Below are 42,912 nucleotides of genomic sequence, written 5' to 3'. Positions count from 1 at the left end.
TATTGATCGGCGTAGTGGGACCACATCAGGAGCGAGTCACTAACCCGCGACAGACAGAGAATGCCGATAAGGCTGTTGAATTGCTGAACGATGTCGCGCGATATAGCGTCGCTCGCTTGGCAGCCATCCGGCATCTCGTTCAGGGCGCCCGGCGGCGGCTGCCGGCGTTGCGCTCGTACGTCGAACGAAAAGCTGAGCTGCCTCTCGCCCGCGTCGTTAGGGACTACGACTTCCGGTAGCAACTCGAACGGATCGTTGAAGGCGCTCGGCTGCGTGAACCGTACGGAGCCTTGAAGAATTCGCTTCAGGCTGGCGATGTCCACATACTTGTAAAGCGGGGTGGAAGCCGCGCCAGTCGCCGCGTCGGTCATCGTCCTCTCTCCCGGTCGAGTTTGCCCTACGTGAATCAGACCCGTATTCGGACCTTTGCCGATCCCAGGATGGAGACGGTCCGGCTTCGGGTGGCCTTTGTGCCCGAGGTTCCAAACTCTATTATAGGGCTATGGCGTAAGCGTAGTGATCATCGCTATCGGGCATGGCCCGCCAGTCGTCCAAATATACCCTTCTCCGACCGCCTCGGCTCAAGAGCCGTCTTCTACAAACGCTCTCAACCGTTCCAGTCGCTGGTCCCATTGTGCCGAAATCCAGTCGAGATAGTCCCGCACGGCTGCCAGTTGCCGTGTCCGTAGCCGCCACTGTCGGTCCCGCCCGATCCGGTCGCTGTCCACGAGGCCAACATCTTCGAGCACATGCAGATGTTTGGTGACGCCCTGACGTGAAAGACCATCCGCACATCGCTTCAATGCCACGGTCGGAAGCGGCCCGTCCTGCGATAGACGCGCAACGATCGCCAATCGAACCGGATCACCCAGCGCAGAGAAGATCGGCGCCGCTTTCGACCGTTGGTCGGCGCTGTCGCCATGGTCCGGATCCAGCATGGCAGCCCCTCAGCGCTGCTCTTCAAGAGCGAGATATTTTTCGATCAGCTTGCTCTGATGCGCCCAGCCGGCGTCATTGCTTTCCATGGCTTTTGCACGCCGATCGATGGGGATCCGTTCGAAACCCGATTCGGTAATGGTAAGCAGGGTGCCGCCTTCGGCTTCTGCAAGCTGAAACGTCACCAGGGTCATAGGTTCGCTGGAATAATCGCGGGTGGGGTCAACCGCGTAGGGGTGCCAGCGGAACGAGAACAACTCCATTGGCTCGATCCGCTCTACGACCACACGCCAGGGAAATCCGAGATACGGTTCCTGTAATCGGGCAACGTCCGGATCGACTTCTGTCGGAACGATCCGCCCACGCGCCTCCTGTCCAGCAACGAACGGGCCATCGATTTCGACGCCAAACCACCGGCCAAAGCGCGCCGAGTCACTTATGGCACGCCATACGCGTTCCCGCGTGGCCTTCAGGACGATCCGTTTTTCAATTCGATCGGTATCCATAAGCAACCTCCCAGTTGCTTATGGATACCGCACTCAACGCTGGGACGCAACCATTCCGTTGCGCCTAGACGCTTCTCCACCGTTTCGGCAGAACATGCGCCAAGAGGTGCGACTCGGGTGGGAATGGCGACCCGCCAATTCGATGGGCTACGATGGGTCGCGATTCCGATCCTTCGCTCTATTTGCCGAATCGCGATGCCACCCGCGCGTCGAGACGCACATTCACCTGGGTGTTGAGGAAAACAGCGGATGTCCAATGGGACCGGCGGCAAGATAATCTACAGAAGGACGCCGGAGTCGGCGGCCATGCTGGCAAACGTCAAACGGGCGATGGCGATCACCGCTACACTTAACCGTTTGACCTTCAACGATGCAGACGAAATTCGGGCCTTGTTCAGTGAACTTATCGGAAAAAAAGTAGACGAAAGCTTTTTGCTGATCCCACCCTTCTACACCGCTGGCGGCGACGAAATCCGGGTGGGGCGTAATGTGTTCATTAACCAGAACTGCACATTCTACGACCTTGGCGGCCTAGACATTGCGGACGATGTGATGATCGGGCCGAATGTAAGCATCATCACGGCAGGCCATCCCCTTGAACCCTCGCAGCGCCGCGTCGCCACAATCGGAAAGCCCATCGTGATCGAGAGAAACGCCTGGATCGCTACCAGTGCAACGATTATCGGCGGGGTGACAATAGGCGAAAACTCGGTTGTGGCTGCGGGTTCGGTCGTCACCAAGGACGTTCCTCCGAATACCCTTGTTGGCGGAAATCCGGCGCGAGCCATTCGCTCGATTGGCGACTGAAGGAACACCCGCCAAGGGTCGCAGACGGCCGGCGCCTGCAGGATCGAGACGGGGGCGGTCTCCTGCGGTGCACCGTTTGGTACGGCACAAGCAGCGCATTCTGCCCGCGGCTCGGTGTCCGCGATCCGATCCTGCGTGACCTCGCACGTGTGTTGCTGGCGATGATGGCAGTCACTCACGCGGTCCGCGCCGGTCACGATGCCTGTTGCGGTGTGTCGCGGCCAACCATGCGGCGACGGCCATCGCTGACAAGACCAGGGCCAAACATACCCCTACTGCCACGATGTCGATCATTCGCACGTCTCCGGTCCCAGCCTGCTACGGCAACCGACCATCTCTTCGGCCGCTCAGCCGCGTTGGTGTGGTGGCACAATCGCGGTAACCGTGCAAACTGCCGCCGAACATGGCATGAGCGCTCTTCGAGCTTCAGCTCGCCCGGAAGCGTTGCTGCCGGGCCCTAGCGGTTACAAGTCCACCAGCGATCCATCCGGTGGCGCCGCGTTCTGGCCCTTGGTGCCCTTTTTCGTCCTGGCCTTTGTCCCTGTTTTCGACACAGCCTTGCGTGGGCCGCCAGCCTTCTTCTTCGGTGCCGTCCGACCCGGGACGGAGGGCCCGCGAAGCTTGTGCCAGGCCGCCAGAGACGGCGGAAGCAGCAGCACGATCGCAATGAAAGCCGCCACGAGCCGCGCGCCCAGGCCAAGTTGGCCAAGAAGGCTCAGCCAGAACAATTGCAGGAGCGCGCCGGTATCCAGGATAAGCGCCGCCGCGAACACCATGGCCACGATCAGCACGATGACAGTCAGCCGCAGCCAATGGCTGTGGGTCGTCTTGGCCGGCGCGCGTGAACGCGCGGGCCGGCTGCCGGAGGAGCGCTTGCGGGGCCGTTTGGGCGGAGCGTCTGCCATGGACCGGATGTTATCGCCGTTCACGTTAAGCGGCCGTTCGGTCAGGCCCATACGGGGGGTAGCAGAACCGGTGCGAGCCGTTCAAGCCGTTCCTTCTCAACCTTAAGGGGCGGGTGTCTTGCCGTCCGCCATGTCCTGCGCCGCCCGTCCCGCGTCCCGGTGATTCGGATCGCCATAGCCGCCACCGCCCGCGGTCTGCACGATCACCCGGTCTCCGCGATTCAGGCGGGTGACGATCTTGGAGGGAATCACCTGCCGCGTACCATCCGTCCGAAGGATGACCCCGTCCGCCGAGGCGCCATCTCCGCCGCCTGCCAGCCCCCGAGCTCGGCTGAAATGGCGCTCGCCGCGATGGGTGAAAGCGACGCCGTCCACCAGCATTTCATATTCGCGGACCGTCCCCAGGCCGCCGCGATATTCGCCGACGCCGCCGGAACCCGCTGCCAGTGCCACGCAATTCACCCGGATCGGTGTTTCCATCTCCATCGCTTCGGCGGGCAGGTTCATGCAATTGGTTGCATCCGTTTCGATCACGTCCACGCCGTCGCCGAACCGGGACGCGCCGCTGCCACCCGCCACGAGGTCGCCGATTACGAACGCCTTGCCGTCCGGCGCTTTCCCGCCGAACGCCACCATCAGCATCTCGCAGGCAGATGCGGCGGGTGCTCTGTCCGGCAGCGCGGATGCCAAAGCCGAAATGATCGACCCCGCTATCCGCTTGATCGTAGATGTCCGCGCATTGACGGGCGCGGGTTCGGTGGGATTGACGAGACTGCCTGGAGGCAGATGCAACGATATTGGTCGAAAGCATCCGCCGTTGGTCGGGATCGACGGGTCCGTCAGCGCGCGGATCGCGAAGCATGCCGCCGCCAGCGATCCCGATGGCACACAGTTCAATGGACCCCGAACCTGCGGACTGGTACCAGTGAAATCCACATGCATCGCGTTGTCGCGGATGGTCACGGCGACCTCGACGCGGATGGTCCTGTCGATGTCGATCCCGTCATTATCGAGGGAGTCGACGAAGCGATAGGTGTCTTCGGGAAGGGCGGACAGAGCCTGCCGCGTCATCGTCTCCGACCGGTCGAGCAGTTCGGCGAAGATCTCGGTCAACGTGCCGCTGCCATAGCGATTGGCGATTTCCAGCAGGCGCCGTCCGCCGATGCCGCAGGCGGCGACCTGGGCATGGATGTCGCCCATCACCGTATCGGGGATGCGGACGTTCTGTCGGATCATCGCGACCAGCGTTTCGTTGATGACGCCGCGGTCGCGGAACTTCAGCAGCGGGATGCGCAGGCCTTCCTGGAAGACCTCGGTGGCGTTGGTGGGAACCGATCCGGGTGTCAGTCCGCCCATGTCCTGATGATGTGTCATCGCCGCGGCGAAGGCCAGCACGCGGCCGCCGGCGATCACCGGTTGGACGATGGCAATGTCGGGCAGGTGCGTCCCGCCGCAATAAGGGTCGTTCATGACGAAAATATCGCCAGGATCCATCGTCTCGGGCGGATAGGTCTCGATCACGCGCCGCAGCACGGGGATCAGCGTGGCCAGGTGGATCGGGATGGCGCAGGCCTGTGCCAAGGTGGTCCCATCGGCGGTGAACAGCCCGGCGGAGGCGTCCAAACCCTCCTTCACGATCGGCGAAAACGAGCTGCGCAGCAGCGTGGACTGCATCTCGTTGGCGATGCCTTCCAGCTTGTGGCGGACGACCTCCATAGTGATCGGGTCAAACCCGCCTGCCACGGCGGGAACGGCCGTCGCCGACGGGCGCAGCAACAGCGTGCCGTTTTCCCCTGGTTCCGCGGTCCAGCCGGGCTCTACCAGCGTTGTCGTGTCCGCCTGCTCGATGATCGCGGGTCCCGGCACCGGCCCGCGCAGGTCGTCGCGGCGCCAGAACGAGGCGGCGACGGGCTGGTCGGATTGCCGGACGCGGATCATGCGCTGCACCGGTTCGCCCCCGGACCCGACGGTCAGGCCCGAGCTTGCAGTCGCCGCACGGCCGGACATCATGCGGTGCACGGTGCGCAGGTTCACGATTCGGGCCGGATTGGCGGTGTGATGGCCATACACCCGATCATGCACCGCCTGGAACGCGCGATAGGCCGCGGTCAGCGCGTCGGGTTCGGTGGCGTCCAGATTCACTTGCAGATGATACGACTGGCCGATGTAGCAGATATCGGCGTAGTGGCTGACCTCGGCGGTGGAGACGCCCTCCTGCCGCATCAGCGTTGAACACTGCTCGTCCAGCGCGGCCAGGCCGTCACGGACCTCTTGGATGTCCAGCCCATCCAGGGCGCGCGGGAAGGCGGCGGAAACCTCGTGCTCCACGGGCGCGCCCAGCAGTCCGGCCGCGGCCAGCACGCCTGGGTGCGGCGGGACGATGACGGCCTGGATGCCCAGTTCCTCGGCCAGCGCCGTGCCGTGCATCGGGCCGGCGCCGCCCAACGGGATCAGTGCGTAGCCGCGCGGATCGATGCCGCGGCCGATCGAGACCAGCCGGATCGCTTCGGCCATCTGCGCGTTCAGCACGCGATGAATTCCCAGCGCCGCGGCCTCGACCGTCAGGCCCAGCGGTTCGGCGACGTGGCGCCGGATCGCGATATGCGCGGCGTCAGGGTCCAGCCGCATCGTGCCGCCAGCGAACCGGTCGGGAGCAATATAGCCCAATACGACCGAGGCATCCGTCACCGTCGGCAGCGTCCCGCCTCGGCCATAGCAGGCTGGCCCCGGCTCGGACCCCGCCGATTGGGGTCCGACCCGCAGCGTCCCGGCGGCATCCAGCCAGGCGATGCTGCCGCCGCCGGAGCCGATGGCGGTGACGTCCACCATGGGGACGCGGACGGTGAAGCTATCGATCTCGCCTTCCGGCCGGATCAGCGGCTGGCCGTCGCTGATCAGCGCGATGTCGCAGGACGTGCCGCCGATGTCGACGGTGATCTGGTCGCGGAAGCCGGCGGCCAGCCCGGCTTCCAACCCGCCGATCACGCCGGCGGCGGGGCCGGACAGGAATAGCCGCACCGGCCGCTGTCGCGCGACCGGCGAGGACGCGAGGCCGCCGCGCGACTGCATCACCTGCAGCGGCGCGCGCACGCCGATGCGGCTCAGCCCAGCTTCAAGGTTGGCGAGGTAATCGGAAACGACAGGCTTGATATAGGCGTCGAAGGCGGTGATGCACGTGCGCTCGTATTCGCGGAACGCCGGGTCCACGTCGGATGACAGCGAGACCGGCACGGCCGGGAGCATTTCCGCCGCGATCTGCCGGATGCGCCGCTCATGCGTGGGATCGAGGAACGCGAACAGCAGGCACACGGCGATCGCCTCGACGTGCTGGTCGCGCAGGGCGGCCAGCGCCGATCGGACGCTGGCCTCATCCAGCGGGGTGATCACTTCGCCGGCGGCGCTGATCCGCTCGTGCACCTCCTTGCGGAACCGCCCGGGTGCAAGGAAGACCGGTGTTTCCGGCTTCAGCACCAGGTCGTACATCTGGTGGCGCATCTGACGGCCGATTTCCAGCACGTCCTTGAAGCCCTGCGTGGTGATCAGACCGATGCGCGCGCCCTTGCGTTCCAGCACCGCGTTCGTGGCGGCGGTGGTGCCGTGCGTGAAGCGGGCGATGCGTGCCAGGTCGACACCCCAGTCGTCGCGGGCGGTCTCCAGCGCAGCCAGCACCGCCAGGCTCGGATTGCCCCGCGTCGTGGGGATTTTCGCCAGCCGCACCGCACCGTCCGAGGACCGGCAGACGACATCGGTGAACGTACCCCCGATGTCGATGCCGAATTCATAGGATGGTGAGTCACCCGTGTGGCCGTCCATCATTCGCCTCGCTTATGCCGCCAGCAGATCCAGCAGATTGTCGTCGCTCAATGGTCGCTTGCCGTCTTCGATCTCATGGATCATCGCGGCAAGCTTGCGGCATTTCGGGCAGTCGATTCCGTGCTCTGCGCCGATCGTCACGATCGGTACGATCTGCATCTCGACCTCCGTGCGGCGCTTGCGGATCGCGAGGTCGCGCCAGATGCCGGAATGTGTTTTCGCGTTGGGCCGGTTGAAGGCCACCATCGCGTCCACGGACCGTCTCGCGTCGACCTCGGTCGCGCCAGGCGCGAAAGCAGTCGGATCGAAGCCATTGAATGCGCGCTGCCCCGCACCGATCGCGGCCGCTACCGCATGGACCTCGCCGCAGATGGCGCGCCATAGCGGCAGAAGTTCCGGCCGCGCGAGGCAGTCGGCAATGCCAAGCTGGCCGAGCGCCTGGGCGTAGAGGAGGGTGAGGTAGCCGAGCTTGCCCCAGAGGAAGGATTGGACGTTGTCGGTGATGATGGCGTCGGGTTCGAATCCCTCGGCGATCGTCTTGTGCAACGCTTGCAGACGGGGGTGGTGCGGCCGTCCAGCTCGCCCAGCACAAACGCGCCGCGATTGCCGTAGAGGATCTCGCCAGGGCCCATCCAGTCGGCGCCGTAGTTGATGAACGCACCGATCACGCGGTTGGGTCCGACGACCGAGGCAATGGTCGCTTCGCACAGTCCGTTCTGCAGCGACACCACGTAGCCGCCGGGCGTCAGGTGCGGCAGCAGCGCGCGTGCTGCTTGTTCGGTGAATTGCGCCTTGACTGCGAGATAGACGTGATCCCAGACCCCGGTCAGTGTATCCGGGGTGAAGGCCGGGGCAGTGATGGTGAACGCATCGACGGGGCCGGTGATCTTCAGACCCGGACCGGTTATGGCCGCGACATGGTCGGGGACGATATCGACGAAGGTCACATCGTTGCCGGCGCGCTTCAGGAACGCCCCGGCGGTGCCCCCGATCGCACCCGCGCCCCAGATCAGAATTCGGTCGGACATCAAGCTGCCTCCAGGCATGCGGTCAGGGCTTCGGTCGCCTCATCCAGCGCATGGCCCAGCCGGTTGCACGCACGTCGCGCCCCGCCCATCAGGAACAGCGCCTGATCCGAACCGGCCGAGGCGGCGGCCAGTTGTCGTACGGCGTCCAGCACCGGATAGGGCGATTGCGGCAAGGCGGGGTCGTGCTCGAACCGATCGCCGTGCGTATAGTCCATCGGCACCATCGCGCGCCCGACCGCCATCAACGTCCGGTTGACGTGATCCGCTTCCGTTTCCGGCAACGCCATCAACGCCTGCGCCTTTTCTCGCAGCAGATCAGTCCGCGCGATCAGCCCCGAGAGGTCGAGTTTATCATCGAGCGCCTGCTGCAGCTTCGTCAGTTCCCGGTGCAACGAAGCGGCTGCTGCCGCGTAATCCAGTGGCAGCACGCGATCCGACAGCAACCGTCCGATCGTGTGGACGTAGATTTGCGTGTCGCGCACCAGCAAGTCAGGATCCATCTTGTCGAGCGTATCGTCGGGCGTGTGCCACCACCAGCCGAAGCCTGCGCCTTTGCGGACGCCGCCGCCGAAGACCGATCGGGTGAAACTATCCGCCGAACCGGCCGGCTGCTCACCCATGCCCATGAACATCGATGGTATGCCGACCCCCCAGAACGACTGGTCGCCCGCCCGGCTCATGCGATGGCCGTCATGGTCCTGGCCGCCACGGACGCTGATCGCCTCCTGCGCCAGCCCGCACAGTTCCGCCGAGCAGGGGGAATCCGACAACACCGTATTGCCCTTGGCGCCCGTGGAATCGACGTTGACATGCGCCACGCATCGCCGTGCCAGCTCGTGCCAATGCGTATCCGCGTACCACGTGGACCCCGCATACCGACCATGCGAATGGCCCGACCAGAAACACAGCCGCAGTCCGCGACGCCACGCCGTCCGCTCCGGCGCGAAGAGCCGTGCGATCTCGAGCATGGTGGCGTTGGCCCCGCCATTGTCCATGACGCCTTGATACCAGGTGTCATGGTGGCCGGAGAACATCACGAACGGCTCCGCCGGGTCGGCGCCGGGTAGTTCTGCCACCAGAATGGGAATCTTGCGCCATCCTGTATCGACTTCGGCGTGCAGCGTGACCTCGACCGGCGCATTCCCCTGCACACGCTGCTTCAGCGCATCGCCATCCGGTCTGCGCAGCGTCAGAACCACGGTGGTCGGCAGACCATCTCGCGTTGCCTGGGTCGGGCTGCCCCAGACCGGGGAGACACACATCTCATGCAAGTGCTCATGCGGGCTGATATGGATTTGCCCGATGGCCCCGGCCTGCGACGCATTGCGACTGGCGCTCGGGTTCGCCATGCCGTCCAGCAGCACAATCTTGCCGCGGGCATCGATCGCGGCGAAATCCTCGGCACGACCGTTCCCGCCATAGACCACGACGCCATGCAGCCCACCCGGCGGCGAGGGTTGGGAAAAGGAGTGGGTGATGCAGTCCGGCGCTTCCGCCTCACAGTCGATCCTCGCCTTGCCCGGCAGGCTGATATACGCGTCGTGCAGAACCAGGTCGGTATCGTACCCATAACCATCCAGCACGGCCTGCAGGTAGCGAAAGCTTTCCAGCTCCTGCGGGGTGCCGGATAGTTTCACCCGCTTCGAGAATTCCTCCAGATGGCGCATCATTGTACCGGCGTCGACCGCGGTGCACAGGCGACTGATCCATTCTTCCGCCATTGGCAGCCTCCCTTTCGTCCGGTCGTTCAGGACGACATGATCTCCTGCCATTTCAGGGTCCATTCCCGCTGCTTCTGGGCGATCAGACCGTCATCGGGGAACACCATGGACGCCATCTTGGCTTCGGTCGTGATCTGGGCATCGACGAACCCGTCCGGCCAACCGGTGACGTCCGGCCGCCCGGGGCTCGCCTGATAGGCGACGCAGAACGCCTTCTGGATCTCCGGATCCAACCGGAAGTTGATGAACTCATAAGCCAGTCGCTTGTTTGCCGCGCCGATCGGAACGGCGCAGCAATTAGCGAGCGCGATCGTGCCTTCTTTGGGGATTGTCACTCCGAACGGCAGGCCTCGCTTCGCGTACAGCAAGGCCCGGCCGCTCCAGAACGGCATCAGCCAGACCTGCTCGTTTTCCATATACGGCACTGCCTGTGCCGAGGACGCGGCAACGAAGCCGATATCGGGCTTTTGCTTCGCCAACATGTCCCAGGCGGGGGCGAGGTTGGTCTCGCTGCCGCCTTTGCTGCGAGCGCCCATGATCAGCGCATAGATCAGCAGCGTGAAATTGCCTGGTCCATGGCTGACGAGGTGCCCCTTGATTGCGTCGCCATAGGTATCGTGCGCTTGCCAGTAATCCAGCCAGGATTCGGGCTTTTTGATCTTTTTCGTGTCCCAGATCAGCGCGAGGTACTGATAGGTCTGCACCGCGCCGTAAGCGGGCATGATCGTCTTGCTCTTGTTGAACGCGTATTTCAGGTTCGGGACCTGTGTCTCGGTAATCGGCTCGAAATACTTTTCCTTCGCGCCCAGGATGATGATCGGGACCGTTGTCTCGCCGATCACGTCGATCCCCGGCGAACCCCGCGTTGCGCGTACCCGGGGATAGGGGTCCACGCCGCCGGAATCATCATAAGTCACCTGGCAGGAGAACCTCTTCTCGAACGGCTTGATGACCGTATCCATAAAGATGTCGCGATATTCGCCGCCATATCCCGTGACCACAAGTGTATCGGCGGCACTCGCCCTGGACGAAATGATCGATGCCGCGGCGGCAGTCGTCAAAACCGAGCGGCGCGTCATCGACATGGCGGGATTCTCCTGCTTGCGGTAGCCCGTTGCATGGTTAACAGTGTTTGCACATGCAGCAAGGAAAGCAACCCCTTCCAAGGCGAATGATCGGCGCGGGCGATCCGGCCGGCGAACTGATCGGCCCAAGGCTGATGGTCGCGTTGCCGGCGGCGTTCCTGTTGCTGTTTTTCGTCATTCCGAATGCGTTCCTGCTGACCACCAGCTTCCTGAAATCGGAAGACCAGGTGCTGACGAACCAGGTCACGCTGCAGAACTTCACCTACCTGCTGACCAAGCCGATCTATCTGACGTCGATCCTTCGCAGCTTTTGGATCAGCGCCTTGACCGGCATGCTGGTGGTGCTGCTGGCCTATCCGCTTGCCTATTATCTTGCGCGCACCGCCAACCGCTGGCGTGGCCTGCTGATCGGCATAGCCCTGGCGCCGCTGCTCGCCAGCGTTGTCGTCCGGACCTATGGCTGGTGGGTCATTCTCAACCGGGATGGCCCCATCAGCGACCTGGCGCGGGCGTTTGCCCTGTCGCGCGGCCCGCTGGTCCTGTTGCCGTCCTCGCTGGCGATCGTCGTGGGTCTGACGCATGCGCTGTTGCCATACGGCGTGCTGACGATCCTGAGCGCGATCAACGGCATCAACCCGTCGTTGGAGCGCGCGGCCATGAGCCTGGGCGCCAACCGCTGCCGCACCTTCCTGACCGTCACGCTGCCGCTGTCGATCCATGGCATTGCCGGCGCCTTCCTGCTGGCGTTCTCCCTGTCCGTCAGCGCCTATGCCACGCCGGCGATCCTGGGCGGTCCGGCGACCGCGACCATGGCGACGCGGATATACGATTTCCTGACGTCCCTCGACGACTGGTCGCTGGGGGCGGCGATGGCGGCGATTCTGATCGTGACGACGATGCTGATCCTGTTCGTCGGATCCGCCGTCGGGGCGCGGCGGGCCAGCCTGTGAAACCGTGGCATGCCCTTTGTGCCGTCGCGGCCGCGGTCTATCTGTTCATCTTCGCACCGATCGTGGTGACCGCGAGCGTGTCCTTCAACGCCGGGAACCTGTCCCGCTTCCCGCCGGTCGGCTTCTCGTTGCGCTGGTGGAGAGAGGCGTTAGACCCGCGGTGGTTGCAGCCGCTGACATTCAGCCTGGAACTCGCTGCTATCTCCGCCATCATCGCCACCCTGCTTGGTCTGCTGCTCGCATTCGGCCTCGTGCGTCACCGGTTCCCCGGTCGGGATCTGGTCGCGACGCTCAGCCTCGGCCCGCTGGCGCTGCCGGCCCTGGTCACGGGCATCGCGCTTCTGCAGATCCTCAACATGGCTGGCATCGATGCGCTGTACGGCTTTCCGGCGCTGGTGATCGGCCATGTCGTGATCTGCCTGCCGTTCACCGTCAGGACCGCCGCGATCAGCCTGCAGGCAATGCCGGCGCGGGTGGAACAGGCGGCCTATAGCCTGGGTGCGACGCCGATCGAGGTGTTGCTGCGGGTCACGCTGCCGCTGATCAAGAGTGGCGTGTTCGCCGGTACGGTGTTTGCCTTCATCCAATCGTTCACCGACTACTCGGTGTCGCTGTTTCTGACGAAACCAGGTGCTTCCACGATCAGCGTCACCATCCTGGGCTTCCTCGATTACGGTTTCACGCCGACCCTGGCGTCGGTCGCGGTGATCACCCTGATCGTGCCGCTGGCCCTGATCGCCATCGTGCAGCACTATTTCCGCGTCGGCGACTTCATATACGGATCGGGACGCCATGGCTGACAATGCGGTTGAACTGATCGGCCTCTCCAAGCTGTTCGCCGATATCCCCGCGGTCGACCGCATCGACCTGACCGTCGCGACGGGTGAGTTCCTGACGCTGCTGGGGCCGTCCGGCTGCGGCAAGACGACGACACTGAATATGATCGCCGGGTTCCTGACCCCGGATGCCGGCACGATCCGCCTGGCCGGTCGCTCCGTCGACCGGCTGCCGTCGTTCCGCCGCGACATCGGCATCGTCTTCCAGGACTACGCGCTGTTCCCGCACATGTCCGTCGCGGACAATGTCGCCTTCGGCCTGAAGATGCGGCGCGTCGCCAAGCCGGAGATCACGCGGCGCGTCGCCGAAGCGCTGGACCTTGTGCACCTGTCCGGCTTCGGCGAACGCCGGCCCATGGCGCTCAGCGGCGGGCAGCGACAGCGGGTCGCCCTGGCGCGCGCGCTGGTGATCCAGCCGACGGTGCTATTGCTGGATGAGCCGCTCAGCAACCTGGACCTGAAGCTGCGTGAGGAGATGCGTTTGGAGATCACCACGCTGCAGCGCCGCTTGGGCATCACCATGATCATGGTGACACACGACCAGGGTGAGGCGCTGGCGGTGTCCGACCGTATCGCGATCATGAACAAGGGGCGGATCGAGCAGCTTGGGGATGCCCATTCGGTCTATGAGAACCCCGGCAGCCGCTTCGTCGCGGATTTCATCGGCCAGACCAACTTCGTCCCAGGAACGGTGCGCGAAGGCACCCAGGCGGGTGGCGAATGCACCGTGACGACCGAGGCGGGCAACCTGACGCTTCTGGCTCCCCAGGCCCTGCAGGCCGGTGCCAAGGTGGAGATCGCCGTCAGGCCCGAACGCCTGCGCTTCGCGACCGCCGCCGATGCCGCGATGCAGCTGTCGGGGACTGTCCTGCGGCATGTCTATCTGGGCGATCACACCGAGACGCATGTCCGGACCACCGCCGGTTCGGTGGTCGTCGTGCGTACCGGCAACCATGGCGAGGCGCCGTTGCCGGCCGAGAACGATACCGTGGCGCTGGCCGCGGCAGCGGCCGATTGCCGGGTCTTCACGGCGCCAGCTTGAAGCCGCCTACGCCGATTCCAGGTATTCCGCGAAATAATCGTCGACCGAGACCAGTTTCGGCGTCAGTCCCAGCGCGAAGCCCATCTCACAGAACAGCTCCATCGTGCGGCGGTTGGTCGCGTCGAGCCCGTCTGCGTGATAGTCCGGCGCGCTGATCTCGTTCTCCAGGTCGTGCCATGGGGTCACGTAGGGGAAGCTGCGCTGCTGCCGTTCGAAGAATTCGTTGTTCCGGATGAAGGCATCCGTGAGCCGGCGGGCCAGGGACTTGTCGCGCTCCCACACGTCGCGGCGCATGACGATCAGATGCTGTGGCGGATAAACCCCGGTTTCGGCGAAATACCGCGCCTCGGTCCCCCGGATATCGGCGACCAGCCGCATGATCGGCCCGTCCGCCGGATGATACTTGATCGGCCGGGGAGGGCTGTACAACGCGTCGATCTCCCCCGCGATCAGCATCTCCGACAGCGCCCGTCCGGCGGGCGCCGATTTCACATGCGGGGGAAAATCGCCACCGGACTGGGAGATCTGGGGCACGTCGACGTCGCCAATCAGCCACTGGATCTGATCGGCCTCCACACCGCACCAGCGCAGGAAATGCCGGTACCAGATCGATCCGCTGGCGGTCCAGCTATACATGCCGACGCGCTTGCCGATCAGGTCCTTCACCGTCCGAACCGAGCTGCCTTTGGCCACGTACAGGTCGCGCGCGGTGAAGTTGCGCAGTGGAAACGCCGGCAGGGCGATGAAGCGGCGGTCGCCCCGGCCGATCCGTGCCAGATGCTGCCCCATCGACCCTTCGCCCGCGTCGACGGTCGGATCGGTCAGCGCCCGGCTCAGCAGCGACGCACGGTCGGGCCACGATCCTTCCCGGCCTGTCACCACATTTAGCTTGACGCCCTCGGGCGCCACCGCGCCCGTCACCAGCGGCATGATCCGCGCGTAGTCGGCCAGGGTCACGGTAAGGGTCGTATCGGCCATGTGCAGCTCCTGAAACGGTGTTGCGCCAAAAGAGTGTTCCATGCGTGCACCAAGCCCAGCACAAACCGGGCTATCGGCAAAGGTCCCTATGGCATCGCGGACGCGGCTGGTTCACACTCAGCGAGCTGCAAGCGGATGCCCAACAGGTGAAATCATGAGCATCGCGACGAAAACCGAGGCAGCCGAGTGGGTGAAATCGGCCTGTCCGCACGATTGCCCTAGTGCCTGCGCGCTGGAGGTCGAGAGGCTGTCGCAGAATCGCATTGGCACGATCCGCGGAGCGGCGGACAACACCTATACCGCCGGGGTCATTTGCGCGAAGGTCGCGCGGTATCGCGAGCGTGTTCACCATCCCGACCGCCTGCGCACGCCGCAGCGTCGGGTGGGGGAGAAGGGCACGGGAGCATTCCAACCCCTGTCCTGGGACGATGCCCTGGACGAGATCGCCGAGGCCTTCACGCGGGCGACCCAGCGCCATGGCAGCGAGGCGGTGTGGCCGTACCACTCCGGCGGCACAATGGGGCTGTTGCAACGTTACGGCATCGACCGGCTGCGCAACGCCATGCGCTATTCCCGCCAGCAGACCACGATCTGCGTCACGCCGGCCCAGTCCGGCTGGATGGCAGGGATCGGCAAGATGAACGGCACCGATCCCAGGGAAATGGCGGATTCCGACCTGATCGTGGTGTGGGGCGGCAATCCCGTGTCCACGCAGGTCAACGCCATGGTCCATATCACCCGCGCGCGGAAGCGCGGCGCGAAGCTGGTGGTCATCGACGTGTACGAAACGCCGACCGCCAAGACCGCCGACCTGGCGCTGATCCTGCGGCCAGGCACCGACGCCGCGCTCGCCTGCGCGGTGATGCACGTGCTGCTGAAGGAGGACCTGGCCGATCGCGACTACCTGGCGCGCTACACCGATTTCGGCCCGGACGTCGAAGCCCATCTGGCTGGGCGGGGGCCGGAATGGGCGGCGGGGATCACGGGGTTGTCGGTGGAGGAGATCACGGGCTTCGCCCGCCTTTACGGCGCCACCAAGCGCAGTTTCCTGCGTCCGGGCTTCGGCTTCACCCGGTCGCGCAACGGCAGCGCCGCCATGCACGCCGTATCCTGCCTGCCCGCCATCACCGGCGCCTGGCGGGAACCTGGGGGCGGCGCCTTTTTTCTCAATATAGACTGGGGCCTGGACACGACCCTGGCACACGGGTTGGACATGCTCGACCCGACGATCCGCGTCCTGGACCAGTCGCGGATCGGTCCGGTGCTGTGCGGCGAAGCGGCCGACCTGAAGGGCGGCCCACCAGTCACGGCGATGTTCATGCAGAACGCCAACTCCGCCAATGTGGCCGGCGACAGCAGGACGGTGCGGCGGGGCCTGTCGCGGGAGGACCTGTTCCTGTGCGTGCATGAGCAGTTCCCGACCGCCACCACGCGATACGCCGACATCCTGCTGCCGGCGGCGCAGTTCCTGGAATATGACGACCTCTATTATGGTCTGGGTCACACCCACCTCAACGTCGGCCTCGCGGTGCTGGACCGGTATGAGGACGCGCGCACCAACCATGAGGTGATCGGCGGCATCGCGCGGCGGCTTGGGTGCAATCAACCCTGCTTCTCCATGTCCGCGCGGGAGATCCTTGACCTGACGCTGCACCAGTCCGGGCGCGGCACGCTCGAGGAGGCGGCAGAACGCGGCTGGATCGACTGTGCGCCGGCATTCGAGGACGCCCATTTTCTCAATGGCTTCGCCCATTCCGACGGATTGTTTCACTTCAAACCGCAGTGGAGTCATATCGGCCCCGAACACGCCATCATGCCACCGATGCCGGACCATGTGGCGTTGATCGAGGCGGCGACCGACGACCATCCGTTCCGCATGGTCGCACCGCCGGCGCGTTCATTTCTCAACACGAGCTTCACCGAGACGCCTAGCTCGCGTGCGCGGGAGGGCGAACCCCGAGCGCTGCTGCATCCCGAGGACGCGGCGATGTTGGGGTTGGATGAGGGCGACGGCGTGTGCGTCGGCAACCGCCGCGGCCAGATCACCCTCGCCGCTCGGCCCTTTCCTGGCGTGCAGCGGGGCGTGGTGATCGTGGAGGGGATCTGGCCCAACACCAGCTTCGCCGGCGCCCTGGGCGTCAACCAGTTGATCGGCGCCGACCGAGTGCCGCCGAACGGAGGCACGGCGTTCCACGACACCGCCGTCTGGCTGCGTCCTGCCGAACGGTGAACGGCCGGCTTGGCGCGAGCTTTGCATCTCTTTTCGCGGTCATGGGGTGATTTCTGCGACAAATAGGGAGCGGCGGCGATGAAGATCTGGCGCAAGGCTTGGGGTGTGGTGACGCTGCTATGTGCCGGGGTCTCCTGTCTGCCCATGCAAGCCAGGGCGCAATCCGCGCCGGGCGTGACGAAGGAGCAGATCACCATCGGTTCGTTCGGCTCCTTGACCGGCCCTACTTATCTGTACGGCAAGCTCACGATGAACGGCGTCGACGCAGTGTTCGCCAAGGTCAACGCAGCCGGCGGCATCTTCGGCCGGAAGCTGGTGCTGGTGCGGGAAGATGATCGGTGCGATCCGGCAACAGCGATCGCCGCGGTGAAGAAGCTGGTCTTCGTCGACAACGTCTTCGCCATCATCGGCGGCGGATGTTCCAACGCAGCCCTCGCCGCTCGGCCTGAAATCATCAAGGACGAGATCCCGACCAATATTTTTGCGTCAGTTGCCGATGAAATAACATCGCCTGTCAGCAAGTATATCTACACGACGATGACGACGGCCTCGATCGAAAGTCGGGCACAGGTGGACTACGCGATCGCGCAGGGGGCGAAGAAGATCGCCGTGGTGGCACAGCACGATGCATGGGGCCAGTCGCGGTATAAGCCGCTGATGGAAGCATTCAAGGCGCATAACGTGACGCCAGTGCTGGATCTGGAAATGACCGTCGACGACAATGACGCGACGGTGCAGGCGCTGAAGATCGCGCAGGCCAAGGCAGATGCCGTGGTCATGGTCCTTTATGCCAAGCCGGGCGCGGTCCTGGTGCGGTCGCTCAACAAGCTGGGCCAGAACCCTATGCTGATCGGAGAGACGGGCATCGCCGACCCGGTGGCGTTCACCAAGCAAGTCGATATTCCCGGCGCTACCGATAAGTTTGTGACGCCATCGGCGGTGCGCTACACGCCGTCCTCGCCCGAGGTGGCGGCGTGGACGGCGTCCATCAAGAAGATGTTCCCGAACGATGACCTGTCGGTCTTCAACTTGATGGGGATCGGTGCTGGACAAGTCCTGGTGGCGGCCTTGCAGAAGGCCGGCCCCGACCTGACGCGCGAAAAATTCCTCGACGCGATGGCCCATATCGACGTCACAACGGATACCTATGCCAGTCCGATCGTCTGCAACGATCCCGTCAGCCATCAGTGCAACCAGCATGTCGCATGGATGAGGGCGGCAGGCGACCACGCGGAGATGCTCGCGGCCAAGACGCAATAGCGCGCTGAAGGAGAGGCAGCGCCCATGATGATGTTCGGCTACCTCGTCATGACCGGGATCACCACCGGCGCGCTGTATGCGCTTGTCGCGCTGGGCATCACCGTCGTCTACAAGGCGACGAAAGCGGTTAACTTCGCGCATGGCGACCTGTTCATGCTGAGCGGGTTCGTCGCGTACACCTTCCATGTGATGTGGGGCGTCGAATACGTCGTCGCCTTGCTGCTGGCGGTCGCCGTGGCGTTCGTCATCGGCGCGGTATCGGAACGGATCGTGTTCCGGCCGGTGGTCAATCACGGCATGGTCAGCGTGCTGCTGGCGACGGTGGGGCTGTCCTTTGTCCTGAAAGGCATCGCCCGCGGGCTGTGGGGCGGCAAGGGCGATTTCATCCCGTTTCCACCGCTGGTCGACGGCGCCCCGGTCATGATCGCGGGCATTCCGGTGACGCCGCAGCAGCTCGCGGTGCTGGCCGGGGCGGTCGCGATCATGGTGGGATTCGGCTTGTTCGTCCGCTTCACCCGCTTCGGCCGCATCATGCAGGCCACCGCCGACAACACCAAGGCGGCCCGCCTGATCGGCATCCGGATCGAGCGTGTCTATATGTACACCTTCGCCGTCGGTACGGCGCTCGCCGGCGCGGCCGCCGTGCTGATGGCGCCGATCACGCTGCTGTATCCCGATATCGGCTTCGTCCTGTTCATCAAGGCCTTCGCCGCTGCCGTCCTCGGCGGCCTGACCAGCATTCCGGGCGCCGTGGTCGGCGGTTTCGCCATCGGACTGATCGAGGCGCTCGCCGGCGGCTATATCGACACCAATCTTCAGGACGTCTCGGCCTATATCGTGATCATGCTGGTGCTGGCTTTCCTGCCTAACGGCCTGTTGGGCGGTCCGGTGGCGCGACGTGTCTAGGATGGCGCCCCTCGCGGTCAGGCATTTGTTCGGCTGCAGGCCGTTCCTGGTTCTGGTGTTCGCGTTGTTCGCCGCCGTGCCGTTCGTGGCCAATCCATACGTGCTGTTCGTCGCGAACCTGATGCTGATCTACGTGATCCTGGCCACGGGGTTGAACATCCTGGTGGGATACGCGGGCCAGTTCGCGCTCGCCAATGCCGCAATGTTCGGCATCGGCGCCTATGGCACCGGCCTGCTTCAGGTCAAGCTGGGCCTTCCCTATATCGTCGCGGCCCCCGGTGGCGTGCTACTGGCGACGCTGGTCGGCACCATCATTACCCTGCCGGCGCTGCGGCTCAGCGGCGTCTACCTGGCGCTCAGCAGCTTGTCCTTCGCGATGTTCACCCAATGGGTGCTGCTGCACTGGAACAGCGTCACCTTCGGCGGCGGGGGCTTCCCGGTGCCGAATATCGACCTGCGCCCGTTGCTGCCCGTCGGTCCGGACCGCACGATCTACTACCTCTCTTGGATCGTCACGATTGCGCTGCTGGTCCTGGCCTGGTCCCTGTTGCGGTCCCGCGTCGGGCGCGCGTTCGTCGCGGTGCGCGATGGTGAGATCGCGGCTCAGGCTCTGGGCATCCACCTGCTGCGCTGGAAGGCGCTGGCCTTCGCGCTCAGTGGCTTTTACGCCGGGGTGGCCGGTGCGCTCTACGCCCCGCTGCTGGGCTACATCTCACCCGAGGGCTTCGACCTGTTCCAGATGATCGTGCAGAAATCCATGATCGTCGTCGGCGGGATGGGATCGCTCCTGGGTTCGGTCATCGGCGCGATCGTCATCACCGGGGTCCTGGAGATCCTGCGTGAGTTCAAATCGACGCAGGAAATCGTTTTTGGCGGCGTGCTGATCGCGTTCGTCATCTTCCGCCCGCGCGGCATCGCCGCCTGGCTCCAGAGTTTGCCCGGCTGGGCGGAACCGCTGAGTGCGTTCGATCGCGACCGGCATCCGGTGTCGGGGGAACCGCCCGCCTTGCCGATCCTGAAGGAAAGCCAGACATGACGATGTTGGCGGTCCGGGACCTGTCCGTCGCATTCGACGGGGTGCATGCCCTGTCCGACATCAGCTTCGACGTCAAAGAGGCTGAAATCGTCGGCATCATCGGCCCCAACGGCGCGGGCAAGACGACGCTGCTGAACACGATATCGCGGCTCAATCGTATCGACACCGGTACTATCCATTTCAACGGCACCCCCATCACCGCGAAACGTGCGGATCAAGTCGCCGAACTCGGCTTGGGCCGCACCTTCCAGACCTCCCGCCTGTTCCCTGGCATGACGGTGCTGGAAAACGTCATGACCGGCCTGCATCGGAAGACGGCCGCCGGGCTGTTCGCCTGCGCCTTCCGCACGCGCGCGATGCGCGAGGAGGAAGAGTGGGCTGCCACCAAGGCTTGGGCCGCGCTCTGTTATGTCGGAATGGAACGCTTCGCCGATCGTCCCAGTTCGGCATTGTCCTTCGGTCAGCAGCGCATCATCGAGATTGCCAGAGCATTGATCGCCGAACCGAGCCTGCTGTTGCTGGATGAGCCGGGTGTTGGCCTCAGCGTGAACCGCGTCGCGGAACTCGACCGCTTGCTGCGGCGCATCCGCGACGAACGCGGCGTCAGCTTCCTGATGATCGAGCACGTGATCCGACTGGTGGTCGATGTCTGCGACCGGGTCATCGTGCTGAACTACGGCCAGAAGATCGCCGAGGGCCTGCCGTCGGCAGTCACCGCCGACCCGGCCGTGATCGCTGCCTATCTCGGGACCGGATTCGATGTCGCCCACGGCCATGCTGAACGTCGCGCATCTTAACGTCCGCTACGGCGTGACCGAGGTCCTGCGCGACGTCTCCTTCGCCGTGCCGGAAGGCAAGATCATCGCGCTGCTGGGTGGCAACGGTTCGGGCAAGACAACGATCCTGAACACGCTGACCGGTTTGATCCGGCCACGGGCGGGTTCGATCACGGTGGCGGGGGTCGAAACCGCCGGCTGGCCCGCGGACCGGCTTGTGCGCCACGGGGTCGCGCAGGTGCCGCAGGGCCGCGAAGTATTCGCCGCCATGACGGTCGAGGAGAACCTGGATCTCGGCGCGGTGACCCGCCATGACCGGGCCGCGATCGCCGCCGATCGGGATGAGATCTATGCACTGTTCCCGGCCCTGACGCCGAACCGGCGGCGACGCGCCGGCAGCCTGAGCGGCGGTGAGCAGCAGCAGGTCGCGATCGGCCGGGCGCTGATGTCCCGGCCGAAATTGCTGTTGATGGATGAGCCATCGGCGGGGTTGTCGCCGCTGGTGGTGGGATTGATGGTCGATACGATCCGCGCCCTGCACGCGCGGGGCATGACGATTTTGCTGGTGGAACAGAATGTCGGTGTGGCCGCTGCGGTCGCCGAGACCGCGCATGTGCTGCAGAACGGCGCCATCGTCCACACCGGTTCGGCACCGGCGTTGATCAACAGCCACGAGGTTCTGGCGTCCTATCTCGGGCGCTAAGGCGCGCTGACCGGAGGCGGCGTCGCCGCAAGTCCGAATCGCGCAATCAAACAAGTACCTAAAGGAGGATGAGTGAGCAAAAGCGAAGTCATTATCCTTTAGAGCGAGAGGGGGTGGACCCGTCGGACCTGCTCCGCTTGGCCCCAAGCCCCGGTGACGTGTATCCTGCGTCCGCAACGGATCGGAGAGGCATCGTGCCGCTGGACCAGCAAGAACTTGGACAATGCGACGTGCTCGTCGTCGGGGGAGGCCCCGCCGGCTCGACCGTCGCTACGCGCCTGGTGGAACTCGGGTTCGAGGTCGTCCTGGTCGAGAAGGACCGGCACCCGCGCTTTCATATCGGCGAAAGCCTGCTGCCCCTGAATGTTCCCCTGTTCGAACGCCTGGGCGTCGCCGACGCGGTCAAGGCGATCGGCATGCCGAAATGGGGCGTGGATTTCACCTCCCCCGTCCATGATCGGACGGTGATGTTCGAATTCGCCGATGCCTGGGACAAGCGCCTGCCGTATTCGTTCCAGGTGAGACGGTCGGAATTCGACCACATCCTGCTGAAGAACGCCGCCGCGAAGGGTGTCACGGTGATCGAGGGCTGCCGCGTGACGGCGCTGGACCTCGACCAGGACGACGGCGTCGAGGCAGTTGCCAAGGACGATGCGGGGCAGGAACGGCGTTGGCGTGCCCGCTTCCTCGTCGACGCATCCGGGCGGGACACGCTGGTCGCCAACCGCCTGGGACTGAAGGAGCGCAATCGCCGTCACGCAAGCGCCGCGATCTATGGTCATTTCACGGGCGCCCGCCGGCAAGAGGGTCAGGCCGGAGGCAATATCAGCATTTTCTGGTTCGACCATGGCTGGATCTGGTTCATTCCGTTATCCGATGGCACGACCAGCGTCGGCGCCGTCTGCCCGCCGGAGTATGTCAAGTCGCGCACGACGGATGTCACAACGTTCTTCCAGCAGACATTGGCGCAATCCCCGCAATTGACCGAACGGATCGCCGGCGCGACGCTGGTGGGGCAGGCGACGGCGACAGGGAACTACTCATACGTCTCCAGTGCCATGCGCGGGCGCAACTACTTGCTGGTCGGCGATGCTTTTGCCTTCATCGATCCGGTGTTCTCCACCGGCGTCTACCTCGCCATGAGCAGCGCCTTCCACGCCGCCGACGCCATCGCCACCGCGCTCCGCCAGCCCCAAGAAGCGGAGCGCACCCTCGCTCGGTTCGAGGCGAATGTGCGCCGTGCGCTGAGCCGTTTTTCCTGGTTCATTTATCGCATGAACCGTCCGGCCCTGCGGGACCTGTTCATGAACCCGCGCAACCTGTTTCGTTTGCAGGAAGCGATGCTGTCGCTGCTGTCAGGCGACGTCTTCCGACCGTCCCCGGTGCATTGCCGGCTGACGCTGTTCAAGGGGTTATATTATGCCAAGGCCGCGCAGCGGAAATTGATCGCACGCGCGCCGCGAGCCGCCTGAGCAGGCCAGTCCGCCGGTGATGAGCTCAAGATGTAGGTAACTAACGGGCTTTCAGTGCCTGAGCACCACGACCGCGCGACCGTCGAGCAGTGGACGCGCGCCGGTTCGAACGGAAAAGCCGTACATCGCGCGCTGCATCTCCTGGTGCAGGCATGTCGCCTCGACCGCCAACATGTCCCGCACGTCGTCCAGCCGATCCCGGTGAAAAGCGACGGAGCGCAGTGCCGCCAGGTACCCCCGGTTCGGTCGCGCAACGGCGGATGCCGTCAGCGCCGCGTGGAGCGCCATGGCCTGGGCCGCGTATTCCACGCCGCACAGGATGCCCAACCGTCCGTTACGCCGCATCGGATTGCTAGCCGACAGGTGGCTGGTCGCCAGGCACAGGATGCGCTCCGCATCGAGGCTCGTAACGGAGTCGAGCAGGCACATTGCCCCGCCATGCGGCAGCAGCGCCGCGATCCGCTCCTGACTGATCATCATGGCTCGACGTCCACTTGCAAACCGCCGCGGCTCAGGCCCAGCCGGACGGATTGGGCTGATTTCCGGCCCAGTGCAATCAACAGCGGCAAGGCCCGAGCCGCGGGATTGCCGAGGCGGAGCGTGTCGAGTGCCGGGTCGGCGCAAGGCGTTTCGTCACCGGTGTCCGAGAGTCCGATCCGCAAGCGTGCCAACGTGCGCTGCGATGCTGTCCGACTAAGCACCAGCGCTACCCCGAAGCCTCCCACAATCGGCCGCAACGCGGCGAGCGGCGGGGGATAGGGCAGGTCGTAGGCGACCAGCAGCACATGGCTTTCGCCCGACGCCACCTGGACTGCAGCTTCCAGCAGCCCTGCCGCGAAACTCTGGTCGTGACAGCTCACGCTGCTGACGACCTCCCGCGACTGGGTCGCGAGGCCCCAGTAGCCGGATGGGGCGTTGTGGACCGAGTTGTGGAACCGGGTCGGCGAGACCTCTCGGGTCGCGGTGCACAGTGTCGCCAGTATGGCATCGATCGTTTCCCCATCGGCGCTGGAGGACGCGAACACCGCCGGCAGCGCTGCCGCATCCAAGCCCGACTGCTCGACCGCCGCCATCCCCACGCCCAGCGCCAGTCTGACGGACGGAACGGCGCGGCGCCGTTCCCCTGGCGAAAGCTGGGGTGGTGGCGCCAGCATCAGCGGCTCTGGCCGATAAGGCGTCGCGCCGGTCAGGACCGGCAGGCTCGCTGCCCAATCCGGCAGCCCCGGCCCGCACAGGGCCGCCGCTTCCAGCCCGACTACCAACGGGGCGCTCATGCGCTCCGCCCCAGGACCAGGCTGGCGTTGCTGCCGCCGAAGCCGAATGAGTTGGACAGCATCCGCTCCACCCGGCCCGGCCGCGCTAGGGTGATGTATCGGCAGCGCAGGGCGGGGTCGTGCGATGCGGTATGAGGACTGCCGGGCAGCAGTCCGTGCCGGATCGCCAGCGTGCCGATGATCGCCTCGACGATGCCGGAGGCTCCCAACGTGTGTCCGGTATGCCCTTTGGTGGAACTGCACGGGACGCCGTCGCCAAAAACGGATAGGACGGCGAGGTCTTCGGCCGCGTCGCCGATGCGGGTCGCGGTGCCGTGCAGGTTGATGTAGTCGATCGCGTCCGGCCGCAAGCCGGAGGCCGCCAGCGCCCGCGTCATCGACACCATGGCGCCGGCACCGTCTGGGCGGGGCGCGGACATGTGGTGGGCGTCGCTGCTCTCGCCCACACCCAGCATCGCCACGCTGTTGGCGCCGCCGTGTTCGGGCCGTTCCAGCAATGCGAACCCGGCGGCCTCGCCGATCGACAGGCCCTCCCGGTCGGCGTCGAACGGGCGGCACGGGCCGGGCGCCAGCAGTTGCAGCGCATTGAAGCCATACAGCGTTGTCAGGCACAGGCTGTCCGCCCCGCCGACGATCGCCGCGTCGCACAGCCCGGCCTCGATCATGCGGGCAGCGGTCGCGAAGACCTTCGTAGTCGACGCGCAGGCCGACGAAACCACCAGTGACGGTCCGGTGATCCCGAGTTGGGTCAGGACGAATTCGGCAACGGAGAAGGTGCTTTGCGTGCCGGCGTAGTCGACCGGGTAGGATAGCGACCCATCCGGCTCCCGATGCCGGTATGCCTGCTCGATCTGCAGGATGCCGGAGGTGCTGGTACCCAGGAACACGCCGATGCGGCGGGGGCCGTACCGCGTCTTCGCCGCTTCAACGGCCGTTTCGAACCCGTCCTGCGCCAGGGCCAGCCGGGCGAGCCGGTTGTTGCGGCAATCGAAGCGGCTGTCGAGACGCCAATTGTCCAGCCCATCGGCCTCCCCGACAAAGGTTGGCAGGTCCACCGTTTCAAAACGGCACGGTCGAAGCCCACTGATCCCATCCCGCAGCGCCGTCAGCGTCGCCCCCAGGCCCAAGCCCAGGCTGCTGGCGATGCAGGTGGCGGTGATGGCGAGCGGGCGCACCGACTCAGCCCCCGATCCCGGCGAACTGCGAATGGTCGGACGCGAGTGCAGCGGATTCGTGGCCGATCTGCTCATAGTAACGCCGATAGAACAGCGGAAAGTCAGCCTGCTCGCGCAGGTCAGGATGATGCTTCAGCCACCAGTCCAGGGGCTTCCGGTCGGCTTCGATCCGAGCGTATAGCTCTGCAAAGGTTTGGTCGTCGGCTTGCGGATCGGTGTAGCGTGGCTGGTTGACGATCTGGCGATACCAGGGCCGGTAGGAACCCAGGATCGGATCGTCGTAGAAGATCAGGCCCAGATGCGTGTCGTAGACCGCGTTGTCCTCGACCGCCGGCTCGAACACCGCCAAGGCGCCGGGACGCCGGGGTAATCGCATCCCCTCCAGCAAGGCGTGCCGTGCCGACCGGTCGTTCCAGACCGCCAGAGGGTCGCCGATCGGCATATCGTTGGCGCGGCGCATGATGTTGACGAACTCGTTCTTGGGCACGGGGAAATCGAACAGCGCCAGCAATAACGATCCGTGGGTCGGCCAGACTGGCCAGAAGCCGATGGTCGCCAGTGCATTGTGCGCCACATGGATGCAATTGTCGGTGAAAAGGTTCCACTCGTACTCGGCCTTGCCGTCGCGATATGGCGTGTTCAGGCTGTTCAGGTAGGCGACGATCTTCGCCATTTCGGCGGCGGTGACCGGAACCCTGGCGCAGTAGCGATCGCGCGCGTAGCCGGTGGCGTAGTCGGAGCCGATCGAGATTTCGTATTTGAACTGATCCGGGGTGAAGCCGGGCGGCATGTCGTCGAACACGTCCTTATGGAAGCGGATCGCATCGTAGATGCCCAGGCGCTTGGCGTGCCCCTTCGTTTCCTCGTAGACGGCGTGAGTGAGCCGTTGGCCTGGTTTCAGATCGCCATCGTAAAAGAAGTCGTGACCAGGAATGGCCACCCAGTTGGCGTTGGCGAAATGCTCGTTGATGCTCAGCCCCACCCCGTTCGCTGCCGGGTTGTCCTGGCAGACTGTCAGCACCGGATAGCCCGGTCCTTTCAGGCACGCACCGTTCAGATAGATGGTTGAGTGGCCGCCGATCCCGCCCCGGATATCGACGCCGAAGCCCGGTTTCTTCTCGATCTCCGAAAGCGCGCAGAACTCGAAGTAATAAGGGTGGATCGTCGCGTAGTCGGCGTCGGAAAGCTGTGCCGGCGGCGACGGCACCGTCGATGTCCCGCATCCGGCCAAGCCGCAGAGCAGAAGGCCGAAGATACAGAGCCACGGGGTCCGCATCAGCGTGCCGCGGCCAGGGTTCGATCGAATGGGGTCTGATCGAACGGGTGTCGGTCCAGCATCAGCCGCCATAGGTGAACCCAACTCATCCAGTCATGGTCTCCCGCCACGGTGACCGTCCGGCCTGCCGGCATCACCTCCGCCATTAGATCGGCCGTCATCGCGAAACGGTCATCCTCCGCTCGGCCCACCAGCATCCATGGGAGGGTTGCGTGGGCGATCCAGGCGAGGAGGGCGTGCTCCGGTTTCGCCGGATTGGATCGGCCGGTGGCCCAGCGACGCAGTCCGCCGGCCCGAACCACCTCCGCGATCAGCCCGGTCGTCGCCAGATAGGGCGTCAACAGCAATGCCCCGTCGATCAGGCCTGGCTGGCGGCGCACGCAGCGCAGGATCCCCTGGCAACCAAGGCTGATTCCCGCCATCCAGACGCATCCGCCGCCGGAGGTGGCGCGCACTGCGGCGATTCCGTCCAGCAGCCGGTCCTCGACCGATCCGTCGAGATAGGAGTCCGGTCCTGGGTCCAGGGTCGTGACGGTGACCGGCCAGCCTCGCCGCTGGACCGCCTCTATCAGCCCGTTGGCGCGAAGATCCGCGGCCTGCATGCCCATGCCCGGCACGAGAATGAGCGAGGTGGTGGCGGTTTCAGCGGGCATGAGCGGGCGTCATGAGAATGGTCGCAAATAGTAGGCTGAAGAGCGTCCCAATGGCCACCGGCATACCCAGGCCGTGCAGTACCGGTGTGGACGACAACGCCAGGACCCCGAATCCTGCCACGGTGCAGCCGTTCGCCAACAGCAAAGACGAGAGCACACGCGGCAGGTCCTCCGCGTCACCCCGCTGGCGATCGAAGAACAGGCAATAGTTGGAGCCGATCGCGACCACCAGCAGCAGTCCGAACAGGTTGAAGATCGAAAGCGCATGGCCGCCGAGACGCAGGATCGCCAGCGTCATCACGACCGAGGCGACGAGGGGCGCCATGACCAGCAGCAGGCGCGTCGCTGATCTCAGGCTGGCCGCCAACAACAGGACGATCGCACCGGCGCCGAGGCAGGCAAGAGTAACGCCCTCGCGCAGATAGGTGGAAAGCAGCCGGTCCGACTCAGTCTTCAGGTCGACATAGGCGGCGCCTGGTTCGGCCGCGATGGCCTGCCGGATGGCACTCGGATCGGTGACCCCTCGCAGCGAGAGCACGGCCACCCAGCCGTCGCGCTGATGTTGCAAGAGGGAGTCGAGCCGAAGCGACAGCGACGTGCCGTCCAAGTCGGCGGCAGTCAGCGGCGGCGCGGTCCTGGCAGCGGCGATGGCGGCGACGAACGGGACGAACAGTCCGGCCTGGAACGGCAGTCCCTGCATCGCCTGGTCGAGATTGGTCCGGAGCAGCGCAGGATCAGGCAGCGCAGCCTGCCGGGCGCGTTGGGTCGCGAGGCTGGGCAGATAGCGGGTTGGGGTATCGAAACCGGACAGCGCCTTCCGGGCGATCAGCGGAGACAGCAGTGCGCTCAACCGGTCGGCGGCTTGCAATGCGGCCTCCTGATCCGGTCGGCGAACGACGATCAGCACGCCGTCACCGGGCACTTTCATGTCCTGCCTCAGCGACCGGTCGAGGCGCTGCGCTGCGGGTGAGATGGGGCTGAGGCTGGTGAGGTCGCCGGCCCAGAACGGTCCTCGATCCATCGCCAGCGTTCCGATCGCCGCCAGGACCATGACCGGCACGCCGATGCGGTACCGCCGCAGCCGCGCGGCAATGGTGGCGATCGCTGTCATGGCCGGTGGCTGCCGGACCCCGGCAAAATGCGCTGGCAGCAACGCGGGCAGCACCCAGCGGGTGACGCAGGCGGCGGTCAGCAGGCCGATGATTGTGAACAGGCCAAGCTGGACGAACCCTTCGAAACTGGACAGCAGCATGGCGGCGAAACCGCAGACCGAGGTCAGCACGCCTAGCCGCAGCGTCGGCCAGATCCTGCGGATCGTCTGTTCGACCGGGGAGGCGGGGCCAGTCTGGGTGAACAGGTACACGGCGTAGTCGACCGCTTCCCCGATCAAGGTCGATCCGAAACCCAGCGTGATCCCATGGACCTGCCGAAACGCCAGCCCTACCGCGGCGACCCCCGCCAGCGCGCCGGTGACGACCGGGACAAAGGACAGCGCCAGCACGCGCGGGGACCGGTAGACCAACAGCAGGGCCGTCGCGACGAGCACGGCCGCGAGCATGGACAATCGCGCGGCATCGGATTTGATGCGGTCCCGTGCCTCGACAGCGAAGACCGGCGGCCCGGTGACTTGCAGCCGCGCCGCCGTTTCCCCCGAAGCCTGGTGGAAGGCTGCATGGATCGCTGTCAGCGCGCGCTGCGCACCGTCGATGTCCGACCCGGCCGCCCGCAGTCGGATCAGCATCAGCGCCCGTCCGTCATGCGGTGAGAACCACACCCCCCGACTTCGATCAGGGCCGCCGCCATTGCCTTGCCGCTGCTGGAAAAGCAGGTGCGGCATCTCCCCGGTCGGGTCGCCGGGCAGCATGTCCTTGACCAGGAAGCCCGCCGCCGATCCGAGTTCGGCCAGGTCATGCTCCAGCGCCATATGCAGTCCGGCTTCGGTGAAGCGATCGGCGGTGATCGCATCGCTCAGGACATAGCGATGCGACCACAGGAAATCGCGATCGCGCGCGAAACCGGCTTCCTCTCCGTTCTCCACGGCCGAGAATCGAGGCTCTTCCCGCAGCGTGGCCGCCATTCGTTTGCTGATGGTGACGGCCTGGTCCGGCGATACGCCCTCGATCCCCAGTAGCACGAGGCGCGACAATACGCCGTCACGCACCTCATCGACCAATACGCGCTGGGCGGGAGAGGCCGAGCGTGGCAGGAATGCCGCCATGTCGGTGTCGACCCGCAGCCGCGCGATGACCACGATGCAGCCGGCTAGCACGATGGCCCAGGCCAGCAAAGCGGTGCTGCGGGCTGTCACTGGGGCTGCCCAGGTGGCTGCCCAGGTGGCTGCCCAAGTGGCTGCCTGAGGGGCTGTCGGGATGCCTGGTCCGAAGGTTGTCCAGGGGTCTGTCCCGCGGTCTCCTCCACGATGTTCATCTTTGACCGGTCGCCGTCACCGTCGGCCGTGTCGATTGCTGTGATCCGGCTGCCATAGCCCTCCACGCGCATCCATTGCAGCAGCTTGCGTTCGGCCGGGTCACGGGGCTCAAGCACCAATTGCCAATGCTCCGGCGTGCCGGACGGCGTCACATCGAACGTCCGCTGCAAAGCTGCTCCGTCACCGGACAAGGTCGCGCGGATACTGCCGGCCAGCACGGCGATCTCGGGGTGTTCGTGCATCGCAATGACCACCGGCGCCGAATCGCCGCCCCGGGAGATGGTCAGTCGGTCGCCGTCGATCTTCAGCGTTTCGCCGGAGCCGGCGGCGTTGGGGTCGGCGATCTTCTCCAGCCGGTCAGGGGCGTCGAAGCGCAGGGCGCCTCGGGTCACGATTGGGGCGGTGAGGATGTGGAGGTAGCGGTGCTCGACATACCGCGCGTCGACATGCTGGACGGCGCGCACCATGGCCATGATCTGGTCCAGGGTGATCGGCTGCTGGGTGGTGGCGGATGTCGGGATGACCAGGGATGGAGTAGCGACATCGATCCCGTGATGGGGCGCGTGCAGAGAGCCCGGCGTCGCGTCCGCGTGAGTGGTCCTCGGCCTTGAAGACCCGGCCGTGGCGGCGGGAGCCATCATCACGGCCGCCATGGCGGTCAACGCGAACATCCACGCCGCGCGCATCGCGCTAAGCCCAAAAATCAAAGAAATTGAACCAGTTGTACGGTGCCACCCGACAATAACACTCCAGCCGCTCCACGAATCGGTCCATTACCCGGGCGATTTCCGACGCCTCCGGTCGGTCCGCCTCCGACGCGGCCAGACGTTCGAAATGGATCTCATACCGGTTGCCGCCGCGGAACAGCCCGACCATCAGCACCACCTGCGGCCGCAGCAGCGCGGCAAGGCGCTGCGGGCCTGTCGGGAAGGGCGCCGGGGCACCGAGAAACGGCATACGCTCCGGCGTGTCGGTTTGCAGCGTGCGATCGGCCAGGACGCCGACGAACCCCCCGCGTTCCAGGCAGTCCTTGATCTGGATCATCGCGCCGGGCGTGCCCAGTCCGATGATGTGTGGCGCCAAATGTGGGTTGATGGCATTCAGCGCGGCGCCGATCTTCCGTCCGGTCTCTTCGTACATCGCCAGGCTGACGCGCAGGTCGGGCCGGTTCCGGCCGATCAGGCGCAGTACCTCGAAACTGCCGTGATGCGCACCCAGCAGCAGGCAGCCTTGGCCTCGGGCCAGGATGTCGCTGACGATCTCCTCGCCGTGGATGGTGATGTCGAACCGATCGATCTCATCGTTCAGCAGATAGACGCGATCAAGGACCGTGGTCCCGAACGTGAAGAAATGCCGCGCGATGTCCCACAGGCGGGCGGGGCGACCGAGGGCTCGATTGAGGTATCCTCGAGAGGCCGCGCGCGCCGCGGGATGGCACAGCACGAAGCCCAGGCAGATCGGCAGGATCAACAGCCGGGTCAGCGGCCGGCCGAGATGCCGGGCGAGCCAGACCGCACTGCGCAGGCCGCCGGCGGACCCAAGCTCGCGCCGCGTGCTCCACGCCGCGGTTTCGGCGGGGTTTTTGGCGACGGTCGGGATCAAAGCCTCACAACGCCGGTGAGGACGATCTCCCCCGAATCGGCTCCCGAATGGGTCAGCCGACATTCGAAACGGGTCGCTGCCCCGTCGCCGTGGCAGGTGACGGCGATGGTGTCGCCCGGCCGGACAGGGCGGTGGAACTTCGCGGCATCAATCGCGCCCGAACCGACGTCGGGGAAGACGGCGGCCAGCACCTCGTCCAGCAGGACGGCGCCTGGAATGATCGGGTTGCCTGGGAAGTGGCCGGGTCCGGTCGGGTGGTCGGCGGGGAACCGGATCAGCACCGGCTTGCCGATCAACCGCAGCAGTTCCGCGCGCGGCAGCTTGCCCAGCTCATTCCTGGGCAGCGTCTCCACGACATGCAGCGGGCGGGGCAGGAACGCGGCATCGATCCGCTCCCGCAGTCGCGCTAGGATCTGCGCTGGCGTCTGGCCCGGCGCGATAGCGACGGCGGCCAGCCTGGGCGTCGCGCCGTCCGCATCCGAAGGAGGCAGCAGGAAAACGCCGTCCCGCACGCCTTCAATCGCCAGAAGCTGCTGGGTCAGGTAGCCGAGGGAACTGCGTTTGCCGGCGACGTTCACGAGATCCGCGGTGCGGCCTTGCAGGGTGAATGTATTGGGGCCAACCGGCTCGATCTCGTCGGCCAGCATGACGTCGTCCTCGGTCGGGCCGGATGCCCAGCAGCCGGTTTCACCGCGATACAGACGGAACCCGTCCAGCGTGCGCCAAACCGGTCCCTCGGTCGTGCGACGGGAAGCGAGCTGGCCGGCTTCCGAACAACCGTAGATCTCGCGCACGGGAGCGTTGAACGCATCCTCGGCCCGCCGCGCCAGATCATCGCCCAAGGGAGCGGTCGCGGACAGGACGAAGCCCGCTCGGAAGGACGTCCCGAACCCGGGTCCGGCTGCGTCGCCGACCAGGGCCTTGAGATGGACCGGCGTGGTGACGAGGATGGCGGGCATGGGGTCCTGTTCGAGCGCCGCGGCCACGTCGGCCGGAAAGAAAGGACGTTCCGCCGTCAGCAACAACCCATAAAGCAGCGGCAGGACGACGGCGGACTCCAGGCCGTAGCTGTGGCCGTGCGGCACGGTGGCGACCAGCGCGGAACCGGGGAAGCGAGCAACGTCCAGGGCCGCGCCGGCCGCCTGGGCACCGGCGATCAGGCGGCCCCAGCGACGGGGGCTGGGGTTCGGACGTCCAGTCGACCCGGAGGTGAACAGGATCGCGGCGACCTGGTCGGGTGGGAATGCCGGTTCGATCGTCCGGCTGTGGCCCAGATCCAGGGACGGATAGACAAAGGTCGAGGTAGGCCAGGCTTCCTCGGCGTTGTCGGTCAGCAGGGAGACTGGGGCGTAGTCCTGCCGAAGTGCGGCGACCGCGTGGATGTCGCGACTGCTGGGCAGCAGCGTGATCTGTCCGCGGGCCATGGCCGCCAGCCAGCCGACGGTGAAGCGGTAGCGGTCGTTGCACAGGTTGATGATGTATGGGGAGTCGGGGAGCTGCCTTGCCAGGTCGGCAATCTCCGACAGGAACGCGGTACGGGAGATGATCCGATCGCCCTGTCTAGCGACGGGGCCGGGATTGTCGTGCAGGATCGAAAGCCTGGCGGTCACACGGGACTGCTCGTTCGGCGCGGCGTCACTGCTGTTCATGACAGACCGCCGGGCAGGCCCCGGATATGGCGCATCGCCGCCAGGGTGGCGACGATGCCGGTGCGCTGGTGGCGGCGGAACAGCGCGGCGCGGCAGGCGAACTCCAGAGCGGCCATGGTGACGACCAAAGGCAGGTTCCAGACGGACACGAAATCGGCCCACGCGGCTTCGGGCGCGACGAGCAGCAACCCAAGCGACACCAGGAGTTGCGCGGCGAAGAAGGCTGACCAGGCGACGGTCACGCGCCTGGTGTAGCGGACGACCTCGGGTGGCATGGTCCGCCGCATCTGGCGGGCGAAGCCGGTTATCGCAGGTTCGTGGCCGGGTCGTAGCGAGGCGGCGAACCAGGCCAGCAGGCCGCCATAGGCGAGCGCGTGGCAGACGCCCCCCAGTGCCATTCCGGCTGACCTCATGGACGATCCCAGTGCGTGAAGCCCCAATCCTAGCGCGACGACCGTGAGCAGGACGGCCAGGATGCGATACGGCAGCGGCAGCCGCGCGCCGAGGAACCAGCAAGTCAGAATGGCCTGACCGAAGAAAAGGCCGGTGACCCATGGCGATCCGGCGGGTAGTACCCGGATCGCCGCCATGCTCGCGATACCAATCAGCAGGATGATCGGTCCGGATAGAGGGGCGCCGTTCCGAACCCCCACCGTCAAGCCCGTTTTTGCTGGATGTGTTCGTTCAGGCTCGCCAGGGAGCTGAATATGCGGGGGTTGTCGGCATCGTCGGCCCGCAGCTTGACGCCATAGGTCTGCGACACGGCCAGCGAAATCTCCAGCATGTCGATGGAGTCGAGCCCCAGGCCCTCTCCGAACAACGGCGCCTGGGGATCGATCGCGGCCGGGTCCATGTCCAGGTTGAGCGTCTCCACGATCAGCTTCGCGAGCGCCAAAGCCGTTCCCTCTGATGATCCGAGATTGGCCGATGCCTGTTTGGCCGACCCCTGCTTGGCCGATACGTCCGTCACGAAGCCTGATTCCGATTTGTCATTTGATGGCCCACCACCCTAGCAGAAAACGATTCGCCGCAAACCTCCCTTCGTGTATGGGGCAACCGGCGGCGGGTCGGCATGCGAAGTTGTGATATTGGGGCCATCCTAGGGCCGTGGCCGGCCGGGTGGCTGTGAGGTGCAGGGACGTTGAGCCAGACCGTGGACGCGGAGAACGCGCCGCTCGATGCCGACCTCGATGGGCGGAACGATGCGTCGCCGACGCATCTTGTCGTGATCCCGAGCTATAACAGCGGCCGGTTGCTGGAGCGGACGGTGCAGGCGGCGCGCGCCCGTTGGAGCCCGGTCTGGGTGCTGATCGACGGCAGCACCGACGGGTCCTGGTCCGCGGTCGAGGCGATGGCGGCGCGGGATCCGTGCCTGCGCCTGCTTCACCTGCCGCGAAACCGCGGCAAGGGCGCGGCCGTCCGGTACGGGCTGACGCTGGCTGACGCGGCGGGCTTCACCCATGCGCTGGTCATGGACGCTGACGGGCAGCACCCGGCCGATCGGATCGCCGACTTCATGGCCCGCTCGATGGCGGCGCCGGACGCGGCGATCATGGGTCAGCCGGTGTTCGGTCCGGACGCCCCCTGGATTAGGGTCGTCTGGCGCCGCCTTTCGAATGCCAGCGCGGCGTTGATGACAGGGCGCGCGGTTGGCGACACCCTGTTCGGCTTTCGTGTCTACCCAATCCGCCCCCTGCTGGCCGTCATGCGGGCGACACCGGGGATGCGCCGCTTCGACTTTGACCCCGAGGCGGTTGTCCGCCTCGCCTGGAACGGCGTTCCGTTCGTGCACCTTCCGGCAAGGGTGCGATACCTCAGCCGACAGGAGGACGGGGTCTCGCATTTTCGCTATGGGCGGGACAACTGGCTGTTGATGCGCATGTACGTCCGGCTGGCGATAGCGGCGATGCAGGTCGCGCGCCGCTGATCGTGCCAGACGTAACAATCTCCTACTCTATCGGTTTGGCCTTGGCGCAGGTGCTGTTTTTTTACCGAGCAGGGTGGATCGCGACCCATTTCGTCATGGCGGCCGGAGAGCCGCCATTCATACCTTTCTCTCCGTCAGTACCGCCGGCGCGGAGCCGACCATGGCGGGAACGTCAATCAAAATCCCGCAAATCCTGGACGCTGGGGCTGGCGGTGATATATCGACCGTTGCCATGGCGGACGCGCAGGTTCAGGGGTGGTCTGATGGCACGCATTCCACGCGAAGACGACGATAACCTGGCGAATGTCCTGGTCGCGTTCGGGCATTGCGACAGGCGGATGATCGACCGCGCCTTCGCGGTGGCCGAGGAGTCCGGCCAGCGCTTCGATGTCGTCCTGATCCGGCTGGGCCTGGTGACCGAGTCCGGCCTCGCCGATGCCTATTCCCGTGTGCTGGGCATCCCCATCGCAACGCCGGCGCGCTATCCGCAGGACCAGCCGCTGCTGGCCCAGCGCCTGGGCGCGCCCTTCGTGAGGCGCAACCGGGTGATCCCGGTCGCCGAGGACGCCACGACGGTCACCCTCGCGATGGTCGACCCCATGGACAGTTTCGTGACTTCTGCCGTCGCCTTGGCAACGGGCCGGCAGGTCTGCCAGGAAGTGGCCGTGCCGATCGAGCTGGAAGCGGCGCTGAACCGGCTTTACCCAAACGAGGAGGAGGTCGAGGAGGGAGAGGCTTCGGAGACCGTGGCCGAAGACGACGCCGAACGGCTGAGGGATCTGGCCAGTGAGGCGCCGGTCATCCGACTGGTGAACCAGATGATCACCCGCGCGGTCGAGACCAAGGCGTCGGACATCCATATCGAGCCATTCGAGGACCGCGTCCGCGTCCGCTACCGGTACGACGGCGTGCTGTATGAGGCCGAGGCGCCGCCGCCGCATCTGGTCGCGGCGGTGATCTCTCGTGTCAAGATCATGGCGCGGCTGGACATTGCGGAACGGCGGATGCCGCAGGACGGGCGGATCCGGCTGCCGGTCCGTGGCCAAGACATTGACCTGCGCGTGTCGACGATCCCCTCCTTGCATGGTGAGACCGTCGTGATGCGCGTGCTCGACCGTTCGGCAGTGACGCTGACCTATTCAGCGCTGGGCCTGAGCGATCGCGTGGTGGAGGGCTTCCGCGCGGCACTGGACCTGCCGAACGGGATCGTGCTGGTCACCGGGCCGACGGGCAGCGGCAAGACGACGACGCTGTATACCGGGTTGACGACGATGAACGCAGTCAGCCGAAAGATCGTCACCGTCGAGGACCCGATCGAATACCAGTTGCGCGGCATCAACCAGATCCAGGTGCGGTCGCATATCGGGCTGACCTTCGCCAGTCTGCTGCGCTCCATCCTGCGCCAGGACCCGGACGTGATCATGGTCGGCGAGATCCGCGACCAGGAAACGGCGCAGATTGCGGTTCAGGCGGCGCTGACCGGGCATCTGGTGCTATCGACGCTGCACACCAATTCGGCAGCGACGGCGGTGACGCGGCTGCGCGACATGGGGGTCGAGGACTACCTTCTGACCGCCGTGCTGCGCGGCGTGTTGGCGCAACGGCTAGTGCGGCGGCTTTGCACCGAATGCCGGGAGCCGGCACCCGCTCCGCCGGAGCTGGTCCGGCGTTTCGACCTGGAGGAACGGTGGGGGTCCGCCCCACGCATCCTGTTTCGCCCGGTCGGCTGTGCGGCATGTCGCCAGACCGGCTATCGCGGCCGGCTGGCGATCGCCGAGTTCCTGCAGCTAACCCCCGAACTCGAGCGGCTGATCCTGAACGGCGGCGATCACGCCAGCATCGAGCAGATGGCGATGGCCAACGGCATGCAATCGATGTTCGAAAGCGGGCTCGACGCGGTGCTGGAGGGCGAGACGACCCTGGAGGAAATGGCGCGCACCATCAGGGCCGACGGATGACCGTCTATCGCTACACCGCGATCGGCGCGAGCGGGGAGCGGGTCACCGGTACCATGGACGCGGCCAGCGAGGCGGAGGTGATCGACCGGCTGCGCCGGCGCGGCAATATGCCGATCCGAGCAGAGCCGGCCACCGAAGGAGGGGAGCGAAGCTGGACGGGCTGGTTGTCGCTCGGCCTGACTCCCCGCCGGCGGCTGAGCCGGACAGAGGTCGGCATCCTGTTCCGTGAGCTGGCAACGATGCTGGGTGCGGGGCAGGACCTGGATCGCGCGCTGCGTTACGCGCAGCGGCAGGCACGTTCGAAGCGCACGCGGGCGGTCATCGCCGCGCTCCATGAGATGGTCCGCGACGGCAGTCCCCTCTCGGCCGCCATGGCTCGACACACGAACGTTTTCGTTCCCCTGCAGGTGGCCCTGGTGCGCGCCGGGGAGGCGGGCGGCGACTTGGCCGCGGCGCTGACCCGCCTGGCGGAGCTGGAAGACCGGCGGCGTGCCATCAGTTCCAGCATCGTGTCGGCGTTGGTCTATCCGGCGCTGCTGGTGGTGGCGATGTTGGGGTCCGTGATCTTGTTGTTGACCCAGGTGCTGCCGGAATTCGTGCCGATCTTCGAGCAGAACGGCGTGCCGCCGCCGGAAAGCATCCGTTTCATGCTGGGGCTGGGCGACGCGATGCACCAATATGGTGTCCTGGCTGGGGTCGGGATGCTGGGGGTCGTCTTGTTGGTCTCGGTCATCCTGCGGCAGAACTCCGTCAGGCTGACGGTCGATCGGATGGTTCTGCGGCTGCCGGTGATCGGCGGATTGGTGAAGGAGGTCACCGCCGCCCTGTTCACGCGTGTCCTGGGCACGCTGCTGCGCAGCGGCGTGGCGCTGATCCCTGCACTGGCCATCGTGCGGGAGGCGATCGGCAACCGGGCGGCGTTGCAGGCCATCGATCGGGCGAACCAGACGGCGCGCGGCGGCGGCGGGCTCACTAACGCCTTGGAGGCAGCCGGAGTATTCCCGGATCGGACCATCGACCTGCTTCGCCTGGGTGAGGAGACGGCGCAGCTTCCCGCCATGGCGCTGCGAGCGGCGGAAATCCACGAGGACCATGTGAAGGTCATGACGCAGCGCCTGCTTGCGCTGTTGGTGCCGGCGCTGACCATCGTCATTGGTGTGGTGATCGGGGGGGTCGTCGCCTCGCTGATGTCGGCGATGGTGAACGTCAATAACCTGGTGTCGGGTTAAGAGCGTGACGGACGGCGGCGTCGCCGTATCCGGGGGCCGTGTTGCGTTCTCGGTATTTTCAAGTCATATGACGTGGCAGTGCGTGGAAGCCACAGTATTGCGCGTGGTTTTTGATCCAATATACACCAATAGGTTGTATTTCTGTGGCTATTCCGTTGAAATATTCGCTCACAGCGTGTTGCCTGAAGTAACGGTCCTGGTAATGATCCCCTCAGCTATCCGACTGGAAAATCGAGACAATCGACTTTAGAATATTACGTCATAATTTTCTTGGGCGACGAAGCTTCACTTGAAGTTGAATGGTGTCCCCAGATGTGCCAGAGGGGTGTCGTTAGGTCTCATTTGAGCACAGGTAACTCTGAGATGTTTGCTCACGGCTTCAGCCGGGACGAGCTTGGCGGCATTGATCATCTATTTGTGGTCGTAATGACTTGCGGGTCGTCGACCGATATCGGATGTTCGCGTGGGGTCGCCGCCTTTCAGGGTTTCCCTCAACCGGCGAGCTGGTAATCCCGACATGTCATCCGCAGTCCTTGCAAAATTTCCGACCGCCTTGGCCTCCGCCGGGTTTTTCGAATGGTGGACATCGAGGCTCAAGGAGCTCGTACTCGGCAGCCAGGTGCTGCAATCGATGTTCCGCGAAACGGTGGTCACCGTAGCGGCGGACCTGTCGGACGAAATTTCGACCGGGGTCCGGTGGCGTGATGGTCAGGTCCAGCCGGTGACGTTGGAGGTCGCGGCGCGCATGGCCGTTTCCAAGCGCGTGGTGGTGCGTCCGGTGCCCGGCAGTGTCCTGGTCAAGGAACATGTCGTGCCAGCGGTCGGTCGAGCGGACATGGAGCAGCTTCTCAGCCACGAAATTGCCTCGATCAGCCCGTTCTCGGCCGATGAGTTGTTCTGGCGCTGGGATATAGGGCCTGCCATGTCGGACCGGAAACGCACTGCCGTGATCCTGACGATGGTGCCCAAGAGCACGTTGGCGAAGCCGCTGGCGTTGCTTGACGAGGCTGGGATCGTGCCCGATTTCGCCGAGGTCGATGTCGCGGGCGTAAAGCGCCGGCTGACGCTCGGTGTCGAGGAAACGGGGGCCGGCGCCCGACTGGCCATCCGGGTTCTGAGCTGGACCTGCGTATTGCTGGCGTTGCTGGCGCTTTTGGCACCGGTTGGCATACAGACCTGGCAGCGGTGGCGTAACGAGGCGGCGATCTCGGAACTCGAGCCCGCCGTCACGCAAGTCAGGGCGGCGAAGCAGGCGATCATGGCGAGCGGTGCCGGCAAGGCGTTCTTGAAGCAAGAAGCCGAGCGCACAGGCAATGCCCTCGCGCAGCTTGCGGCGCTGACCCGGGCGGTGCCGGACGATAGTTATCTGACCAGCCTTCGGATGCATGACCGGCAGGCGACGCTGTGTGGCGAATCGACCTCGTCTGCCCATTTGATGACAGTTCTTTCAGCCGCTCCCTCCATTCACAATCCGGCGTTCGCTGCGCCGCTGACCCGGACCGAGGGAACGAATTTGGAGAATTATTGTATTACAGCAACGGTTGGAAAATGACCACTCATTCATGGCTTGAGGGGCCCAGAGGGCGGGGACTGGCTGTCTGCATCGCAGGGCTCGGTGTGTTCCTAGCATGGTTCGGTGCCATACAGCCTGCCCTCGATTGGTATCATGGCCGGCAGCAATACCTGGTGGACCGTCAGGACACGTTGGAGCATTTGCGCAACGTTGCCGCGCAGCTTCCTGTCCTGCAGGGTGATGCGGCCCGGGACCGGGCCCGCACTGAACTGGCGGATAGCGAAATGCTGTCGGGTGCGACCGATGGGGTCGCTGCCGCCCAGTTCCTGCAGAAGGTCGAAAGCATCGCCTCAGGCAGGGGCGCGCGCCTGACCGCCGTTGAAACCCCGGCGGCGGAGACCGTCAAGGATTGGCGCAAGATCTCGCTGCGCGTCAGCATGCGGGCGACAGCGCCGACGGTGATGGATTTCCTGCGCGCGGTGCAGACCGAGACGCCGCGGATTTTGGTCAATGACCTGGAGTTCCATTGCGATGCCGGCCAGCGGCCCTCCGACGCCTGCGTGCTCATGGCGTCGATGCTGCTGTCCGCGTACAAACCTGTGGAGAAGGGGTAAGCCATGAAAGCGGGACAGCGGCGACCCATCATCGCGCTCGCGACTCTTGGGACCACCCTGGGGTTAGTGGTGACACTTGAATTCATGGCGCCGTTGGCGGTCCCGCCGACGGCGCCGGCCCGCGGCGTGCGTGAAGTGTCTGCCGTCCCATCCGCTCCGGTGACGGGCGGTGCGGGTGCCCAGGCAGATCAGTGGCTCAATGAGATCCGCGCGCGTCCGCTGTTCGAACCGAACCGGCGACCGGCCGCGACTGTGGCGAGCAATGTGCCGGGGCTTCCGCGGCTGAGCGGCACCCTCAGCGCGCCCGGTGGGTCTGTTGCGATCTTTCAAACGGAGAATGAGGACAAGTCGGTCTCGGTGCGTCGTGGCGACCATCTGGGCGATTGGAAAGTCACCCAGATCGACGAAGGTGTGGTTCACCTTGAAAAGGAGCGGGAGACGGTGGTCTTGACGCCTCGCTTCGTCGGAGATGTCGCGCCGGTATCGGGGGAGCGGCAAACCGCTGCCCGTTGAGGCTGGGTTCAGGCGGCTGCAACGCGCGGGTCCTGGATTGTCGTAGTGCCGCGGTGGTATCCGGGTCCGGCCCGTCCAGGACGGTGGCTTTCGACACCGGAAGATTTGCCTGAACAGGCTGTCAAGCGCGCGCAAGCAGTTGTGTTCGATGCAGGCCAGGAATGATTGCGGCAACAGCCAAACCCGTCATTGGATGATGCCCTGGATGGATCGAGAAAGTTACAAAAGGTGCTGGGACGCGTTCCGCATCATGGGAAGCAACTGGATCAGCGTTCGCCGAATACCCATAACATCCAGCAGGAGCACGCTGCCACCAAATACCGCCACACCGATTACGATTTCAAACAGGAGTTGGAGCAGCTGGACCGTTTCCGGCAGTCTGTCCACAACAAAGAACATCACCAGCGCACTGACCGCGAGCTTGATGGTATCCGGGAAAGGGATTGGGAGAATCGTGTGCCGCCGACCCAGCGCAGCGGACGCAAGAAGGCCGGTGATAGCGGCGCAGAAGCTGGAGATCGCCGCCCCTTTCGGCCCCAGATGGGGAATCAGGACCAAACCGAGGGAGCCGTTGACGATGACCGCCAGGACCATGGTCCAGATCAGCGACGTCGTCTTCTGCTCTAGCTGGAAAGCGATATCAGCGTAGAACGCCCGCATCGAACTGATGACGCCCATGGCGGCCAGCCAGGGCGCCAGGGTCACGACATGGCCGGAATAAAGCGGTCCGACCAGGATGTGCGACAGGCTTTTCGACAAGCCGACAATGCCCAGCGCCGCCGGCAGGACGAGGCCAAGGAGGAGGATGAAAGTGCGTCGTAGCTGATCATCGAGATCCTCGGCAGAGCCAAAGGATTTCGCCCGTACCGCCATCGCATATGCAGAAGGGCCAATACCACTCGCCAACGACAGGACGGGCATCTGCGCGACCATGGCGGCTGCCGAAAACAGGCCGATGGATTCGGTCCCATTCAATGCCCCTAGCATCCATTTATCCATCGACGACAGCAGGGTCGCCAACCCGACGCTGATCGACAACGGCAGGCCGAAACGCAGCAGTTGCGATAGCGTCTGCGAGTCGAACCGCAACCGGACAAAGCCAAGGCGTCGGTCGTTCGCCAGAAATGCCGGCAGGATGTTGGCGATGGCGAACGCGACCAGTACCAACGTCGCATCATGATACCAGTACGCAACGGCCGGCACGAGGGTTACTGTCAGCAGTCCACGGCCGAAACTGACAACGAAGAACGCGCTCGCGCGAAGCTCCGCCAGTTGCAACCGTTGCTGCAGTTCCGTCCAGGCGCTTCCGAAGCAGGCGATCAGGCAGACGAACAGGAACAAGCTGTTGTTGGTGAGGCCGGTCAGCATGATGAAGCCGATGGCTGCTGAGCATGCCAGGAACGTAGTACAGAAGCACGACATGATCGTGCCATAGAACAACTCGGGCTCTTGGACCGTGGCGGCCATACGCAACAGGCTCAGGCCCATCCATTCAAAGGTGCCGATCGTCATGAAGTAGATGATCGACAAGCCGAACGTGTAAAGTCCGTAATCGCTGGGGGGCAGGACGCGAGTCAGCAGGGCGGTGGTGATGACGCCGAGTAGGTTGGGCAACAGCTTCGCAATAAGAAAAACAAACCGCTTATTCACTTTCCGGCGGCCCGTCGCCCTGTCAAGTAGTGGAATAATATACGGTGCGTACCAGTTCTATCAGTAGATAAATATGAATTTCCAAAGATTGCTCTAAAGGCGGGCGGCATCCTCGTGCCTGGCGAGTGGCGCGCGCGGATATCCCTTCGAATGCAGGCGCTCCTTTGACCTGAACTCTTCTTCAAGTTGTGACTCACCCTTTATATACCCGGAATTGTAAGGCCCTCTGCAGGGTGGCGGAGTGAAGATCGCAATTGGCAAGAAAAGCAACGGAAATCTCACTACCATGGCAGATTGCGGGAAGCGGGGTTGTTGAGGATTTCACCCTTCGATGAGGCCGACTTAGAGATAGATGCCATTCGCTATCTCGCAAAGTTGATGGACAAATATTGAGTTTTGGCATCCTGACATTGGAGGCAGCGATTGCGTGGCCGATCTTGGCTAAGGAAACGCGGGTATAA

The 42,912-nt window shown here is 65.0% G+C and carries 38 protein-coding genes and 1 pseudogene; 17 read left to right on the top strand and 22 right to left on the bottom strand.

The window, feature by feature from the left end; genetic code table 11:
• The 3 genes from VHB27_RS14095 to VHB27_RS14085 form a co-directional block, all read right to left on the bottom strand.
• On the bottom strand, positions 1-371 hold a 371-nt coding region (locus VHB27_RS14095; RefSeq protein WP_325601450.1), incomplete at its 3' end, for a hypothetical protein.
• A 210-nt stretch (positions 372-581) separates the two neighbouring features.
• Positions 582-938 carry an ArsR/SmtB family transcription factor gene (locus tag VHB27_RS14090; RefSeq protein WP_325601448.1) on the bottom strand — a complete coding sequence of 119 codons (357 nt, stop codon included), beginning with the start codon at positions 936-938 and terminating at the stop codon, positions 582-584.
• 9 nt (positions 939-947) lie between these two features.
• Positions 948-1,442 carry an SRPBCC family protein gene (locus tag VHB27_RS14085; RefSeq protein ID WP_325601446.1) on the bottom strand — a complete coding sequence of 165 codons (495 nt, stop codon included), beginning with the start codon at positions 1,440-1,442 and terminating at the stop codon, positions 948-950.
• A gap of 249 nt (positions 1,443-1,691) precedes the next feature.
• On the opposite strand from VHB27_RS14085, the gene VHB27_RS14080 reads away from it, so the two are divergent.
• Positions 1,692-2,249, top strand: a complete 558-nt coding sequence (locus VHB27_RS14080; protein WP_325601444.1) for a sugar O-acetyltransferase — start codon at positions 1,692-1,694, stop codon at positions 2,247-2,249.
• Between the two features lie 464 nt (positions 2,250-2,713).
• Here VHB27_RS14080 and VHB27_RS14075 read toward each other — a convergent pair whose 3' ends face one another.
• From VHB27_RS14075 to VHB27_RS14050, 6 genes and pseudogenes are all read right to left on the bottom strand, one after another.
• On the bottom strand, positions 2,714-3,205 hold the full coding sequence (locus tag VHB27_RS14075; RefSeq protein WP_325601442.1) for a hypothetical protein: 492 nt from the start codon (positions 3,203-3,205) through the stop codon (positions 2,714-2,716).
• 51 nt (positions 3,206-3,256) lie between these two features.
• Positions 3,257-6,967 carry a hydantoinase B/oxoprolinase family protein gene (locus tag VHB27_RS14070; protein WP_325601440.1) on the bottom strand — a complete coding sequence of 1,237 codons (3,711 nt, stop codon included), beginning with the start codon at positions 6,965-6,967 and terminating at the stop codon, positions 3,257-3,259.
• 12 nt (positions 6,968-6,979) lie between these two features.
• Positions 6,980-7,675: a ketopantoate reductase family protein gene (locus VHB27_RS14065; protein WP_325601438.1), complete on the bottom strand. Its 696-nt coding sequence runs from the start codon at positions 7,673-7,675 to the stop codon at positions 6,980-6,982.
• A pseudogene (locus VHB27_RS14060) lies at positions 7,600-7,995 on the bottom strand (ketopantoate reductase family protein); the annotation flags it as partial. The gene VHB27_RS14065 and the pseudogene VHB27_RS14060, both read right to left, overlap by 76 nt.
• Positions 7,995-9,716: a M28 family peptidase gene (locus VHB27_RS14055; RefSeq protein ID WP_325601436.1), complete on the bottom strand. Its 1,722-nt coding sequence runs from the start codon at positions 9,714-9,716 to the stop codon at positions 7,995-7,997. The gene VHB27_RS14055 and the pseudogene VHB27_RS14060, both read right to left, overlap by 1 nt.
• A gap of 26 nt (positions 9,717-9,742) precedes the next feature.
• Entirely contained in the window at positions 9,743-10,801 is a 1,059-nt protein-coding gene (locus tag VHB27_RS14050; protein ID WP_325601434.1) for an extracellular solute-binding protein, read from the bottom strand.
• Positions 10,802-10,887: 86 nt separating this feature from the next.
• Here VHB27_RS14050 and VHB27_RS14045 point away from each other — a divergent pair, with 86 nt between their 5' ends.
• The 3 genes from VHB27_RS14045 to VHB27_RS14035 are packed head-to-tail and all read left to right on the top strand — an operon-like array spanning position 10,888 to position 13,629.
• Entirely contained in the window at positions 10,888-11,751 is an 864-nt protein-coding gene (locus tag VHB27_RS14045; RefSeq protein ID WP_325601432.1) for an ABC transporter permease, read from the top strand.
• Entirely contained in the window at positions 11,748-12,551 is an 804-nt protein-coding gene (locus VHB27_RS14040; protein ID WP_325601430.1) for an ABC transporter permease, read from the top strand. Before VHB27_RS14045 ends, VHB27_RS14040 begins: the two co-directional genes overlap by 4 nt.
• A complete protein-coding gene (locus VHB27_RS14035; RefSeq protein WP_325601428.1) occupies positions 12,544-13,629 on the top strand; it encodes an ABC transporter ATP-binding protein in 1,086 nt (361 codons plus the stop codon). The genes VHB27_RS14040 and VHB27_RS14035 overlap by 8 nt, the downstream gene beginning before the upstream one ends.
• 6 nt (positions 13,630-13,635) lie before the next feature.
• Here the strand turns inward: VHB27_RS14035 and VHB27_RS14030 are convergent, their stop codons facing one another.
• Entirely contained in the window at positions 13,636-14,607 is a 972-nt protein-coding gene (locus VHB27_RS14030) for a hypothetical protein (protein WP_325601426.1), read from the bottom strand.
• Positions 14,608-14,761: 154 nt separating this feature from the next.
• Here VHB27_RS14030 and VHB27_RS14025 point away from each other — a divergent pair, with 154 nt between their 5' ends.
• The 7 genes from VHB27_RS14025 (at position 14,762) to VHB27_RS13995 (ending at position 22,990) form a co-directional block, all read left to right on the top strand.
• On the top strand, positions 14,762-16,837 hold the full coding sequence (locus tag VHB27_RS14025) for a molybdopterin-containing oxidoreductase family protein (protein WP_325601424.1): 2,076 nt from the start codon (positions 14,762-14,764) through the stop codon (positions 16,835-16,837).
• Between the two features lie 78 nt (positions 16,838-16,915).
• The gene (locus tag VHB27_RS14020; protein WP_325601422.1) at positions 16,916-18,097 is read left to right on the top strand and encodes an ABC transporter substrate-binding protein; all 1,182 of its coding nucleotides are present in this window, start codon (positions 16,916-16,918) and stop codon (positions 18,095-18,097) included.
• 24 nt (positions 18,098-18,121) lie between these two features.
• Positions 18,122-19,003 (top strand): branched-chain amino acid ABC transporter permease, encoded by an 882-nt coding sequence (locus VHB27_RS14015; RefSeq protein ID WP_325601420.1) that lies wholly within the window; start codon positions 18,122-18,124, stop codon positions 19,001-19,003.
• A gap of 1 nt (position 19,004) precedes the next feature.
• A complete protein-coding gene (locus VHB27_RS14010) occupies positions 19,005-20,039 on the top strand; it encodes a branched-chain amino acid ABC transporter permease (RefSeq protein WP_325601418.1) in 1,035 nt (344 codons plus the stop codon).
• The gene (locus VHB27_RS14005; RefSeq protein ID WP_325601416.1) at positions 20,036-20,836 is read left to right on the top strand and encodes an ABC transporter ATP-binding protein; all 801 of its coding nucleotides are present in this window, start codon (positions 20,036-20,038) and stop codon (positions 20,834-20,836) included. The genes VHB27_RS14010 and VHB27_RS14005 overlap by 4 nt, the downstream gene beginning before the upstream one ends.
• Complete coding sequence (locus VHB27_RS14000) at positions 20,799-21,518, top strand: ABC transporter ATP-binding protein (protein WP_325601414.1); 720 nt, start codon at positions 20,799-20,801, stop codon at positions 21,516-21,518. Before VHB27_RS14005 ends, VHB27_RS14000 begins: the two co-directional genes overlap by 38 nt.
• Before the next feature lie 194 nt (positions 21,519-21,712).
• Positions 21,713-22,990, top strand: a complete 1,278-nt coding sequence (locus tag VHB27_RS13995; RefSeq protein ID WP_325601412.1) for an NAD(P)/FAD-dependent oxidoreductase — start codon at positions 21,713-21,715, stop codon at positions 22,988-22,990.
• Positions 22,991-23,041: 51 nt separating this feature from the next.
• On the opposite strand, the gene VHB27_RS13990 is transcribed toward VHB27_RS13995, so the two are convergent.
• The 11 genes from VHB27_RS13990 to VHB27_RS13940 all read right to left on the bottom strand — a co-directional run bounded on the left by VHB27_RS13990 (position 23,042) and on the right by VHB27_RS13940 (position 34,017).
• A complete protein-coding gene (locus VHB27_RS13990) occupies positions 23,042-23,470 on the bottom strand; it encodes a hypothetical protein (protein ID WP_325601410.1) in 429 nt (142 codons plus the stop codon).
• Positions 23,467-24,264, bottom strand: coding sequence for a beta-ketoacyl synthase chain length factor (locus VHB27_RS13985; RefSeq protein ID WP_325601408.1), 798 nt, complete (start codon positions 24,262-24,264; stop codon positions 23,467-23,469). Before VHB27_RS13985 ends, VHB27_RS13990 begins: the two co-directional genes overlap by 4 nt.
• Complete coding sequence (locus VHB27_RS13980) at positions 24,261-25,439, bottom strand: beta-ketoacyl-[acyl-carrier-protein] synthase family protein (protein WP_325601407.1); 1,179 nt, start codon at positions 25,437-25,439, stop codon at positions 24,261-24,263. The genes VHB27_RS13985 and VHB27_RS13980 overlap by 4 nt, the downstream gene beginning before the upstream one ends.
• 4 nt (positions 25,440-25,443) lie before the next feature.
• Entirely contained in the window at positions 25,444-26,646 is a 1,203-nt protein-coding gene (locus VHB27_RS13975; protein ID WP_325601406.1) for a hypothetical protein, read from the bottom strand.
• 68 nt (positions 26,647-26,714) lie between these two features.
• Positions 26,715-27,368, bottom strand: coding sequence for an alpha/beta fold hydrolase (locus tag VHB27_RS13970; protein ID WP_325601404.1), 654 nt, complete (start codon positions 27,366-27,368; stop codon positions 26,715-26,717).
• Positions 27,358-29,676 carry an MMPL family transporter gene (locus tag VHB27_RS13965; protein WP_325601402.1) on the bottom strand — a complete coding sequence of 773 codons (2,319 nt, stop codon included), beginning with the start codon at positions 29,674-29,676 and terminating at the stop codon, positions 27,358-27,360. The genes VHB27_RS13970 and VHB27_RS13965 overlap by 11 nt, the downstream gene beginning before the upstream one ends.
• Positions 29,673-30,449: a LolA-related protein gene (locus VHB27_RS13960; RefSeq protein ID WP_325601400.1), complete on the bottom strand. Its 777-nt coding sequence runs from the start codon at positions 30,447-30,449 to the stop codon at positions 29,673-29,675. The genes VHB27_RS13965 and VHB27_RS13960 overlap by 4 nt, the downstream gene beginning before the upstream one ends.
• Before the next feature lie 37 nt (positions 30,450-30,486).
• Positions 30,487-31,398, bottom strand: coding sequence for a hypothetical protein (locus VHB27_RS13955; protein ID WP_325601398.1), 912 nt, complete (start codon positions 31,396-31,398; stop codon positions 30,487-30,489).
• Complete coding sequence (locus VHB27_RS13950) at positions 31,395-33,047, bottom strand: AMP-binding protein (protein WP_325601395.1); 1,653 nt, start codon at positions 33,045-33,047, stop codon at positions 31,395-31,397. Before VHB27_RS13950 ends, VHB27_RS13955 begins: the two co-directional genes overlap by 4 nt.
• Positions 33,044-33,706 carry a hypothetical protein gene (locus VHB27_RS13945; protein ID WP_325601393.1) on the bottom strand — a complete coding sequence of 221 codons (663 nt, stop codon included), beginning with the start codon at positions 33,704-33,706 and terminating at the stop codon, positions 33,044-33,046. Before VHB27_RS13945 ends, VHB27_RS13950 begins: the two co-directional genes overlap by 4 nt.
• Positions 33,703-34,017, bottom strand: a complete 315-nt coding sequence (locus VHB27_RS13940) for a phosphopantetheine-binding protein (RefSeq protein ID WP_408904003.1) — start codon at positions 34,015-34,017, stop codon at positions 33,703-33,705. Before VHB27_RS13940 ends, VHB27_RS13945 begins: the two co-directional genes overlap by 4 nt.
• A gap of 171 nt (positions 34,018-34,188) precedes the next feature.
• Between VHB27_RS13940 and VHB27_RS13935 the strand changes: the two genes are divergently transcribed.
• The 6 genes from VHB27_RS13935 (at position 34,189) to VHB27_RS13910 (ending at position 40,801) form a co-directional block, all read left to right on the top strand.
• Positions 34,189-34,974: a glycosyltransferase family 2 protein gene (locus VHB27_RS13935; protein ID WP_325601391.1), complete on the top strand. Its 786-nt coding sequence runs from the start codon at positions 34,189-34,191 to the stop codon at positions 34,972-34,974.
• Between the two features lie 263 nt (positions 34,975-35,237).
• A complete protein-coding gene (locus VHB27_RS13930) occupies positions 35,238-36,932 on the top strand; it encodes a GspE/PulE family protein (RefSeq protein ID WP_325601389.1) in 1,695 nt (564 codons plus the stop codon).
• A complete protein-coding gene (locus VHB27_RS13925; protein ID WP_325601387.1) occupies positions 36,929-38,161 on the top strand; it encodes a type II secretion system F family protein in 1,233 nt (410 codons plus the stop codon). The genes VHB27_RS13930 and VHB27_RS13925 overlap by 4 nt, the downstream gene beginning before the upstream one ends.
• A 517-nt stretch (positions 38,162-38,678) precedes the next feature.
• Positions 38,679-39,713, top strand: a complete 1,035-nt coding sequence (locus tag VHB27_RS13920) for a PilN domain-containing protein (RefSeq protein ID WP_325601385.1) — start codon at positions 38,679-38,681, stop codon at positions 39,711-39,713.
• A complete protein-coding gene (gene gspM, locus VHB27_RS13915; RefSeq protein ID WP_325601452.1) occupies positions 39,710-40,288 on the top strand; it encodes a type II secretion system protein GspM in 579 nt (192 codons plus the stop codon). The genes VHB27_RS13920 and gspM overlap by 4 nt, the downstream gene beginning before the upstream one ends.
• Before the next feature lie 3 nt (positions 40,289-40,291).
• Positions 40,292-40,801: a hypothetical protein gene (locus VHB27_RS13910; RefSeq protein WP_325601383.1), complete on the top strand. Its 510-nt coding sequence runs from the start codon at positions 40,292-40,294 to the stop codon at positions 40,799-40,801.
• Positions 40,802-41,020: 219 nt separating this feature from the next.
• On the opposite strand, the gene VHB27_RS13905 is transcribed toward VHB27_RS13910, so the two are convergent.
• Complete coding sequence (locus VHB27_RS13905) at positions 41,021-42,451, bottom strand: lipopolysaccharide biosynthesis protein (protein ID WP_325601381.1); 1,431 nt, start codon at positions 42,449-42,451, stop codon at positions 41,021-41,023.
• Positions 42,452-42,912 lie beyond the last annotated feature (461 nt).

This window comes from Rhodopila sp. (assembly GCF_035548235.1).
Lineage (GTDB): Bacteria > Pseudomonadota > Alphaproteobacteria > Acetobacterales > Acetobacteraceae > Rhodopila.
This window is presented reverse-complemented; position numbering and strand designations above follow the sequence as displayed.

Excerpts from the sequence above, each read along its gene's own strand:
- VHB27_RS14090 (WP_325601448.1), bottom strand. The coding sequence starts at position 938 with ATGCTGGATCCGGACCATGGCGACAGCGCCGACCAACGGTCGAAAGCG.
- VHB27_RS14085 (WP_325601446.1), bottom strand. The coding sequence starts at position 1,442 with ATGGATACCGATCGAATTGAAAAACGGATCGTCCTGAAGGCCACGCGG.
- VHB27_RS14080 (WP_325601444.1), top strand. The coding sequence starts at position 1,692 with ATGTCCAATGGGACCGGCGGCAAGATAATCTACAGAAGGACGCCGGAG.
- VHB27_RS14075 (WP_325601442.1), bottom strand. The coding sequence starts at position 3,205 with ATGGGCCTGACCGAACGGCCGCTTAACGTGAACGGCGATAACATCCGG.
- VHB27_RS14070 (WP_325601440.1), bottom strand. The coding sequence starts at position 6,967 with ATGGACGGCCACACGGGTGACTCACCATCCTATGAATTCGGCATCGAC.
- VHB27_RS14055 (WP_325601436.1), bottom strand. The coding sequence starts at position 9,716 with ATGGCGGAAGAATGGATCAGTCGCCTGTGCACCGCGGTCGACGCCGGT.
- VHB27_RS14050 (WP_325601434.1), bottom strand. The coding sequence starts at position 10,801 with ATGTCGATGACGCGCCGCTCGGTTTTGACGACTGCCGCCGCGGCATCG.
- VHB27_RS14045 (WP_325601432.1), top strand. The coding sequence starts at position 10,888 with ATGATCGGCGCGGGCGATCCGGCCGGCGAACTGATCGGCCCAAGGCTG.
- VHB27_RS14035 (WP_325601428.1), top strand. The coding sequence starts at position 12,544 with ATGGCTGACAATGCGGTTGAACTGATCGGCCTCTCCAAGCTGTTCGCC.
- VHB27_RS14030 (WP_325601426.1), bottom strand. The coding sequence starts at position 14,607 with ATGGCCGATACGACCCTTACCGTGACCCTGGCCGACTACGCGCGGATC.
- VHB27_RS14025 (WP_325601424.1), top strand. The coding sequence starts at position 14,762 with ATGAGCATCGCGACGAAAACCGAGGCAGCCGAGTGGGTGAAATCGGCC.
- VHB27_RS14020 (WP_325601422.1), top strand. The coding sequence starts at position 16,916 with ATGAAGATCTGGCGCAAGGCTTGGGGTGTGGTGACGCTGCTATGTGCC.
- VHB27_RS14015 (WP_325601420.1), top strand. The coding sequence starts at position 18,122 with ATGATGATGTTCGGCTACCTCGTCATGACCGGGATCACCACCGGCGCG.
- VHB27_RS14010 (WP_325601418.1), top strand. The coding sequence starts at position 19,005 with ATGGCGCCCCTCGCGGTCAGGCATTTGTTCGGCTGCAGGCCGTTCCTG.
- VHB27_RS14005 (WP_325601416.1), top strand. The coding sequence starts at position 20,036 with ATGACGATGTTGGCGGTCCGGGACCTGTCCGTCGCATTCGACGGGGTG.
- VHB27_RS14000 (WP_325601414.1), top strand. The coding sequence starts at position 20,799 with ATGTCGCCCACGGCCATGCTGAACGTCGCGCATCTTAACGTCCGCTAC.
- VHB27_RS13990 (WP_325601410.1), bottom strand. The coding sequence starts at position 23,470 with ATGATGATCAGTCAGGAGCGGATCGCGGCGCTGCTGCCGCATGGCGGG.
- VHB27_RS13985 (WP_325601408.1), bottom strand. The coding sequence starts at position 24,264 with ATGAGCGCCCCGTTGGTAGTCGGGCTGGAAGCGGCGGCCCTGTGCGGG.
- VHB27_RS13970 (WP_325601404.1), bottom strand. The coding sequence starts at position 27,368 with ATGCCCGCTGAAACCGCCACCACCTCGCTCATTCTCGTGCCGGGCATG.
- VHB27_RS13960 (WP_325601400.1), bottom strand. The coding sequence starts at position 30,449 with ATGGCGGCCGTGATGATGGCTCCCGCCGCCACGGCCGGGTCTTCAAGG.
- VHB27_RS13950 (WP_325601395.1), bottom strand. The coding sequence starts at position 33,047 with ATGAACAGCAGTGACGCCGCGCCGAACGAGCAGTCCCGTGTGACCGCC.
- VHB27_RS13930 (WP_325601389.1), top strand. The coding sequence starts at position 35,238 with ATGGCACGCATTCCACGCGAAGACGACGATAACCTGGCGAATGTCCTG.
- VHB27_RS13925 (WP_325601387.1), top strand. The coding sequence starts at position 36,929 with ATGACCGTCTATCGCTACACCGCGATCGGCGCGAGCGGGGAGCGGGTC.
- VHB27_RS13920 (WP_325601385.1), top strand. The coding sequence starts at position 38,679 with ATGTCATCCGCAGTCCTTGCAAAATTTCCGACCGCCTTGGCCTCCGCC.
- gspM (WP_325601452.1), top strand. The coding sequence starts at position 39,710 with ATGACCACTCATTCATGGCTTGAGGGGCCCAGAGGGCGGGGACTGGCT.
- VHB27_RS13910 (WP_325601383.1), top strand. The coding sequence starts at position 40,292 with ATGAAAGCGGGACAGCGGCGACCCATCATCGCGCTCGCGACTCTTGGG.